The sequence below is a fragment of the Streptomyces roseolus genome (assembly GCF_014649855.1).
Taxonomy (GTDB): Bacteria; Actinomycetota; Actinomycetes; order Streptomycetales; family Streptomycetaceae; genus Streptomyces; species Streptomyces roseolus.
On the sequence record NZ_BMTV01000003.1, the window covers coordinates 279548 to 337218 of the forward strand.

The window sequence follows — 57671 nt, forward strand, 5'->3', positions numbered from 1 at the left end:
GGCCCGGGGCGTGAACTCCGGTGACGGCAGGGCGTTCTGGTCGAGCTTGCCGCTCGGTGTCAGCGGCAGCTCGTCCAGGACCACGACGGCGCCGGGCACCATGGCGGCGGGCAGCACCTCGGCCAGCGCGGCGCGCAGGACCTCACCGTCCGGGGCCTTGCCGGGCGGGGCCCCACCGGGCGGGGCGTCTCCTCCGGGAGCCTCGCCCGCCGGGGTGGCGGCGGGCGCCGGGGTGGCGGCGGGCGCCGGGGTGGCGGCGGACGCCGGGACGGCGTAGCCGAGCAGGGCGCCGTCGCGGACGATCACGGCGGTGCGGCCGACGCCCGGCAGGGCGGCCAGCGCGGCCTCGATCTCGCCGGGTTCGACGCGGTTGCCGCGGATCTTGACCTGGCGGTCGGTGCGGCCGAGGTACTCGACGGCCCCGTCGGCACGGCGGCGGACCAGGTCGCCGGTGCGGTACATGCGCGCGCCGGGCTCGCCGAACGGGTCGGCGACGAACCGCTCGGCGGTCAGGCCGGACCGGCCGTGGTAGCCGCGGGCCAGCTGGACGCCGGCCAGGTACAGCTCGCCGGGGACGCCGTCGGGCACGGGGCGCAGGAACGGGTCGAGCACGTGCAGCCGGGTGTTCCAGACGGGCCGGCCGATGGGGACGGCGAGTTCCGCCCCGCCCCCGTACGGGAAGGAGGTGACGTCGACGGCCGCCTCGGTGGGACCGTAGAGGTTGTGCAGCGGCACGGGGCCGTGCGCGGAGCCGGCGGTGAGCTCCGACCAGCGCCGGGCCTGGGCGCCGGTGAGCGCCTCTCCGCTGCAGAACACCCGCCGCAGGCTCGCCGCCCAGTCGGGCGCGCCGCCCTCGGCCTCCATGGCCTGGGTGAAGGCGGCCAGCATCGAGGGGACGAAGTGCGCCGTCGTGATCCGCCGGGAGTGGATGAGCCCGGCGAGGTGGGCGGGGTCGCGGTGGCCGTCCGGGCGGGCGAGGACGACGGTGGCCCCCGCGGTGAGCGCCCAGAAGAACTCCCACACGGACACGTCGAAGCTCGACGGGGTCTTCTGCAGCACCCGGTCGTCGGCGGTGAGCCCGTACGCGTCCTGCATCCAGGCGAGCCGGTTGACGATGGCCCGGTGGGTGACGGCGACGCCCTTGGGGCGGCCGGTGGAGCCGGAGGTGTAGATGAGGTACGCGGGGTGGTCGGGCCCGGCGGGCCGGCCGGGCGCGCCGGCACCGGCACCGGCACCGGCCGCGTCCTCCCGGCCGAGGACGAGCGGGGCGACGCCGGCCACGTCCGGCAGCCGGTGGACGGCGTCGGCGGTCGTCACGACGGTCCGCGCGCCGGAGTCGGCCAGCATGTGCGCGACGCGTTCGGCCGGATAGTCCAGGTCGAGGGGCAGATAGGCGGCGCCCGCCTTGAGGACGCCGAGGAGGGCGACCATCAGCTCGGCCGAGCGGGGCACGGCGACCGCGACGTACTCCTCCGGGCCCGTCCCGTCGGCGCGGAGCCGGGCGGCCAGGGCCTCGGCGCGCCGGTCGAGTGCGGCGTAGGTGAGGGTGGTGGACTCGAAGACGACGGCGGGGGCGTCCGGGGTGCGGGCCGTCTGCGCGGCGATGAGCGAGACGAGGGTGGCGTCGGGGACCTCGTGCGCGGTGGCGTTCGACGCGGCGAGGTGGTCGCGCTCGCGGCCGGAGAGCACGTCGGTCCGGGCGACCGCGCGTCCGGGCTCGGCCACCAGGGTGCGCAGCAGCGCGGTGAACCGGCGGGCGAGGACGGCCACGGTCAGCCCGTCGAGGCGGGCGGCATCGTGCTTGAACCGCAGCAGCAGGCCGTCGCCCGGCTCGACGACGAGGGCCAGCGGATAGTGCACGGCGTCGAGGACCTCGGCGCCGGTGATGCGCGGGGCGCCGGGCTCCGTGCCGTCCCCCGGGTCTCCGGCCGGGTAGTTCTCCAGGACCACGAGGGTGTCGAAGAGCTCCCCGCCGCCCGCGAGCCGCTGGATGTCGGCGAGGCCGAGGTGCTGGTGGTCGAGGAGGGCGGCGTGCTCGTCCTGGACGCGGCGCAGGAGGCCGGCCAGTGACTCCTCGGGGCGCAGGGTGACGCGGGCCGGGACGGTGTTGATGAACAGGCCGACGGCGGAGTCGAGCCCGGGGACCTCGGTCGTCCGCCCGGAGACGGTGGTGCCGAGGACGACGTCGTGGCTGCCGGTGAGCGCGCCGAGGAGCAGGGCCCAGGTGCCGTGCAGGACGGTGGCGAGGGTGAGGCCGTGGGCGCGGGCGAAGGCGTGGAGCTCGGCGGTGAAGCCCTCGGGCAGCCGGGTGTCGACGTGCTCCGGCCTGGCGGGCGCCCGCTCCGCGTCCCCGGTCTCCCCTGCCGTGACCAGCCGGGTGGGCCCGTCCAGGCCGGCCAGGGCGGCGCGCCAGGCGTCGCGGGCGGCGTCCCGGTCCCGGGCGGCCAGCCACGACAGGTACGGCCGGGGGTCGACGGGGGCGGGCAGGGCGTCGCCCCGGTAGGCGGCGGTCAGTTCGCGCAGGAGGAGGGAGACGGACCAGCCGTCGGCGACGATGTGGTGCAGGGTGAGCAGGAGGCGGTGGCGCCGGCCGTCCCGGATCAGGGTGGCCCGCAGGAGCGGCGGCCGCGTCAGGTCGAAGCGTTCGGCGCGGTCGGCGGCGAGCAGGGCGTCGATGCCGGTCTCCGCCGTGTCGGCCTGCCGCCAGGGCAGCGTGACGCGGTCGGCGAGCCGCTGGACGACCGCGCCGCCGGGCAGCTGGTGACAGGAGGCGCGCAGCAGGGGGTGCCGGTCGAGGAGCAGCTGCAGGGCGCGGCGGAGCCGGTCGGGGTCCACGGGGCCGTCGAGGTCGAGGAGTTCCTGCACGACGTAGAGGTCGGCGGCGTCCTCGTCGAAGACGGCGTGGAAGTAGAAGCCCTCCTGGAGGGGGGAGACGGGCAGGGCGTCCTCGTCCAGGGCGGCCGGAGCGGCCGGGGCGGGCGGGGCGGGCGGGGCGGGCGGGGCGGGCGGGGCGGTCTCGCCGGCGGCCCGGGCGAGGGCGGCGACCGTGCGGAGGCGGAACACCTCGCGCGGGGTGACGGCGAGCCCGGCCTCGCGGGCGCGGTTGACGAACCGGATGGCGACGATGCTGTCGCCGCCGAGCTCGAAGAAGCTGTCGTGGACGCCGACCGAGGGCAGTCCGAGGACGTCGGCGAAGAGCGCGGCGAGCGTGGTCTCGGCCGGGCCCGTGGGCGCGTCGGCACCGCCGACGGCGGTCCAGCGCGGCTCGGGCAGGGCGCGCCTGTCGAGCTTGCCGTTGGGGGTGAGCGGCAGCGGCCCGTCGAGCACGACGACCGCGGACGGCACCATGTGGTCGGGCAGGACGTCCGCGGCGCGGGCGCGGGCGGCGGTGACGGCGGTTTCGGTGTCCGTGCCGTCCTCGCCCACCAGGTAGGCGACGAGGCGCTTGACGCCCCGGTGGTCCTCGCGGGCGAGGACGGCCGCCTGGGCGATGCCCGGGCAGGCCATGAACGCGCTCTCGATCTCGCCCGGTTCGATCCGGTGGCCGCGGATCTTGATCTGGCCGTCGGCACGGCCGAGGAACTCGATGTTGCCGTCGGCTCCCCAGCGGACGCGGTCGCCGGTGCGGTACATGCGCGCGCCGGGCTCGCCGAACGGGTCGGCGACGAACCGTTCCGCCGTCAGGCCGTGCCGGCCGAGGTAGCCGCGGGCGAGGCCGCGGCCGGCGACGTACAGCTCCCCCTCGGCGCCGACGGGGACCGGGCGGAGGGCCGTGTCGAGCACGTAGGCCCGGGTGTTGGGATCGGGGCGGCCGATCGGGGCCGGACCCGGGCGCGCCGGATCGGCGGGCCACAGCGTGGAGTTGACGCTCGCCTCGGTGAGCCCGTACGCGACGACGACCCGGACCCGCCCCGCCCAGCGGGCGATGAGCTCGCCGGGCACGGCCTCGGTGCCCACGACCAGGACGGCGCCGTCGGGCAGTTCGCACTCCGGGGGGAGCGCGGAGACCAGGGACGGCGGCAGGATCATGTGGGTGGCCCGGTGCCGTGCGATGTAGTCGGTCAGGGCGGGGCCGGCGACGCGGCGCTCGGCGGGGACGACGATGATCCGGCCGCCGACGCACAGCGACATGATCAGGTCCCAGACGGTCACGTCGAAGCCGACGGACGCGAACTGGACGACGCGGCTGGAGGCGGTGACGCCGATGCGGTCGGTGGCGGTGGCGACGAGACTGCCGACGCCGTCGTGCGGGACGACGACGCCCTTGGGGCGGCCGGTGGAGCCGGAGGTGTAGATGACGTACGCCGCCTGGTCCAGGGCGACCGGCACGCCGGGAGCGGTGGGGTCGAGGCGCGCGAGGGCGTCCGCGGTGGCGGGCTCGTCGAGCAGCAGGCGCGTGACGTCCGGCGCCTCCGGCAGGGCGGCGGCGAGTTCCCGTACGGTGATCACGGTGCGGGCACCGGCGTCGTCCAGCATGTAGGCGATGCGGTCCCGCGGATGGTCGGCGTCCAGCGGCAGGTAGGCGGCACCGGCCTTCATCACCGCCAGCAGGGCGACGACGAGCTCCGGCGAGCGCGGCAGGGCCACGGCGACGACGTCCTCGGCGCGGATCCCGCCGTCGGCCAGGTGGCGGGCGAGCCGGTTCGCGGCGGCGTCGAGCTCCGCGTACGTCAGCTCGCGCTCCTCGCAGACGAGCGCGACCGCGTCGGGCGAGCGGTGCGCCTGTGCCTCGAAGGCGGCGGGCCAGGAGAGTTCGGCGGTCTCGCGGGGAGCGACGCCGAACTCGTCGAGCAGGAGGGCGCGTTCGTCGTCGGAGGTGAGGTCGAGGCGGCCGACGGGGCGGTCCGGGTCCTCGGTGAAGGCGTGCAGCAGGGCCAGGAAGCGGCGTGCGTGGGCCCGCAGGGTGTCCTCGTCGCAGACGGCCGCGTCGGCGTCGAGGTGCACGGTGACGCCGTCCGCGCCGGGGGCCTCGCCGAAGCCGAAGGCCAGGTCGCTGACGGGGCCGAGCCATTCGGGACGGAGTTCGGCGACGCGGTCCCCGAAGCCCAGGTCGTCGGGACGGGGCAGGATGTTGACGGTGGGGCCGACGAGTTCGGTCACGCCGTCGACGAGCCCGAGCTCCTTGGCGAGGTCCTCGGCGCGGTAGCGGCCGTGCGCGACCGTCTCGGCGACGGCGTCGCCGACGTGGGCCACGAGGGCGGACGCGGTGGTGGCGGGCCGGACGGCCAGGCGCAGCGGGACGATGTTGGAGAGCATGCCGGGGACGGTGGCCGACACCTCGTCCTGCCGTGCCGCGACCGGCAGGCCGAGGACGAGGTCCTGCTCGCCGGTGACCCGGTGCAGGTACGCGGCCACGGCGGCGATCAGGACGCGCGAGGCGCGGGTGCCCGCGCGCTCGGCGGCCCGGCGCAGCCGTCCGGCCTCCTCGGCGGACAGCTCCACCGACCGCCTCAGCCGGCGGGTCGTGAGCGAGGGCGCCCGTTCGACCAGGCGGGCGGGTTCCGGCAGGCCGGCCAGGCGCTCCCGCCACCAGGCGCGCTCGGCCTCGTACCGCGCGGAGTCCCGGTGGGCCAGGTCGGCGTCGACCAGGCGCCGCAGGGACCAGTCCGGGCCCGCGGGGGCCCGCTCCCCCAGGGTGTAGAGCTCACCGGCGCGCCGGGAGAGCAGCGCGACGCCCCTGCCGTCGACGAGGATGTGGTGGTACCGCTGGTACCACCACACGCGGTCGTCGGCGAGCCGGAGCAGGGCCTGGGCGAAGAGCGGCCCGCCGGCCGGGTCGGCGGGCCGGTCCCGGTCGGCGGTGATCCACCCGTCGGCGGCCCGCTCCGCGTCGGCGGCGCCGCGCAGGTCGACGACCGGGACGTCGAAGGCGACGGCGACGGGCGTCTGCCGGGGCGTGCCGTCCTTCCCCGGCGCGATGCGCACGTGGAGGCACTCGGCCTCCGCGACGGCCTGCCGGACCGCGGCCCCGAGGCGGTCGAGGTCGACGGCGCCGCGCAGGTCCAGGGCGAAGACGATGTTGTAGGCGGAGCTGTCCGGTTCGATCTGCTGGGCCAGCCAGATGCCGGTCTGCCCGCCCGTCAGGGGCATCCCGGGCGCGGGTGTCCGGTCCGACTCGACGTCAAACATCGTACGTTGTGCCTTTCCCTGGCGGTGCGGCGGTGAGGGGCGGGGGCTACTTGGCGGCCGTCAGCAGCGGCTCGATCTCGTCGATGGCGTAGGGGATCGACAGGACGGTGTTGAAGGAGAACGCGGCGCCGATGTCCGGGTCCTGGTAGGGCACGAACAGGTCGCGCTTCTCCTGGTGGACCTTGAGCTTCTTGTAGAGCGGTTCGGCCTTGACGCGGTCGTTGGCGTCGGTGCTGGAGGTGACCCAGACGAGCCGGTCGACGTCGAGGACGTCCAGCTTCTCGGCGCTGAGCTCGGCGACGTTCCAGCCGGGCTTGGCGAGGGCGTCGATCTCGGGCTCGGCCTGGAAGCCGAGCTCCTTGAAGAAGATCGCCTTGGGGTCGGTCTTCGTGAAGGCCGAGTACTTGCCGGCCTCGAAGCTGTCGGCCACGACGAGGGTCTCGCTCGCCCGTTCGGGGTGCTTGGCGCGGGCGGCCGCGAAGCGGGCGTCGATGTCGGCGATCAGCTTCTCGGTCTCGGCCGTCCTGCCGAGGGACGTGCCGATCTGGCGGGTCATCACCTGCCAGGAGGCGCCGTAGTCGGGCACGCCCTTGGGCTGGGCGACCACCTTGGTGAACTTCGAGAGCGTGTCGTACTGCTCCTGCTTCATGCCGGAGTACTGCGCGATGACGAGGTCCGGCTTGAGCGCCGCGATCTTCTCGATGTTGTACTCGTCGCGCTCACCGACGATCTCCGGCTTCGTGGACCCCCACTTGTCCTTCGTCCAGGGCCACTTGCCGTACGGGTCCTCCTTGAACCAGTCCACCGCGCCGACCGGCTTGACGCCGAGCGCGAGGACGGCGTCCTGGTCGGAGAGGCCCAGCGTGACGACCCGCTGGGGCGCCTTGTCGATGGTGGTGCTGCCGTACTTGTGCTCCACCGTCACCGGGAAGGCGGCGGACGCGGTGTCCGCGCCGCCCGTGGCCTCCGGCTTCGCCCCGGACTTCTCCGGACCGCCCCCGCAGGCGGACAGGGCGAGCGCGGCGGCGGCGGCGACGGCGACGTGGGGCAGGCGTCTGAGGAACCGCGTCGGAGCGGGGCGCGTACCAGTGGACACAGTTGTTCCTTTCGGGGGATCTCACGGTGCGTGCCGCGCTCGCCGGGTGCGACGGCGCCGTCCGGCGGGCGCGGCGGGTGGGACTCGGCCGGGGCGGGGAGCCCCGGGACGGCGGGAATGGTCGGACACGCCCTAGCGGGCCGAGCCGATGCCGTCGGCGACGGGCCGGGGTTCGCCCGGCGCGGGCGCCGGTTTCCGGCCGAGGACGGAGTCGAGGATCTCGCCGACCCGGATCGCGGTGTTGGAGAGGAGGGACGACGTGATGCCGTGGGTGTGTTCGGTGCCGCCCTGGAGGTAGATGCCGCAGCGCAGTTCGGGATCGGTGGTGAGCCGGTAGTCGCGCTCGACGCGGACGCGACCCTCCTCGTCGCGGTGGCAGTGGTCGGCGACGGGGCCGAGCAGCCCGACGGGGTCGGCGGGGCTGTAGCCGGTCGCGTAGACGACGACGTCGGCGTCCAGGACCGTCTCCTCTCCCGTCACGAGGGAGGTGACGGTGGCGTGGACCCGGTCGCCGGTGTCCTCGACGCCGGTGAGCCGGGAGACGTTGAGGAAGCGGAGGCGTTCGGTGCCGAGGACCTTCTCCTGGTACGCCTGCCGGTAGAGGTCGTCGATCAGGTCGATGTCGACGACCGAGTAGTTGGTGTTGCCGTGGTAGTCCATCAGCTTGCGCTTCACGTCGCCGGGGGCCGTGAAGTACTCGTCGACGGCGCCCGGGTCGAAGATGCGGTTGGCGAAGCTGCTGTCGTCCGCGGGGCTGTAGCCGTAGCGGGAGAAGACGGCGCACACCTCGGCGTCGGGGAAGCGGCGGTGCAGGTAGGCGACGTTCTCGGCCGCGCTCTGGCCGGCGCCGACGACGACGAAGCGGGTGGGGTCCGTACCGTCCAGGGCCTCGACCTTGGTGAGCAGTTCGGAGTTGTGCCACACCCGGTCGGTCCGCTCGACGCCCTCGGGCATCAGCGGCCGGAGTCCCGTGCCGAGCACGAGGTTCCGGGCGCGGTGGACGACCGTCTCGGTGCCGGTCCGGGCGGTGACGTCGAGGTACTCGACGACGCCGTCGCGGACGACGGGTTCGATGGCGACCACCTCGTGGCCGTAGGAGACCATGTCGTCGACCTTGGCCGCCGCCCACTCGAAGTAGTCGTGGAACTCGACGCGCAGCGGGAAGAGGTTCTTGTGGTTGACGAAGTCGATCAGCCGGCCCTTGCTCCGCAGGTAGCACAGGAAGCTGTACTCGCTGGCCGGGTTCCGCAGCGTCACCAGGTCCTTGAGGAAGGACACCTGCATGGTCGCGTCGTCGATCAGCATGCCGCGGTGCCAGCCGAAGCCCGGCTGCCGCTCGAAGAAGTGCGCGGTGACGGCCTCCTGCCTTCCGACGCTCGCGTTGTGCTCGCTGAGCGCCAGCGCCATGGCCACATTGGACGGCCCGAAGCCGATTCCTATGAGGTCGTGGACCAGAGGGGCGTCGCCAGGAAGGCCCTGAGACATGTCACTCCCATCGTGCGGAACTGCCGCTTGTCAGGCGTGGGGAAGAGAACGCGACACCGGCCCGGTATCACTGCGAGCCAGCCAGAACTTAGGTAAAGCTAACCTGACCTACAAGGGACTGTCGACTGGACAAACCGGACAGTTGACGATGGTTCACTTCCCAACTGACTTGAAAACATTGGGGTATTGAAATGTTAGGTAAGCCTTGCTTTACTTGCCGCCGTCATTCGCTCTTCCGAGGAGGAACCCTCATGCGGGTCGTCATGTTCGGTTACCAGACCTGGGGTCACCGCACCCTGAAAGCGCTCCTGGAGTCCGAGCACGACGTCGTGATGGTCGTGACGCACCCCAAGAGCGAGCACGCCTACGAGAAGATCTGGAGCGACTCGGTCGCCGACCTGGCCGAGGAGCACGGCGTACCCGTCGCCATCCGCAACCGGCCCGACGACGAGGAGCTGTTCGACCTCCTCAAGGCCGCCGATCCGGACATCATCGTGGCCAACAACTGGCGTACGTGGATCCCGCCGCGCGTCTACTCGCTGCCCCGTCACGGCACGCTGAACGTCCACGACTCCCTCCTGCCGAAGTACGCCGGCTTCTCCCCCCTGATCTGGGCCCTCATCAACGGCGAGCGGGAGGTGGGCGTCACGGCCCACCTGATGGACGAGGTGCTCGACGCCGGCGACATCGTGGACCAGCGCGCGGTCACGGTGGAACCCACCGACACGGCCACCGACCTCTTCCACAAGACCGTCGACCTCATCGCCCCCGTCACGATCGGCGCGCTCGCCCGGATCGCCGCCGGCGAGACCGAGTTCACCAAGCAGGACCGCTCCCGAGCCAGCTTCTTCCACAAGCGCGCCGAGGAGGACATCCGCATCGACTGGGGCTGGCCGGCCGAGGACCTGGAGCGCCTGGTCCGCGCCCAGTCCGCGCCTTACCCCAGCGCCTTCACCTTCCACAAGGGCAAGCGCCTGGAGATCCTCTCCGCCGTCGTGTCGGAGGGCCGCTACGGCGGCACCCCGGGCCGCGTCTTCTACCGCGAGGGCGCCGGCGTCGTGATCGTCGCCGGCGCCGACGCCCGCACGGGCCGCAACCACGGCCTCGCCGTCACCCGCGTGCGGACCGAGGACGGCCGCGAACTCCCCGCCACCGAGTACTTCACCTCCATGGGCGGCTACCTCACCGCCCGGCCGTGAGCACGGGGCCCGGGCCCCGCGGACCCCGGCGCCCCCCGGACGGTCCCGGGGGGGGCCGGCACGCGCACGACACGACGGGGCCGGACACACCTCACCACCGGGGTGAGCAGGGGGAACTCATGGAACGACCGGTCGTCTCCGGCACCGCGTGCGACGCGTCCGGAGCGAAGTTCACCGTCGTCGGCATCTCGAACACGCCGACGACCGACTGGGCCCGGGTCTTCAGGGCACTGGCGGGCACCGACCTCACGCTCGCGGGGGACGCGGCGGCCCTGACGGCGGACCACGGCGCGCCCGGGACCGTCCCCGGGGCCGCGGCGCGGCGCGCCGGGGGCCCCGCGGCCGCCCCCTCGGGCCCGCCCCGTCCGAGCATGACGCCGCCGAGCGTGCTCGACCTCAACGCGTACCTCATGTACGCGATCGGCAAGGCCGCGCGCCGCCGGCTCACCGAGCGGCTGGCCGCCCACAACCTGCGGCTGTGGCACCTCACCGTCATGGCGATGGTGGCCGACCTGGGCCCGCAGATGAAGACGCTCCTCGCCGCCCGGCTCGACATGAACTCCAGCGACCTGGTGAAGATCGTCAACGATCTGGTGGGGACGGGACACGTCGACTGCGCCCGGGACCCGGACAACCGGCGCCGGATCCTCGTCCGGCTGACCCCCGAAGGGCGGGCCTACCTGGACCTGCTGAGCGCGGACATCGCCTCGACGGACGACGAGGTCCTGGCCCCGCTGGACGCGAACGAACGCGAGGTGCTCGCCTCCCTGCTCCGCCGGGTCCACCACCACCTCGTACCGGGCCCGGCCGGCACGGTCCACGAAGCGGCGCGGTTCACCGAGGTCCTGCCCGGCGGCTCCGACGAGGACGGGCGGATCGACTGGACGCGCCCCGCCGAGGAGATCGCCGGCTTCGTCGGGGCCCGGCGCCCGCCGGCCCCGAGCGCCTTCACCCACCACGCCGGCCGGCGGGTCGACGTCCTCACGGCGACGGTCTCCCGGGGCCTGTACTCCGGAGAGCCGGGCCACATCCACCACCACGAGGACGAAGGCGTGGTCGTCGTCACCGGGGCGGACCACCTCGGCGGCGGAAGGCCCGGCCTCGTCCTGCACCGCGTGCGCAACGAGCACGGCTCGGAGTTCCGGGCCGAGGAGTACTTCACCGCGGGCAGGACGGGGAACGGCGCCTCATAGGACCCTTCCGGACGACCGTACGGGCCGGCTACCGGCGGCTGCGCACCAGCAGGTACAGGAAGTACGGCGTGCCGATCACCGCGGTCATGATCCCGGCGCCCAGCTGGGCCGGGGCGATGACGGTCCGGCCCACCAGGTCGGCCGCGCACACGAGGACCGCGCCGAGGAGGACGGCGACCGGGACGGCGCGCGCGTGCCGCCGGCCCACGAGGGCGCGGGCGGCGTGCGGGGCGACGAGCCCGACGAAGCCGATGGTGCCGGCGGCGGCCACGGCCGCGGCGCTGAGCAGCACCGCGAGGACGAGGAAGCCGAGGCGGCCCCGGCCGAGGGCGAGGCCGAGCAGCCGCGGGGTGTCCTCGTCGAGGGAGACGAGGTCGAGCTCGGTGCGGCGCGCCACCGCGACGGCCAGGCCGACGGCGAGGGCCACCGCGAGCGGCACCACGTCGGGCAGGGACCGGCCGTAGGTGGAGCCGGACAGCCAGGTGAGGGCCTTGGTGGCGTTGAACGGGTCGGTCAGGATGATGAGCAGGCTGACGAGGGCGGCGGCCCCGGAGTGGATCGCGAAGCCGACGAGGACGAGCCGGGTCTGCTGGAACCCGCCCCGCGCGGCCAGGCCGAAGAGGAGGGCGGAGGCCGCGGCGGCACCTGCGAACGCGGCACCCGCCACCCCCCACCCGCCGGCCATGGGCACGGTCGTGACGAGGAGGACGGCGCCGAGCGCGGCGCCTCCGGAGACGCCCATGATGCCGGGTTCGGCGAGCGGGTTGCGGGTGACGGCCTGGACGAGCGTGCCGGCCAGGGCGAGGGCCGCGCCGGCGAGGAGCGCCGCGAGGACCCGGGGCACCCGGGTGTCGAGGACGAAGCCGACGGTCCGCCCGGCCCGGCCCGTGACCCAGTTGGCCACGTCGCCCAGGAGCAGCTTGGCGTCGCCGAGCAGGACGGCGGCGAGGACGACGCCGACGAGGACGGCCACGAGGGCGGCCGTGACCGAGACGAAGACGGCGCGGCTCCGGATGCGCAGCCGGTCGGCGGGGATCCCGCCCGTGTCCCTCAGCCGTGCGGCCATCACGATCACGAAGGCGGCTCCGACGAGGCTGGTGACGACGCCCGTCGGCACGGCGACCGCCGTGTCCGCGGGGACGAGCGCGCGCAGCAGCACGTCCGCGCCGAGCACGAGGCCGGCGCCGACGAGGCCCGCGAGCGGGATGCCGGCTCGGGTGCGGGCGAAGCCCTTGAAGCGGCGGGCGAGGGGGCGGACGAGGGCCGGGGCGCACAGGCCGACGAAGCCGACCGGTCCGGCGAGGGTGACGGCGGCGGTGGCGAGGAGGGCCGCGAGCACGACGGCGGTCATGCGGGTGGCGCGGACGGGGACGCCGAGGCCGCGGGCGGCGTCGTCGCCGAGGGCGAGGGCGTCCATCCGGCGGGCGAGCAGCAGCAGTCCGGCGAGGCCGACGACGCCGATGGGCGCCATCCGGAGGAGGCCGTCGAAGCCGTTCTGGGAGATGCTGCCCTGGTTCCAGTGGTAGACGCCCTCGGCCTCCTGCGGGAAGAGCAGGAGCAGTCCCTCGGTCATGGCGCTCAGCCCGAGGGTGAGGGCGCTGCCGGCGAGGACGAGCCGGACGGTGCCGGTGCCCAGGCCGGAGAGGCCGAGCACGACCGCGGCCGCCGCGAGGCCGCCGGCGAAGGCGATGCCGGAGGAGGCGAGCAGCGGGAGGGAGACGCCCGTGACGGCGGTGAGGCCGAGGGCGAAGTAGGAGCCGGCGTTGACGGCGAGGGTGTCGGGGGCGGCGAGCACGTTGCGGCTGACCGCCTGGAGGGCGGCGCCCGCCATGCCGAGGACGGCGCCGACGAGCAGCCCGGCGGCCATCCGCGGCAGACGGGAGGCGATGACGACGGACGCGTCGGCCGGATCGGCCGCGCCGGTGAGCGCCTTCCAGACCTCGGCGGCGCCGACGGAGGCGGTGCCCTGGGTGACGTCGACGAGGGCGAGCCCCGTGACGAGGAGGAGCAGTGCGGCCGTCACCGCGGCGGCGCCCGTCCGGGACGGGGCCGCCGGCGGGCGGGTGGCGGGGGTGGTTGCGGTGACGGCCATGGCCTCTTACTTCGTCAGGGCGATGATCGAGTCGATGTACTTCGTCATCGATCCCGGTCCGCCGAACATCCAGATGCCGTCGGGCAGTCGGTGGACGTTGCCCTTCTTCACGAACGGCAGCGAGGTCCACACCTTGTCCTTGGCGAGGGCGCCGGTGAACGGGGTGCTGTTCTCGTCGCCGTCGTTGCCGATGTAGGCGAAGTGCACGTCGGCGCTGAGCTTGGTCAGGCCCTCGACGTCGGTGGTGCCGAGGCCGTACGCCGGGTCGCCCTCGACCTTCCAGTCGTTCTTCAGGCCGAGCTCCTCGTTGACGGCGCCGATGAGCGAGCCGCCGGTGAAGGGGCGGACGGAGACCTGGTTGGAGACGACGTAGCCGTCGGCGAAGGCCACCTTGGCGCCGCCGAGGCCGGCGCCGGCGAGGGCCTTCTTCCCCTCCTCGACCTTGGCCTCGAAGGCCTTCTTGAGTTCGGCGGCCTTCTCGGTGGTGCCGGTGGCCCGGGCGAGCAGGTCGAGGTTCTTGTTCATCTGCCCGATCGGGTCGGCCGCGTCGGCCGACTTGACCTCCACCACGGGGGCGACGGCGCGCAGCTGCTTGACGGCGGCCGGCGGCAGGTCGGTGCTGGCGACGATGAGGTCCGGCTTCAGGGCGGCGATGGTGTCCATGCTCGGCTCGCCGCGGGTGCCGATGTCCTTGGGCTCGTTCTTCAGCGGGACGGCGGTGTTCCAGGTCTTGTAGCCCTTGGCGTCGGCGACGCCGACCGGGTCGACGCCGAGCGAGACCAGCAGCTCGACCTCGTGCCACTCGGTGCCGACGACCTTCTCGGCGGGGCCGTCGAGGACGACCTTCTGGCCCGAGGCGTCGGTGAGGGTGATCTTCTCGGCGGGCTTCTCCGCCTCGGCGTCGGCGGCGGGCTCGGTGGTGCCGCAGGCGGTCAGGGTGAGGGCCGCCGCGGCGAGGGCCGCGGCGGTGGCGAGGTGTCGTCTCATGAGGAGGGGCTGAGCCTTTCGCTTCGCGTGTGGTGGCGGCCGATCGCGCGGGTGCGGAGCCGTCCGGTGAGGGGGTCGGGGTCGACGTCGATGCGGATGCCGTACGTGTCGGTCAACCGCTCGGCCGTCAGGACGTCTTCGGGGAGGCCGTCGGCGACGACGCGCCCCGCGCGGAGCAGGACGACGCGGTCTCCGACGGCGGCGGCCTGGTCCAGGTCGTGGAGGACGGCGCCGACGGCGATGCCGTGGTCGTCGGCCAGGTCGCGCATGAGGTCGAGGAGTTCGACCTGGTAGCGCAGGTCGAGGTAGGTGGTCGGCTCGTCCAGGAGGAGGACGCCGGTCTCCTGGGCGAGGCAGCCGGCGAGCCACACCCGCTGGAGCTGTCCGCCGGACAGGTGCTCGACGCCGCGGTCGGCGAACTCGGCGACGCCGGTCAGGGCGAGCGCCCGGTCCACGGCCTCCCGGCCGCCCGGATCCGCCTTGCCCCAGCGTCCCCGGTACGGGTAGCGGCCGAACTCGACGACGTCCCGCACGGTCAGCCCGCCGGGCGTGGGCCGGCCCTGGGTCAGCAGGGCGACGTGGCGCGAGAACTCACGCGGGCTCAGCGCGAGCCCGTCCGTGGCCCGGTCGATGACCAGCTCGGCGGCACGGGGCCGCTGGAGCCTGGCGACGGTCCGCAGCAGCGTCGACTTGCCGCTGCCGTTCGGGCCGACCAGGACGGTCACTTCGCCCGGCCGCAGCGTCAACGACGCCTCGTGGACGACGTCGACGCCGTCGTAGGCCACGGTGACGCCCGTGGCCGCCAGCTCATGGCCGCGCGGACGGGGGATCGTGGAGGTCTCTTCACCAACATGCACGCCGCGAAGGTTAGCCTAACCTAAGTGAATATCGAAAGAGGGGGCCCACCCTTCGATCACAAGGCACTTTCACGCCGCGACAGACACCGTGATCGAGCCAGGAGTGCTGGGGAACGGGGCGACGGGGAGGCCGGCGACGCCCACCGCCGGACAGACGCGGCCGGACGGGCGGGCGGGCGGAGGGGGCGCCTCACGGACACGGGGGCACGCCGACGCGACGACGCGACGACGGCGACCAGGGAAGGGGCGAGCCCCGAAAACGATCGAGGGGCCGCTCCAGATCGCTCTGAAACGGCCCCTCGATCAACGACTCTCTCGAGTCGGGACGACAGGATTTGAACCTGCGACCCCTTGACCCCCAGTCAAGTGCGCTACCAAGCTGCGCCACGTCCCGTTGCCCGTCTGACCTGGGGTTTCCCCCGGCCGGTCGTGCAAGAGAACCATACCGCACTTCCCCCGGTGGTCACGAACCGCTTGACGGGGGTCACTCCGGGGCGCGGCCCGAGAGGGGGCACGTGCCTGCGGAATGTGGCGAGAATTCGACCCTCCGTGAGGACCCGGGGCGGACGCTGAGGCTCCAGATCGCCCGCAACACAGTCGGAAGTGATCGTCAATAGCACAGGTTTCGGACAAAGACGGGGGCGATATTGATCCACCCCGGAAAGATCAACACCATGAACGGGTCGGCCTGTTCGGGACGGGACCACCGCCGATGCACCACCTGTCCGGACCCCGCCGGACAGGCGTTTCGCAGGGAGGTACTCGTATGGACAGCTACTTCAGCAGCCGGCTGCATCATCGGCTGCGCGAGACCGTACGCGATTTCGCCGAACGGGAGGTGCGGCCCCGCATAGCCGAGATGGAGGCCTCCCGCACGGTCCACCACGAGCTGTCCCGGCTGATCGCCGCGCAGGGCTGGCTGGGGGCGACGATCAGCCCCGAGTACGGCGGCATGGGCGCCGGCCACCTCGCCAAGACGATCATCATCGAGGAGCTGTCCCGGGTCAGCGGAGCCATGGGCGCCATGGTCCAGGCCTCCCAGCTGGGCACCGCCAAGATCGTCCACTTCGGCTCCGACGCCCAGCGCAAGACCTGGCTGCCGAAGGTCGCCTCGGGCGAGTGCCTGCCGACGATCGCGGTCACCGAGCCGGAGTCCGGCGGCCACGTCCTCGGGATGGAGGCGAGCGCCGTCCGGGACGGCGACGACTACATCATCAACGGCAGCAAGATCTACGTCGGAAACAGCCACGTCGGCGACCTGCACGGCGTCGTGGTCAGGACCGGCCCCGGCTCGAAGGGGCTCACCGCCTTCCTCGTCGAGTCCGACCGCCCCGGCTTCCGGCTCGGCCCGCAGCAGCCGGCCATGGGCCTGCACGGCTTCAGCTTCGGCGAGCTGATCTTCGAGAACTGCCGGGTCCCGGCCGCCAACCGGCTGGGCGACGAGGGCGACGGCCTCGCCGTCGCGTACTCCTCCAGCGTGCTCTACGGCCGGGCCAACCTCACCGCCGTCTCCCTCGGCATCCACACCGCGATCCTGGAGGAGACCACCCGCTTCGCCCGCGAGCGGATCCGCTACGGCGAGCCGTTGTCGGAACTGCCCACGGTGAAGCTCAAGCTGGGCCAGATGCAGTCGCGCCTGATGACCGCGCGGCTCGCCGCGTACCACGCGGTGCACCTGCTCGACCAGGGCCGTTCCTGCGACACCGAGCTGATGAACGCCAAGCTGGTGAACGTGGAGTCGGCCATCGACTCCGGCCGCAACGCCATGGAGATCCACGCCGCCGCCGGCCTCTTCACCGATCGCTCCATCGAGCGCTACCTCCGCGACGCGCACCACATCTTCGCGCCGGCCGGCACCTCCGACGTCCAGCTCCTCCGGCTCGGCGAGGTCGCCCTCGGCCAGGACAAGGGCAGCTGGTCGGAGCGGCTCTCCGAACTGGTCCGCACCCCGGAACCGGAGCCCGCCGCCGTCTGAGCCCCGGAAAGGGCGAGGGCCCGTACGGCGTACCGTACGGGCCCCGCCTCCGCGTGGGCGCGGCTCAGAACCTGCCGTCCTCGCGGCGGTGGATCTGCTCGACCAGCTCCGCCGCCATCTGCTTGATGGTCTCCAGGCCCGAACGGCCCCAGGGCCGGACGTCGGTGTCGACCACGCAGATGGTGCCGAGCGCCACGCCGGTCCGGTCGATCAGCGGCGCGCCCATGTAGGAGCGGATGCCGATCTCGTCCACGACGGGGTTGCCGGCGAAGCGCGGGTAGTCGCAGACGTCCTCCAGGACGAGCGCCTTCCGCCGGACCACGACGTGCGGGCAGTAGCCGTGGTCGCGGGCCATGAACCGGCCGACGCCGCCCGCGCCGGCCGCCGCCGCGCCCAGGTCGCTGCCCGAGTGGGAGCCGCCCGGGGTGTGCAGGCCGGCGAAGAACTGCCGGTTCTCGTCGATGAAGTTGACCATCGAGAACGGGGCCCCGGTGATCTCCGCGAGCCGCTGCGCGAACTCGTCGAAGGCCGGGTCGGGGCGTTCCCCGAGGCCCAGTTCGCGCAGCCGCCGGACCCGGTCCGGGGCCTCCTTGTCGATGGGGGTCAGGAGGAGGTGACCGGTCGGGTCGTAGGTCATGGCGTGACTCCGAAGCTCGGCTCGCTGGCCGGTGTCGAGTTGAGGAGGTGCTGGACGAGGGTCAGCAGCGTGCTGATGGCGGAGCTGGAGATGCGGGCGTCGCAGAGGACGATCGGCACCAGGGGGTCGAGGTCGAGGGCCTGCCGGATCTCCTCCCGGTCGTACCGGAAGGCGCCGTCGAACTCGTTGACCGCCACCACGAAGGCGATGCCCCGGCGTTCGAAGAAGTCGATCGCCGAGAAGCATTCCTGGAGGCGTCGGGTGTCGGCGAGGACGACCGCGCCGAGCGCGCCCTCGGACAGCTCGTCCCACATGAACCAGAACCGCTCCTGGCCCGGGGTGCCGAAGAGGTAGAGGACGTTGCGGTCGTCGAGGGTGATCCGGCCGAAGTCCATGGCCACGGTGGTCGTGGTCTTGTTCTCCACGCCCTCCAGGCTGTCGGTGGCGGCGCTGACCGAGGTCAGCAGCTCCTCCGTGCTGAGCGGTTCGATCTCGCTGACCGCTCCGACGAAGGTCGTCTTTCCCACGCCGAAACCCCCCGCCACCAGGATCTTCAGCGCGGTGGGGAAGGGATCGGCCGCGAGACCGTCATGGCGTTCAGAGCCGCTGTCGTAGGCCATCGAGCACTGCCTCCAGCAAGGAACGGTCGGATGGGTTGGCGTGGAAGCGGGGGGCCCGCGCGGTGAGGGCCCCACAGTCCACGAGGTCGGAGAGGAGGACCTTCGTGACGGCCGCCGGCAGCCTTAAGTGCGCCGCGATCTCGGCCACCGAGGTGGGCCCGTCGCACAGCCCGAGGGCCAGGCCGTGCTCGGGGCCCATGTGGGCCAGGGGCCCGGAGCCGGTCGCCATCACCAGGGAGAGCAGGTCGAGCGAGGTGGTGGGCCGGGTCCGTCCGCCGCTGACGGTGTAGGGACGGATGAGCCGGCCGGCCGCGTCGTCGAGCCAGGGCCCTTCCTGCGGGGGTGAGGCGTTCACTGACCGGCGCCACCCGCCGCTGCGGCCGCCTGCCGGGCGGGCGTCATCAGGTACGGGCGGACGCTCTTGACCAGCATCGCCATCTCGTAGCCGAGGACGGCGGCGTCGGCCTCGCGCCCGGCGAGGACGGCCAGGCAGGTGCCGGAGCCGGCGGTGGAGACGAAGAGCAGGGTGGAGTCGAGCTCCACGACGACCTGGCGGACCTCGCCGCCGTCGCCGAACCGGACGCCGGCGCTGCGGCCGAGCGAGTACAGCCCGGAGGCGAGGGCCGCCATGTGGTCGGCGGCGTCGGGGTCGAGGCCGTGGACGGATTTCACCAGGCCGTCGGAGGAGAGCAGGACCGCGCTGCGGGTGTACGGGACCCGCTGGACCAGACCGCTCAGCAGCCAGTCGAGATCCGAGGAATGGCCGTTCGGCACATTGCTCGCCATTGTGTGTCTACTCCTTGTGCGCGTCGCCGTGACGCAGCGACTCCTGGGGGGTGGGCTGGGATTCGGCGAGGCCGATCCCACGCTGGAAGGCGGCCATCAGGCCGGGGTCGTGCAGGGCGTGTTCCTCGGCGGGACGGGCCTGCGGCTCGTCGCGCAGCTGGGGGACGAGGTGCTCCTGGGCGCGCCGCTTGGGCAGGTCCGGCCGGCCGGACGCCTCCGGGCGGGCCGCCGGGGGCACGGCGCCGAACCCGGCCGCGAGGTAAGGGCGTTCCGGTGCGGCCGGCGCGGGGGGCGCCGGCGCCGCGGGGGCGGGCGGCGGCTGGTAGGCGTACGGAGCCGGGGCCGGGGCCTCCGCGGGTACGGGGGCGGGGGCGGCGGGCGCGGCCGGCGCGAGCGGGGCCGTGGGGGCGTCGCCGCGGGGGTGCGGCGGCTCGGCGTGCGGGGCGGGCTGGGCGTACGCGGGCTGCGGGGCCGGGGCCTGGGGAGCCTGCGGGGCCGGGGCCTGCGCCGGGATCTGGGGCTGCTGGGGGTGCTGCTGCGGGGTGGCGCCGGTGACCGCGGCGGTCTGGCGCTCGTGCTGGGCGAGGCCCTCGGGGTCGGCGCCGAGGAGTCCCTGCGGGAGGACGAGGACGGCCTGGATGCCGCCGTAGATGTTCGACTGGAGGCGGACGGCGATGCCGTGGCGCCGGGCCAGCGCGGAGACCACGAACAGGCCGATGCGGCCGTCCTGGAGGAGGTGGGCGACGTTGACCTGGTCGGGGTCGGCGAGCAGGGCGTTCATCTTGTTCTGCTCGACGACGGGCATGCCGAGGCCGCGGTCCTCGACCTCGATGGCGAGGCCCGCGGTGACGTACTGGGCGCGCAGCAGCACGGTGGTGTGCGGCGCGGAGAAGACCGTGGCGTTCTCGACGAGCTCGGCCAGGAGGTGGATGACGTCGGCGACGGCGTGGCCGCGCAGTGTGCCGTCGATCGGCGGGACGAGCTTGACCCGGGGGTACTGCTCGACCTCGGCGATGGAGGAGCGGAGCACCTCGGTCATGGTGACCGGGTTGGACCACTGGCGGCGGGAGATCGCGCCGCCGAGGACGGCGAGGTTCTCGGCGTGCCGGCGGATGCGGGTGGCCAGGTGGTCGACCTGGAAGAGGCCCTTGAGCAGGTCGGGGTCCTCGACCTCGTTCTCCAGCTCGTCGAGGAGCTGGATCTCGCGGTGGACGAGGGACTGGAGCCGGCGGGCGAGGTTCACGAAGACCTCGACCTTCTGCTCGTTGCCGACGCTGGAGGAGAGGCGGGAGGCCTGGACGACGGCGGCGACGGCCGCCTCGTGGGAGCGGGCCAGCTCGGCGCCGAGCCGGTCGAACTCGTCGCCGTGGGTGGTGTCGGGGAGGGCGGGCCGGGGGGCCAGGTCCTCGCCGCGGCGCAACTGCTCGACCAGCGTGTGGAGTTCGTCCTGCGTCCGGGTGGCGTCGCGGCGCAGCGCGCCGACCCGGTCCAGGACGGCCCGGGCGGCGCGGTCGGCGCCGAGCGCGGCGGCCGTCACCGAGGCGACGGTGAGGGCGGCGGCGCCGGTGAGCGCGGCCCACAGACCGGGCGTCGGGGCGGTGCCGGTGGAGCGCAGGGTGAAGAGCACGGCGGCGGCGCCGCCGAGGGCGACGGCGACGGCGGGCAGGACCGAGGTGCGCAACAGCTGGGGGCGTATGCGGACTTCGAGGGGAGCGGCCGTCGCGGGCCTGGTCTGGCTGGCGCCGGTGGTCGTGGTGCGGGCGCCCGAACGGCCGTGCCGCCCGCCCTCGCGACGGTCGGACCGCGGGGCGGGTGCGCGAAGTTGTGACATGGGTGTCCTTGGTACGTGCCCGGGAAATCGGCGTACTGAGGGGTGCTTGCGGGGACTCGTGGGCCGGGGTCGGGGGGTGGTGCCGGGGAGGCTGCGGATGGGGACGGCAGGTGCGATGAGCCTACCGATGATCAGCGACCACACACTGTAGTCGTCAACCGTTCACGTGCGGTGCGCAGTTGGCAAATGTGCCCGTAGACCTGGGGAATCTGCTATTCACCCCCACTGGGAGGCCGAGATCGATTGGCTGAAAGTCGCCTGTTCGACAGGGGAGTTGTCGAAGACCGGAACCGTACGAAAGAGGGCGGAGAGGCCAATTGACCTCTCCTCTCTGCGGAAACACGCCCGGCCCGCCCACGAGCGGAATCCTCCGGAGGGCTTCCGAACCGCCCCTCCGACCCTCCTCCGTCACGGAGCGTGAACGCTCTGGGGAGGGGCGGGGCTGTCATCCTGGTCCCATGAACGCCGAAGCCGAGCTCTCCCGCCGTCCGCTGCTCGTCGTGGACGGGGCCAATGTCGTGGGCTCCGTGCCGGACGGCTGGTGGCGCGACCGGCGGGGCGCGGCGGAGCGGCTGCGGGACCGGCTGGCCGCGCACGGCGGGCCCGCCGACGGCCCGTTCCCGGGGCCGTACGAGATCGTGCTGGTGGTCGAGGGCCGCGCCCGGGGCGTCGGTTCCGTGCCGGGGGTGCGGGTCGAGGAGGCGCCCGGCAGCGGCGACGACCTGATCGCCGAGCTGGCCCGCCGGGCCCACGGCCGGCCGTGTCTGGTGATCACGGCCGACCGGGAGCTGCGCCGCCGGGTGGAGGAGACGGGCGCCCACTGCGCGGGCCCCCGCAGCCTCCCGGGCGGCTGAACGGGGCGGGGGCGGCGCCGGGGGCGCCGACGGCTCAGTACCGCTCGGGCAGGTCGCGCTCGGCCGGCAGCGGCGTGGTCTCGGCGGTGTCCGCGCCGGAGGCGGAGCGGGCGGAGGCGGCCGGGGCCGGCTTCGGGCCGCAGAAGGCCGCTTCGAGCGTGCCGCCGAGCGCCGTGTTCGCGGCGCCGTGGTTGGAGGTGTTGGCGACCGCCGAGAGGCTGCGCCGGCCGTCGCGGGTCGAGAAGGCGTACGTGTAGTAGCCCTGGACCGTGCCGGTGTGGCCGAACACCTGGGCGCCGCAGGAGAGGTCGTAGCGGCGCAGCCCGAGCCCGTAGAAGCGGGTGTTCGTGGTGTCGGTCGGGGTGACCGTCGTCATCTCCTCCAGCATCGCCGGGGAGAGCAGCCGGCCGCGCATGAGGGCGCTGGTGAAGGTGTTGAGGTCGGCGGGGCTGGAGATGACCGCGCCGGCGGACTGCGCCCAGGAGACGGTCTGCTCGGTGGAGTCCACCAGCGGCTCGCCGGCCGCGTCCGGGTGCAGGTAGCCGCGGACGCGCAGCCCCTTGATGCGGGTGTCGGGGTGGACGTAGGAGGTGTCGCGCAGCTTCAGCGGCTTGAAGATCCGGCGCTCGTACGCGCGGTCCACCGGCTGTCCGGTGAGCTTCTCGATCAGCATGCCGACGACCACGAAGTTCGCGTTCGAGTAGCGGTAGGCGACCCCGGGCTCGGTGGTGCGCGGCTCGCTCAGGGAGAGGTCGACCAGCTCCTGGTGGGTGAAGACCCTGTTCCGGACGGCCTCGAAGCCGGGCACGGTGTCGGCGAACATGGCGTTGGTGTAGTCCGCGAGCCCGCTGCGGTGCGTGAGCAGGTGCCGGACGGTGATCCGCTCGTCGGGCAGCAGCCCGGGCAGGTGGCGGTTGACCGGCGCGTCCAGCTCCAGTCGGCCCTCCTGCACGAGCTGGAGCAGCACGACGGTGGAGAAGGTCTTGCTGACGCTGCCGATCCGGAAGCGGGCACGGATGTCCATCGGGGCGCCGGAGGCCCGGTCCCGGACGCCGGCGGTCAGGCTCTCGACCCCGCCGGGACCGGAGAACCGGGCCATCGCCCCCGGAGCGCCGTTGGCCATCGCGGAGTTCAGCGCGGCGACGATGCCGGCCCGGTCGGGTGCGGGGACCGGCGCGGGCGCGGCGGCGGCGGTGCCGGCGGTGGCCGGGCCGGCCACGACGGCGGCGATCAGGGCGGCGGCGACACCGGCGGTCCGGCGTCGGCGGGTGGTCAGGGACACGGTGGTTCCTCGGCTGCTCGGGTGGGTCTCGACGCGGCGCACCCCCTCGGTGCCCGCGGACGGGACGGACCGGCCGCACGCGTACGGACACCGCGGCCGCGCCCCCGTCCACCGATCATGAGGGCCCCGGGCGCCGAAAGGTTCCGGACGCGGGCGGATTCGACCGAACGGATGCGCCGGACGCACGGCCGGGCCGCGGCCGCCGGATCCGTCCGGACCCGACGCACGGGCCCGTCCTGACGGACCCCCCACGGACGGGCCCGCACGGACAGCCCTCGCAGGGGGACCCGCACGGGCGGACCCCACGGTCAGGCCCGCACGACCAGTCCCCCGCGGACAGCCCCCGCAGACGGACCGTTCGCACGGGACCGTCCGGACTCGCCCCCGCGCGAGGCTCACCCGCCGCAGCCGCCGCACCCTCCCCAATGGGTAGCGGAGCAGCTGGCGCCGGGCTCGATGCGTGTCACGTACGACGACACCATCGCGGACCTGACCGCAGGACCGGCGGACTCCGTGCTCGGTGGGCTCACCCCGCCCTGCTTGGCCCGCCATGCGCTACGGCAGCGAGACAGTTCGAGCCCATAAGGCCCTACATATCGGGCATACGCACACCGAAGCCATCCGGATCCGGCCTTTGTTCGTGCCCTCGGGAGGAACGAATGCGCGCCCTGACTGTCCGACCCATGTCCTCTCATTCGCTAGAAGCCAGGGAGGTGGCCGAGCCGCTACCGGCCGATGGGGAGCTCTTGGTGGAGGGCCTGGCCATCGGGGTGTGCGGTACGGACAAGGAGATCGTGGCCGGTCAGTACGGCTGGGTTCCCCCGGGCCAGGAGCGGCTGATCCTGGGACACGAGTCCCTTGGCCGTGTCTGCCGCGCCCCTTCCGGCAGCGGGTTCAAAGCCGGTGATCTGGTCGCGGGTGTGGTGCGGCGCCCTGACCCCGAGCCCTGCGGAGCGTGCGCGCGGGGCGAGTTCGACATGTGCCGCAACGGCCGCTACACCGAGCGCGGCATCAAGGAGCGCGACGGGTACGGCAGCCAGTTGTGGACAGTGGAGACCGATTACGCGGTCGGAGTCGACCCACGTCTGGAGGACGTGGGTGTGCTGGTGGAACCGGCCAGTGTGGTGGCGAAAGCGTGGGAACAGGTCGAGCGGGTAGGCGGCAGGTCGTGGTTCGATCCCCGTCGTGTGCTGGTGACCGGGGCGGGACCTATCGGTCTGCTGGCCGCGCTTCTGGGGGTGCGGCGCGGTCTGGAGGTACACGTCATGGACCGGGTGACTTCGGGCCCCAAGCCAGGGCTGGTGACCGACCTCGGAGCGGAGTATCACAGCGAGGACGTGGAGCAGGTGACGGCTGCGATCTGTCCGGACGTGGTGATCGAGGCGACCGGTGCGGGGTCTGTGGTGTTCGGTGCGATGGCCGGGACGGCCCCCTACGGGGTGGTGTGTCTCACCGGTGTCTCCTCAAGGGGCCGCACGCTGACGGTCGACGCGGGGAGCGTCAACCGGGAGCTCGTCCTGGAGAACGACGCGGTGATCGGCTCTGTCAACGCCAATACGCGCCACTACCGCGAGGGGGCCGACGCTCTTGCCAAGGCCGATCGCACCTGGCTGGAGCGCATGATCACGCGACGCGTCGGCCTGGACCACGCCACCGAAGCCTTCAACGCGCGGGAGGACGACATCAAGGTGGTCATCTCTCTGGGCTGAGCATGCTTTTCCGATCGACTCATCATGGTGTGGAGGGCGACAAGTGCTTGCCGGGCAGACGCAGGAAGTGGTGCACGACAGGAAAGCGCCCCTGGTCGTCGTCATGGGGGTGTCGGGCTCGGGCAAGACCACGATCGGCCAGGCCCTCGCCAGGCAACTAGGGGTGCCCTATGCGGAAGGCGACGACTTCCATCCACCTGCGAACGTGGCGAAGATGAGCGCCGGCACCCCGCTGACGGACGAGGACCGCTGGCCCTGGCTGGACGCGATTTCCGGGTGGCTCTCCACGCACCGCGACTCAGGAGGCGTCGTCGCGTGTTCGGCGCTCAAGCGGGAGTACCGGGACAAGCTGGCCTCGGTTGCCAGGCATGTGTTCTTCCTTCACCTGCACGGTGCACCCCGGCTCATCGCCGACCGCATCTCCTCCCGGCGCGGCCACTTCATGCCCGTCGAGCTGCTGCGCTCGCAGATAGAGGCATTGGAGTCGCTTGCTCCCGGCGAACGGGGCGCGCGCGTTCCCATCGACGGCACCCCGGCCGAAACAACGGCTCTCGCCCTGGCCGCCGTGCGCTCCGCAGACCACTTCGAGTATTGAAGTCGGCTGGATCCTGCGCGCGCTGGATGAGAGGGCCACGGTGAGCGCTCCCTCGGCCGCCGTAGGTCGTTCAGGAGGGCTACGGGCGGACGGTCACCCCCTGATCGGATGCCCTGAACAGGGCACGGTAAGCAGGTGCCGACCAGGATGAGGGGAGTGTCCCACTACGAGGAGGGAGATGACCGACTTCGACAGGACGGGGAGCGGTCGGTTCTCGGGGGACCACGATCCAGGCTCCGGCACGATCGACCTTCGGCGCGTGGGGGCGAACCCCGATTACTGGTATCCGGTCGCGCTGTCCCCGCAGAGTGCGCAGTCGAGGGGGCGGCACCTCGTTTGCCGGACAGCGCATGGCTATCCACCGAACGGAGATCGGTGGACGCGGTGGTGCGGGGTGAAGGGGAACCAGGCGTGGCCTCCCTGCTGGAAGCGGTCCAGGACGGCGGCGTGGAGAAGGTGCCGGGGATCATCACAGAGGCGGGGCACGGCCCCGCACCCAGCATCGACACCCCCGTTCCGGCGCGCGACCTGACCCGGCACCGGCGTCGGTACTTCATCGGTGAACTGGATCCGTGCACGTCGATCGAGTTCACCAGAGGCTGCCCGTGGGACCGTTCCTTCTGCTCCGCCTGGACCTTCTACGGGCGCAGCCACCGAAAAGCCTCTCCGGAGGCGGCCGACGCGGAGATGGCGAGTATCCGGGAACCGAACGTGTTCATTGTCGACGACGTCGCGTTCATCCGGCCGGAGCACGGGCGCGCGATCGACGCCGAGGGGCTGGACCTGTATCGCAAACGGGTCAGCCCCGACGACAACTTCCGGGCACTGGTGGTGGCGCGCCGGCTCGGCATCAACGTCGCGATCAACCTCATCGTGGACCCGGCCTGGGACGAAGAGCGCTTCCGTGTCGTCCGGGACTTCGCGCTCGCCGTCCCTGAGATCGTGCACCTGACGGTGATGACGCCCTATCCGGGAACGGAGATCTGGCACACCGAGTCCCGGAGACTCACCACCCACGACTACCGGCTCTTCGACATCCAGCACGCCGTAGTGCCCACCACCCTGCCCCTGGACGTCTTCTACCGCGAACTGGTCAAGACGCAGGCCGTCATCAACCGCAAGCACCTGGGCCTGTGGACCGCCGCAGACGCCCTGTGAGTACTGGCAGGTAACCTCGCCCATGGACAGACAGACTTCGCCCGCATGCTCTGGAAGTTCAACACCGCCTATAATCCCGCGCGGCAACTGGCCGACCACCAGCGCGAAGTACGCTACCAACTCCCGCTGCCGCGACACCTCGCTGTAGGTGACCGCCGGAAACTGTACGTGCACACTCGCCCGGTCGGACGACGTGAGGCCGGAGCGGCCGAGTAGCAAGGTGTCGTGTTACGCGGTCGGCGCCCATGGCATCGTTTCTCCCTCGCCAGGTAACCGCGCGGCATCAGCCGAACCGTTCGGAGCGCGGAAACCTCCACAAGGACGCAGGAGAGCGTGCGTCCGTCGCTCCATGATTGGTTTTAGCCGTTTCGGGCAGTCGGGCGTGAGAGCCATCCGACCGTGACACGAGTGCACACCGTAAGCACGAGAGCCAGACCAAGGAGGGGCCGTGGACAACGCCCGCATACCGACTCTGAGGAAGCTGAGCGATTCCGACCAGACGGTCGCCGCGCCGGAAGAGGACATCCGAGGTCGGACTGTCAGCACGGCTGACGGCGAGGACCTGGGGAAGATCGACGATCTGCTGATCGACGACGACGAGGGTAGGGTCCGTTTCCTGCTCGTCGAGCACGGAGGCTTTCTGGGCCTGGGCCAGAAGAAGACGTTCATCCCCGTCGATGCCGTCACACGGATCAGCGAAGACCATGTCTTCATCGACCAGTCCCAGAAGCAGGTGACCGATGCCCCGGCGTACGACCCTGACCTCGTGGACACGGACGACTACTACGGCAGGGTGTACTCGCACTACGGCTACACCCCGTTCTGGGGCATGGGTTACACCTACCCCCCTTACCCCTTCCCCCGCTGAGCGGCACGAGGTTCCCCTGCGCCGGAGGGAGCAGTGCGCATATGATCTACGACTCCTGGCATGATCTCTTCCGTGTTCTGATCATGGCGGCACTCGCCTATCTGACTCTGATCGCCGTGGTCCGCGCGTCGGGCAAGCGTGCGCTGTCAAAGATGAACGCCTTCGACCTGGTGATCACCGTCGCACTCGGTTCGACCTTGGCAACCATTCTCCTCAACCGCCAGGTTGCCCTCCTTGAAGGGGCTATTGCACTGACGGTACTGGTCGCTTTGCAGTTCCTCACGGCGTGGGCATCAGTCCGTTCCGACGGAGTCCGGCGACTGGTGAAAGCGAGACCTACCGTACTGCTGCACCAAGGCCGCATGCTGCATGAAGCGATGAGGCGACAAAGAGTGACGCCTGATGAGCTGAGACAAGCCGTCCGGTCTCAAGGAATGGGAGACATCCACGACGTGCAAGCCGTCGTCCTGGAAACGGACGGCAGCTTCAGCGTGATTTCCCGCTCAAAGTACGGCTCTGGCACCGCCCTGGAGGGTGTCGAGCGCTCTCAGCCGGATGCTGCACCAAAGGGCGGGGGACAGGGTGATCGCGGGAAGGAGCCGACATGACTGAGATCGAGCCGAACCCTCCGCATGAGTCCACCCTCACGTGGAACAAGGTTGCCAGCCACGACAGCTACGAGGAAGCGCAGGCTGCCGTCGACTGCCTGTCGGACAAGGGCTTCCCGGTGGAGCGCCTCGACATCATGGGCACCGATCTGCGTCTCGTGGAGCATGTGACAGGGCGGCTCACCAAGGGGCGTGCTGCCGCCGCCGGGGCGGCGGGAGGTGCCTGGTTCGGACTGCTGGTCGGCCTGTTGGTGGGTTTGTTCACCGCAGGACCGGTGTGGCTGGGGCTGCTTCTCGGCGGACTGCTGTCCGGTGCTTTGTGGGGCGCGGTGCTGGGCTGGGCCGGACACGCCGCGACGGGAGGCCGGCGTGACTTCTCCTCGACCCGAGCCCTGGCTGCGGCCCGATATGACCTGATCACCAGCGGTGGCCAGGCCGAGCAGGCTCGGGCAATCTTGCACAGCGAAGGCTTGTCCGGCGTCTCTTGATACGAAGAACGCCTCGCCGCATCGACGCCTCAAGCTGCCGAAGCAGGGTAGTCGCTGTGCGTCCGAAGCACCGTGTCATCGCAGGAGTGAGTGCCGAAGGGGTGCACGAACATGTTGAACGCGATGCCTCATACGGATCGGCTCGTCATCGTGGGCGTCGATGACGGACCGCATCAGGACGAGATCGTGCGCTTGGCGGCGCGGCAGGCGGAGCTCCGCGAAAGCGAGCTTCACATCGCTCACGCCATTCGGTTCCCGCTGCCAGGCGGTTCCCCGACGGACGAACAGGAGAAGCACTTGGCCGTCCACGTCGGGGGACGGCTCGTGGAGCGATATGAAGACCTTGTACGCCAGGAGTTTCCGGGTCTTACCGTAGCGGGCGAGCTGCCTATCGGGCAGGCGGCCGCGGTGCTGATCGAGCGCTCAGCGGATGCCGGACTGCTGGTGACCGGGCATCGGGGCAGCGGCGGATTCCCACGGTTGCCGCTCGGCTCGGTCAGCTGGCAGGTCGCCACGCACGCCCGTTGTCCGGTGATCGTGGTCCGCCCCCATGACACCGGCGGGTCGCCGGAGAACCGCGTCGTGGTGGGAGTGGATCTGGAAGACCCCTCACCAGACGCCCTGGACTTCGCCTATGAGCAAGCCGAGATGTCGGGCGCGCGCCTGGAGCTGGTGCATGGCGCCTTCCACGTGGGGATGGTTCCCACCGGTCCGATCGGAATGGTGCCCGCCGACTTCGCGAACCTCGACCACGGGCCGCGCGACTTTCTGGACAGGGAGATCTCCGGGCGACAGGCCCGGTATCCCTCGGTGCGGGCGACCGTGCGCATAGAGCGCACAAGGGCCGCGACGCTCCTGGCGGAGGCCGCCCGCGACGCGGCCCTCCTCGTTGTCGGTTCGCGGGGCCGCTCCGGGGTGAAGCGCCTCCTTCTCGGTTCGGTCAGCGCCGAGGTGCTGCATACAGCGGAGTGCCCCGTAGCTGTCGTCCCCGGGCAGGGCGGCGGCGACTGACCGCCCTCCTCACCGACCGCACGCACTGTTGAGAGGCGGACCCGCATGGGCGACAGTGGGCCGAGGCGCGTGGAAGAACGCGACGGGTACCTTCCGATAGCGGACCACGGACTGTTGGGCGACGGCCGCGGGTCAGCGCTGGTGGGGCGGAACGGCGCGGTGAGCTTCATGTGCGTCCCCCGCTTCGATTCGCCGCCGCTGTTCTGCGGCTTGCTGGACGCCGGCCGCGGCGGTCGATTCCTGATCGCCCCGGCGGATCTGCACAGCACCGAGCAGTGGTACGTGGAGGACACCGCTGTGCTGATCACGCGCATGTACGGCACCAGAGGCGTCATCGAGGTCACCGACACGTTCCTGCTCCGGCCGGAGTCCCTCCTGGAGGAAGACGTACCGGCGGGAATCGGAGCCCTGGCACGACGCGTACGCGTCGTGGCCGGAAGCGTGGACCTCCGCGTGCTCCTGCAACCGCGCGGCGGTGCCCAGTGGAAGAAGCGGACGGGCTCCTGGCTTCTGTCCTGCCCCCGGCAGGGGCTTTCGCTCCACCTGTCGTCATCGCGGCCCCTGCCGGGACTCGACGACTGCACCCTGCCGATGCGCTCCGGGGAGGAGCTGGCACTGAAGCTCAGCTGGGATGGGCCCCTGCCGGCCTCCGCGGAAGAGGTCGACACGGCTCTGAACGGCACGATCCGTGCTTGGCGGCGGTGGACGGCGCAGGTGGTTCACGAGCTGCCCCAAGCCGGTCTGGTGCGGCGCTCGGCGATCACCCTCAAACTGCTGGATTACGTAGAGAACGGGGCTGTGATCGCCGCTCCGACATCGTCTTTGCCCGAGTTCATCGGGGGTTCCCGGAACTGGGACTACCGCTACACCTGGATACGGGACGCCGCCTACACGGTTTTCGCGCTGCGGCGTATCGGGCTGCCCATGGAGGCCGGGGGCTTTCTGGATTGGGCTCTCACCACAGCCAGGTGGAGCGATGACCGACCACGGGTTCTCTACGGCGTCGACGGCCTGCCTCCTCAGCCCGAGACGATCGACGAGCAGCTGGAGGGATACCGCGGGTCGGCTCCGGTGCGGTGGGGAAACGCCGCCGTCGACCAGATTCAGCACGACGTGTACGGCGAGATCCTGGACTGCGCGTTCCAGTGGGCCGCAACCGGCGGCCGACTCGGCGGCGATCTCTGGAATCGCCTCGCTGTCCTGGTCGAACAGGCCCGCCGTGCTTGGAGAACACCCGATCGTGGCATCTGGGAGGTACGAACGGCGGGCCGGCCCTTCACCTACTCCGCCGCCATGTGCCAGGTGGCCCTCGACCGGGCCGCCCGCCTCGCCCGCAGGCTGGGTATGCCTGGCGACGCGGACGGTTGGGCCACGGAGTCCAAGCGGCTGACCGATCGCATCCTGCGGGAAGCATGGGACGAAGACGCAGGGGCGCTCACCGAGCACCTCGGCCCCGGCGGTGGCCTGGACGCGTCGCTACTGGCTCTCCCGCTGCGGCGCGTGGTGCCGGCGGACCACCCGCGCATGATCGCCACCAGCGAGGCCGTGGCGGCGCGGCTCGGCGCCGGCGGGGGTCTGCTCCACCGCTACCTTCCGGTTCAGTCACCGGACGGACTGGGACAACCTGAGGGCGCATTCGTCCTGTGCAGCTTCTGGCTCGTGGACAACTTGGCAGGTCAGGGACGCACTGATGAGGCCGCGGAACTCTTCGACAAGCTGTGCTCATACGCGAGTCCCCTCGGGTTGCTCGGCGAAGAGATAGATCCGACCACGGGAGACTTCCTCGGCAACTTCCCGCAGGCGCTCAGCCACGTCGGTCTCGTGTCGAGCGCGGTCGTGCTCGGCCGAGTCCAGCATGGTGTACGACCAGAACTGTCCACCCAGGCGTGGTTCTCCTGACCGGGCTACCGGACCCGGTGTCCGCGGGGCGCCGTCCGCAGGAGGAGGTCACGGCCGTACCAGGGTACGGCCGTGGTCGGCCGCGTACGCGTGGAAGATCTCCATGGGTGTGGCATGGCGCAGGTGGAGGAAATGCCGGTTCAGGGCGGCGGCGAGGTCTTCCAGCGCGTGCTTCAGCATGGCGGTGGCGACTCGTTGGTCGGCCGATGGCGATACCTGCCCCTCAAGGCTGAAGCCGACGGCGACGCCGATCATCGCTGCCAGCGACGAGTGGTCATCACCGTCACGGAAGTAGTAGGTTTCCGCCCGCTGCGCGAAGTCGACACGCACCTGGATCACGTCCGTCGCGAGGCTTGTCGCGAGATCGACGGCGAGCGCAGGCGTCATCACCTGGCCGGCGGAGCGGGTGGCGTCGCGTATCGCTGCAAGCCGAAGTGCCAGGACGCGCCTTCGAGTGAGTGCCGGGTAGACCTGTGAGATCCACGAGACCAGGGCGGTCAGCAGCGCGAAGCCGACCAGGGCCTGGAGCGGTGCGACGACGCGAAGCCATCCCTCGACCGGCACGATGTCGCCCAGCCCCAGCGTGGCCACCATGACGAGAGAGATGTAGAGCGCATCGAGGAAGTCCGTCCGCGACGTGGGCTCCAGCCCCTGGGCGTAGGAGAAGCCGTGCGCGACGTGCGGCCAGTACACCAGCGTCCACCCGAGGACGATGAGCACCGTCCACAGTCCCGCGACGGCCGCCATGGCAAGCGGACCCGTCACCGCGCCCACCCGGCTTCCCGCGGGAAGCCGCCGTGATGCCCGCCATAGCGTGGAGCTCACCCACATGCTGAGATCGCCTCGGCCAGCGGGGTGCCACAGCGTGTGGAAGACGTCCCGCAGAACCAGCAGCACCAGTCCCGCTCCTCCTGCGGAAACGATCCAGTCCACGCCGTGGTCCCTCCTGCCGTCCGCGAGGCCCCTGGTTTCGCGCCCGTTCTTTCGTGTTACGCGTACAACGTGACCATCGCCACGTCGGTACATCACCGCATCTTGAGGGAACACCTGGTCACTCGCGGGAAAGACATGCTCGGTACTTACTCCGTAGGCCTTGCCGGTACGACCGACGAGAAACCGGCGCGCCGTATCGACGAATGCATCGCCTGTGCACAGGCATGTACCACCTGCGGCGCCACGGCCGCCGTGCTGTTCCGGCACACCTGCCACGACACCGGTACCAACCCCGCGTTCCGGGGCCGGCGCCACCGTCTCGCGAGTCGTGCGACGGTCAGTGCGCGAGCAAGTCGGGTCGGCGCGGCCACTGCCGCGTGTGCGCTGGAGGGTGCGATTGCCGCGAGGAGACCCACAACGACCCGCTCACCTCCCTTGACCGACAGAAGCCGGCACCGCGCCTCATCAGGTGAGACGGTCTGGACCGGGCGTCCACACGGCGTCGGCCAAGGAGCGCCCGACCGTCCCCTGTGCACCGTGTCGGCAGCGAGCGGACTTCGTGCCCGCTACTCCATCCGACAAGACGTGCCGATCGATTCGTTCGGGGTGAACCGATGCAGCTGGACCCGCTTCTGACCGCGGTGGGCGCACTCGCGCTTCTGGTAGCCACGTTCTCCGCTTACATGCGCAGGCTGCCCTTGTCGGGGCCTTTGGTGGCTCTCCTGACGGGCGTTGTGCTGGGTCCGGCCGTCCTGGACGTGCTGCGTCTTCCCGTGTTGCCGGAAGGCCACCGCGGAGTCCATGAACTGTGTCGCGTGCTGCTGGCCGTCTCCGTGATGGCGGTGGCTCTGCGTTACCCCGTGCACGACGTGCGATCGAAGGTGAAGCCGGTCGCCTTGCTCGTGGCCGTGGCCATGCCGCTCATGGCTCTGAGTACGGCTGGGGTGGCGGCCGTCACTCTAGGGGCGGGCCTCGGCGTTGCGGTACTGCTGGGCGCGGCCCTGTGCCCCACCGACCCCGTCCTGGCCTCGAGCGTGGTAACCGGTGATCTTGCCGAGCAGTCGGTTCCCGCACGCACTCGACAGATGCTTTCGCTGGAGTCGGGCAGCAATGACGGGTTGGCGGTGCCACTGGTCATCGGGGCACTGGCGATCGCCGGGCCGCTCACCGGCGGCCAGGCGCTTGGCGAGGCTCTGTGGCAGGTCTGTGCCGCGGTAGCAGTCGGAGTGGCCTCGGGTTGGGTCGCCGGCAGGGCCACCCGCATCGGAGAGAGGAGCGGGGCCATGGAGCCCGGACCACTGCTGGTCTTCACTCTCCTCCTCGCTCTCCTCGTGCTGGGAGTCGCCGGGTTGCTGGGCGCGGGCGGCGTCCTGGCCGTCTTCGTGAGTGGCCTGACGTTCAACGCGACCAGCTCCGTCGGTGAGAGGGTGAAGGAAGCCGAGGCGGACGAGGCGGTCAACCGCTTCGCCGTGCTGCCACTGTTCGTGATCTTCGGTGCCATGCTGCCGTGGGAGCAATGGCGGCGCCTGGGCTGGCAGGGGTTGCTGTTCCTGATCGCCGTACTGCTCCTACGTCGGCTTCCCGTACTGCTGCTCCTGAAGCGGCCCCTCGCTTTGCGCTGGCGGGACGCGGTCTTCCTCGGCTGGTTCGGACCCATCGGGGTATCGGCGCTGCTGTATCTCACTTTGGAGGCGCACAGACTCACCCCGGATCCACGGCTGTTCGCCGCCGGGGCCCTCGCCGTCGCGGGAAGCACACTCGCGCATGGCCTGACGTCCTCGCCCGGCACCTACATCTACCGCAGGGCGGCGACCTGACAGGGAAACGGTCGGACATCACGTGAGGTGTCAGAACGATGTCCACACAGGACAGCACGCGACTCGTCGCTGGGCGCACGACCCCGCCGCGGCGAGAACGTGCGTGGGTGGAGCGCCTCCCCCGACGTCGGAGGCTGGTTCGGCAGCGGTGGCCGCCACGCCGAAATCGCTGCGCGGCGTAACCGAGGGCGCAGACGAAGAAGGGCGGGCGCAGGAACAGGGTGACGGAGCGGGCGACGATCACAGGGGGGCCTTCTGGCGAGCAGCGAGGGCAAGGGGGCGGGCCGGTCAGACGGCCGAGCCGAACAGCTCGGCGAGCAGCGCGGCCCCCTCGGACGGGGCCCGTGCCTGAAGGTGCAGGACGGGGCCGTCGAGGTGGAGACGGAAGCCGAAGGACGGGCAGAACCGCCGCTCGGCGGCGGCCAGTGCCGCCACGGCCCCGGCCCGGTCGGCGGGCAGGGTGAGGCGGATGCCCTCGTCGGTCTCCTGCCGCTCCGTGCCGTCGATCAGCCGCTGCCACTGGGCGGTGCGCCCGCCCAGGCCGTCACCGCTCAGGGAGCAGGCCACAGCAACGAGCCGGAACTGGCACACGGTCTTCAGCTGAAGACGGTGACCAGGAGTACGGCGGCGGTGACCAGTACAGCCAGAGCCGCCTGGAAGGCGTAGCCGAGCTTCGTCTGCCGGAGGCCATGTACTGGGTCGAGGCCGCTTCCGTCGGCCGCTGCGGATCGAAGACCACCTTGAAGGTCTTGCCCACCCGGGGGACCGGACGGGGAGCATTGATCCGCGTGACCATAGGACGTCCGTCCTCCTGCCAAGTAAGAGCACCGGATGAAGTGGACGAGGATTCCGTTCCGTCTGACGTGTCCGCGACACATCGCCTCCGTCTCGACCCGCCCGCGACCTCCTCCAGCGGCAGCCCGAGGTGCTTGGCCGCGCCGACGAACGCCAGACGCTCGACGGCGCCCTCGCCGTAGAGGCGGTGGCCGGCCGGGGACCGGTCGGCGGGCGACAGCCCGGCGCTCTCGTAGAACCGCAGCGTGATCGCCGTCGCCGGAACGCCGGAGCGTCCGGCCAGCTGGGAGATCCGCATCGTGCTCATGAACCCGACGGTAAACCTTCGCCCCGGCTCGAAGGTCAAGGCCGCAGCCGTGGAGGAACCGACTTGACGTGACCCGCATGCACGACCCTTTTCCGGAGCAAGATCAGAAAAGGTTTGCGCGGGCAGCCCCGGCCGCCGTTTCACTGTCAGAACTCGCTCTCACTCGAAACCGGACACCCCGAGCGCGGACACCCGCACCGGCTACACCCCTGCTCGACCCTCGGGGCGTAGAGCCCGGCCGGCGGTCCGCCACGAGTCCGGCCTCGGCGAAACCACGGGACGAGTGTCGGACCGAACGGCTTCGTGCGCGGTGTGCGACAGAGCGGAGCACATGCTCGCGTGAGGCGCCCATCGTGGTCGGTGACCGCTTCGAGCGGAGCCGTGCACGGTTCGTGGCCTGGTCACTTCTTCGGCAACCACGCCTTCCAGACCGACTCGTTCTCCTTGACCCACTTCTCGGCCGCCTTCGCCGCGGTCATCTTGTCCGCGGCGACGTACTTGGCGACCAGGTTCTGCTGCTCGGTCGTCCACTTGAAGTTCTTCAGGAACTCCGCCGCGTCGCCCCCCTCCTTCGCGAAGTCCGCGTTCATCCACTTCTTCAGCGGCACGTCCGGGTACGCGCAGGCGACCTCCTTCTTGTCGGCGTCGCATCCGTCCTCGTGCGGCGGCAGCTCGACCTCGACCAGGTCCATCGTCGCGTTCATCCACTGCGGGGTCCACCAGTAGGTGAGGAAGGGCTTCTTGTTCTTGTACAGCTGCTCCAGCTGCGCGAGATGCGTGGCCTCGGCACCCGCCTCGATCGGCTTGTAGTTCAGGCCGAGGTTCTTGATCAGGGCGTTGTCGTGCGAAACGTACGACGGGTCGCCCTTGATGAACTGGCCCTTGGCGCCGCTCTCCGGGGTCCTGAAGACATCGGCGTACTTGTTGAGGTTCTTGTAGTCCGTGATGTCCGGCTTCTCGTCCGCCAGGTACTTCGGAACGAACCAGCCGATGTGGCCCGTCACACCCAGCTCGCCGGCCGGGACGACGGACTTGTTGCCCTGGACGTAGCGCTTCTCCTCCTGGGGGTGACCCCAGTCCTCCAGGATCGCGTCGATCTTGCCCTGGCTCATGGCGTCCCAAGCCGGGGTCTCGTCCATCTGCTGCGTCTTGACCTCGTACCCGAGCTCGTGCTCCAGCAGGTACGCGGCGACGGCCGTGTTGACCTCGGCACCGACCCACGAAGGGGTGTGCAGGCTGACGGTCCTGGAGTCACCGCCGCCGGTCTCGGCGGCGCCGCAGGCGCTGATGGTGAGCAGGGCGAGGGCGCCGGTCACCGCGAGGGTCGTTCTCGTGCGGCGGGACCGGGCACGCGGACGCGACCCGAGAGGGGGGCGGCCGGCGGTGGGAGCGTGACCGAGACGGACCGTGATGGGCATGGTGAACTGCCTTTCGGGTGAAGGGAGATACCGGACTGTCAGTGCGAGTGGTGCGTGAGGGCGGGTCGGCCGGCCGGCTGGGTGAGCTTGTCGAGGGCCAGGCCCAGGCAGACGATGCCCGCGCCGGCGATCAGGCCGGTACCGAGCTCGCCCGCGGTCAGGCCCTTGACCACGTCGAAGCCGAGTGCCCCACCACCGACCAGACCGCCGATGACGACGACGGCCAGGACGAGGACGACACCCTGGTTCGCGGCGACGAGGAGCGCCGGGCGGGCCAGTGGCCACTGCACGTCGCGGATCTGCTGCCAGGTGGTGGCGCCCAGGGAGCGGGACACTTCCAGGGCGGCCGGGCTGACCTGCTTCAGGCCCTGGGTGGTGACCCGTACGACGGCGGGCAGGGCGTACACGGCCGCCGCGGTGATCGCGGCGACCCGGCCGGCGTTGAACAGCTGGACGACCGGGATGAGGTAGATGAACTGCGGCAGCGTCTGCATGGCGTCGAACACCGGACGGAGCAGCCGTTCGACCGTTCGGACGCGGGCCGCGAGAATGCCGATGGCGAAGCCCAGGAGGAGGGTGAGCGCGACGGCGACCAGGACCTGCGACAGGGTGTACAGCGCCTTGTCCCAGATGCCGAGCACGCCGATGCAGCTCAGGGCGAGTACGGCGGTCGACGCGCCCCGCCAGGTGCCGACGAGCAGGGCCACGGCGGCGGCGAGGAGCAGCAGGGACCACCATGGCAGCGCCTGAAGCCCGTTGTTGAGCGGGTTCAGTACCCAGCTGGTGAAGTTGCCCGCCCACACGGAGGTGCCGCCGAGCACAGGGACGTCCTGGTACAGGTTGCCGACCAGCCAGTCGACGACGGTGTTCAGCGGTGCGGCGATGTCCACCGTGACCGCTTCGGGCCACTCTCCGCCGGCGCTGGAGCCGGCGAGCAGACCGCCGCCGGCCGCCACGAGGACGAGCCCGGTTCCCCGTCGGCCGACCGGGACGCCGCCTCTGGCACCGGCCGCGGCCGTCGTCCGGTCGAGCCAGACGGCGATGAGCACGATGGCCAGACCGGCGGTGAGGCCCTGGCCGAAGTCGCGTGTCTTCAGGGCCTGGTAGACGCTCTCGCCGAGGCCGCCGGCGCCGACCACGGAGGCGATGACGACCATGGACAGGGCCATCATGATGGTCTGGTTCAGGCCGAGGAGGAGCTGCGGCCGGGCCATGGGCAGTCGTGCCGTCCACAGTCGCTGCCACGAGGTCGACCCCAGGGAGCGGGATGCCTCCAGGACGGCCGGGTCCGCGCCGCGCAGACCCAGCGTGGTCATCCGGACCATCGGGGGCATGGCGTAGATGACCGTGGTGATGAGTGCCGACGGAGTGCCGATGCCGAAGATGAGGACGAGCGGGAGCAGGTAGGCGAAGGACGGCAGCACCTGCATGGTGTCGAGGACCGGGCGCAGGATCCGCTGGGCGGTGTCGGAGAGCCCGCCGGCCAGGCCGAGCAGCAGACCGAGCACGACGGCGACGACGACGGACACCAGCATCAGGGCCAACGTCTCTGTCGCCTGTTCCCACAGGCCGAGGAACCCGCACCCGGCCAGTGAGCCGAGGGCTATGAGGGCGGGGCCGGCGCCCCGGCGGCCCGCGCCGCCCGCGTACCAGGCGAGTGCCGTGGCGGCGGTGAGGACGCCTGCCCAGCCGGCCGCGGTGAGCAGGTCGTGGACCCACGCGACCGAGTCGGTGGCCGCGTTGGACAGGTGGAGCAGGAAGTAGAGGAAGACGGGGTGGGTCTCGCGGTTGTCGACCACCCAGTCGGCGAAGGAGTCGAGGGCCGGTACGAGGTCGACCCGCAGTGCCTGCGGCCAGCCGCCGCCGCCGAGCAGCGCGGCGGTGGGCAGGAGCAGGGCCAGGGCCAGCAGCACCATCGGTGTGGAGGGCCGGACCAGGCGCCGGGTACGACGGCGGCCGGGCGCGTCGGTGTGCCCCGGGGGGCGTTCGCCGTCGACGATCGGGCGCGAGGTGGTGACCGTGCTCATGCGGTCACCGGGTCCGTGTCCGTGCCCTGGCCCGTGGCGGGTGCGTCCATGGGAGTGGTGGCGGCCTTGCCCTTCGGTGCGTCTGCGTCGGCGCCCGGGCCCGCGTCCGTGTCGACGCCGTCCTCGCGCATGCCCGGGATCGCGAGGGCGCCCGTACCGGCGTCCGGGTCCGCGTAGTTCGCCTCGTCCGGCGCCAGCCCCGCCACTACGGCCAGCAGCCGCGTGTGGTCCACGACGCCGAGGAGGACGCCGTCCGCCTCGATCCGGGCAGGGACGCCGTCCCGGGCGACCGCGGCGACGCCCTCCGCGACCGTGGCGTCCGGGGCGAGCACCGTGCCCCGGTCCGCCTCGTCGCCGATGGCCGGGCGCATCGCCCGGGACACCGGGACGATCTGCTCACGCGGTACGTCGCGCACGAAGTCGCGGACGTAGTCGTCGGCGGGGCGGGTGACGATCTCCTCGGGTGTGCCGAGCTGCACGATGGCGCCGTCCCTCATGAGTGCGATCCGGTCGCCGAGCTTGAGGGCCTCCGCGAGGTCGTGAGTGATGAAGACCATCGTGCGGCCCTCCTCCTGATGGAGCCGGGCCACCTCCTCCTGCATGTCACGGCGGATCAGCGGGTCGAGGGCGCTGAACGGCTCGTCGAACAGCAAGACTTCGGGGTCGGCCGCGAGCGCTCGGGCCAGGCCCACCCGCTGCTGCTGGCCACCGGAGAGCTGGTTCGGCCGGCGGTCCTCCAGGCCCGCGAGGCCGACCTTGGCGATGACCTCGCGGGCCCTCGCCCGCCGCTCGCCCTTCGCCACGCCCTGGATCTCCAGGCCGTACGCGACGTTGTCCAGGACGGTGCGGTGCGGCAGCAGGCCGAAGTGCTGGAAGACCATCGCGGCACGGTGCCTGCGCAGCTCGCGCAGCCGGGCCGGGTCCATGGCGAGGACGTCCTCGCCGTCCATGGCGAGTTCGCCGGCCGTGGGCTCGATGAGCCGGGTCAGGCAGCGCACCAGGGTGGACTTGCCTGAGCCGGACAGGCCCATGACGACGAACACCTCGCCGCGGCGGACGTCGAAGGAGACGTCCCGGACGGCGACGGTGCAGCCGGTCCGTTCGCGGATCTCGGCGGTCGTCAGGGCGGTGAGGCGGGGGTCGCCGGGCACGCGGGCGGCCTTGGGGCCGAAGACCTTCCACAGGCCGCGTACCGAGAAGACGGAATCGTGACCGTCCATCAGGAGGCCTCCTGCGAGGTGGCGTCCGAGACGAGGAGGTCGGCGCACTTCTCCCCCACCATCAGGACGGCGATCATCGGGTTGACGGCGGGAATGGTCGGGAAGACGGAGGCGTCGGCGATCCGTATGCCCTCCAGCCCGCGGACGGTCAGGTCGGGGGTCACCACTGCCAGGCCGTCGTCCTCGGCGCCGATCCGGCAGGTGCCGGCCGGGTGGTACACGGTGTGGGCGACCTTGCGGGCGTACTCGCTCAGTTCCTCGTCGCCGGTGATCTCGGGGCCGGGGCAGACCTCGCGGGCGAGCCAGGACGCCAGCGGCTCGGTCGCCGCGATCTTCCGCGCGATCCTGATGCCGTCGACGAGGGTGCGGGCGTCGTGGTCCTCCTCGTCGGTGAAGTAGCGGAAGTCCAGGGCCGGCTTGACCTCGGGGTCGGCACTGGTCAGGTACAACCGGCCGCGGCTGCGGGGCTTGGGGATGTTCGGCGTCATCGATACGCCGTGCGCGGGCCGTTCGTAGCCGAGCCGCTCGGGGTTGTCGGTGAACGGGATCTGGTAGAAGTGGAACATCAGGTCGGGTCCGGCGGACTTCGGATCGCGGCGTACGAAGAGCCCGGCGTCGCTGTCCATCGCGGAGTTCTCCGGGATCGGCCCGTGAGTCTCCCAGACGATCACCGACTCGGGGTGGTCGAGCAGGTTCTCGCCGACGCCCGGAAGGTCGTGGCGGACGTCGATGCCGAGCTCCGCCAGCTGTTCGCGCGGCCCGATGCCGGAGTGGAGGAGCAGGCGCGGGGTGTCCACCGCTCCGGCGCAGACGATCACTTCGCGGGAGGCCCGCAGGACGAGGTCCTCGCCGTTCTCGGCGCGTGCCCGGACGCCGGCGGCACGGGTGCCGTCGAACTCCAGCCGGTACGCCCAGGTCTCGAGGAGCAGGTGAAGGTTGGGCCTGTCGAGGAAGGGGTGCAGGTAGGCGACGGAGGCGGAGGAGCGCTTGTTGTCCTCCGGGTGGTATGCCAGGTCGAAGAAGCCGACGCCCTCGTGGAAGGGCTTTCGGTTGAATCCCTCGATCCGGGGCACGTCGAGGGCGTCCTGCGCGGCGTCGACGAAGTCGCGGGCGATGGCGTTGCGGTCCTTCTCGTCCACCGGGACGATGTTGTTGAGGAGCCTGTCGAAGTACGGGGCCATCGACGTGGCGTCCCAGCCGGCGGCGCCGAGTCCGGCCCACTCGTCCCAGTCGGACGGCAGCGGCTTGAAAGCGATCAGCGTGTTGTGCGAGGAGCAGCCGCCGAGGACGCGGGCCCGGCTGTGGCGGATGTGGGAATTGCCGCGGGGTTGTTCGGTGGTGGGGTAGTCGTAGTCCAGTTCGCCGCCGAGCAGGCCCATCCAGCGGCGCAGGGTGAGGACGTCGGGGCGGTCGACGTCGGAGGGGCCGCCCTCGATGACGGCGACGCTGATCCCGGGGTCTTCCGTGAGCCGGGAGGCGATCACCGAGCCGGCGGTGCCTCCGCCGACTATGACGTAGTCGTAGGTGTTTTCGGGCATGCTGAGTTCACTCCAAGAGGCTTTGAGCACGGTGCGGGCGACGGGAGCGGCGCCGGCGGGCGCCACCAGGTGTCAGCCGGAGAACCACCGCACGGGCCGGGGCGCCAGGTTCTGGTAGACGTGCTTGGCTTCGCGGTACTCGGCCAGTCCCGACGGGCCCAGTTCGCGTCCGACCCCCGACTTGCCGAAGCCGCCCCACTCGGCCTGGGGAAGGTACGGGTGGAAGTCGTTGATCCACACGGTGCCGTGGCGCAGCCGGCCGGCCACCCTGCGGGCCCGGGCCGCGTCCGTGGTCCAGACGGCACCCGCGAGCCCGTACTCGGTGTCGTTGGCGAGCGCCACCGCCTCCTCCTCGGTGCGGAAGGTCTCCACCGTCAGGACGGGGCCGAAGATCTCCTCGCGGATCACGCGCATGCGTCGGTGACAGCGGTCGAGGACCGTGGGCTGATAGAAGTAGCCGCCGGCGGGCCTGGCGGCGGAGGGCTCGGGGCGGCGTCCGCCACTGCGGAGCACGGCTCCCTCGGCGAGCGCGGAAGCGACGTACTCCTCGGTGCGCTCCAGCTGCGCCCGCGAGACCAGCGGACCGCACTCGACGTCCTTCTCGGTCCCCCTGCCGAGCCTGATACGGGCGGCCCGGCGGCTCAGTTCGGCCACGAACCGCTCCCGTACCGACTCCTCGATGATCAGCCGGGAGCCGGCCGAACAGACCTGGCCGCTGTGCATGAACGCGGCGTTCAGGGCTTGGTCGACCGCGGTGTCGAAGCCGTCGGCGGTGTCGCAGGCGTCGGCGAACACGACGTTCGGGTTCTTGCCACCGAGTTCCAGTGCCACCTTCTTCACGCCGGATGCCGCGGCCTGCGCCACCTTCACGCCGCTGGCGAGGCCGCCGGTGAAGGAGACGAGGTCGGTGTCGGGGTGCTCGGCGAGGCGGGCGCCGACCGTATGGCCGGGACCGGTCACCAGGTTGGCGACCCCGTTCGGAAGTCCGGCCTCCGCGAGCAGGGCGATGAGTGCCACGGTGCTGAGCGGGGTGATCTCGCTCGGTTTGATCACGAAAGTGTTTCCGGCCGCCAGGGCCGGAGCGATCTTCCAGCTCGCCTGGAGCAGGGGGTAGTTCCAGGGCGTGATCATCGCGCACACCCCCACCGGCTCATGAACGACGACGCTGTGCACGGTGTCACTACCGGCGTCGACGACGCGGCCCGCGCCCTCGGCCAGGACCAGATCGGCGAAGTACCGGAAGGCGTCCGCGACGCAATCGACGTCGACGCGCCCCTCTTCGAGGGTCTTGCCGGCGTCACGGCTCTCCAGCAGAGCGATTTCCTCACGGTCACGCACCAGCAGTGCGGCGACCCGGCGCAGCAGCGCGGCCCGCTCGGTCACCGAAGTACGCGGCCAGGCACCGGAGTCGAAGGCGGTGCGCGCCGCGGTGACGGCAGCGTCGGCATCGGCCGCTGCACCTTCGGCGACCACGGCGAAGGGCCGGCCGTCCGCCGGGTCGAGGACGTCCCGCGTCTCACCGCTCAGCGCGTCGCGCCAAGTGCCGTCCGTGTGAATGGTCGTTCGTGTCAACAACAGTCAGGCTTTCTTGTTCGGGCAGATCCACTCCGCCGTCCCGGTGCCCCCGCGGGCCGGTTCCCGCCGCGCCCCGCTCTCCGACCAGAGGGCTTTCGCAGGGGAAGGCGGCCGGGCCGAAGTTACCCACCAGAAAGCGAAACCGCATGAACCGAAAGTCTTGCGTCGAACATGACGGAGTGTTATTGCCCCGACCGCCGTCGCACCCCGTGAAGTGACAAGGTCAACAAGATGTTTGAGCAAATGGGAGAAAAGTAAGCCAAAAAGCCTTCTGGTAACGGAAATATAACATCTTTGCAGGATGCCATGTTCGCAATCGGAACGTTATGCCATTGACGACCATCCGTAGGTTTGGCCGGGCGGCACATGGACAACTCTCGCGAGCATCAAGGCGAAGGCGAGGCCGGTTCCGGGAGTACCGTGCCGCCCCCGCGCCCGTTTCGGCACTACGAGGCGAGCCGCGTCGTCGCATTCGCACCGACGGAGGTTGCACCGCCGACGCCGGTCAGCGGACAGACCCCGGCCACCTACCCATCGATTTGGTAACCACCACGGGATGCCGCCCCCACTCACAGGAGCGTTGCATAGGCTAAACATCGCTACGAGCGCCACAGCACATTGCGGGGGAAACGCCTTGTCCAACCATCAGCCGGCCGGAACCCGGGTTCTGTCGCTCCTCCCCTACGTCGTCATGGCGGTCACTCTGGTGGCGGACGTCGCTGCCGGACCCACGGTCGGTCTGCTGCCGCTGGTGGCGTTGGGGCCCGCCTTCGCTGGACTCGCCGGTGGACCGTCTCGTACCGCTCTGGTCGGGGTCCTGGCTCTGTTCCTCTGCCTTGCCCTGGGCTGGTACGACGGACTGCTCCCCGGACGGCGCGGCACGACGGCTCTCATCTCGGTCGCCGGCGTCACCGCGGCGGGTTTGGGTGCCGCGGTGATGCGTCGTCGCAGAGAGGCAGAACTGGCCAGCGTGCGCTCCATCGCGGAGGTCGCTCAGCGGGTTCTGCTGCGCCCTGTCCCACGCCAGGCCGGCGAGCTGCTCGTCGCCGTCTCGTACACCGCGGCCGTCGCGGAGGCTCGGATCGGAGGGGACCTGTACGAGGTGGTGACCTTCGCGGGCGGGGTCCGGGTGATCGTCGGCGACGTGCAGGGCAAGGGGCTGGACGCGGTGGAAACGGCGGCGGACGTGCTGGGGGCCTTTCGCGAAGCGGCCCATGACGAGCCGGACCTGACGGGTGTGAGCGCCCGGCTGGAGCGGGCGATGGACCGGACCCTGCAGGACGAGCGGTTCGTCACCGCGGTGATCGCGGAGTTGCGGCCGGACCGGGCCATGGCCCTGCTCAACTACGGTCACCCCGCGCCCCTGCTGATCGACTCCGCCGGCACGGTCCGGTCCCTGGAGCCCGGCACGCCCGCGCCCCCGCTGGGACTGGGGCTGGGGCTGGGCGGGGTGGAGAGCCCTGAACCGCTGACGGTGGAATTCGCTCCTGGCGACCAGCTGCTGCTGTATACGGACGGGGTCATCGAAGCCCGTGACCGGCACGGAGCGTTCTACCCGCTGGTGGACCGGCTCGGCCTGCTGGACGCCGACAGCCCCGAACTCGCCCTGCAGGGGCTCCACGGAGACATCGTCAAGCACACCGGGGGGCCTCTGGGGGACGACGCCGCCATGCTGCTGCTGCGCTACCGCCCGCGTCACACGCTGGGAGGTCCTGACGAACGTCAGCGTGGCACACGGTAGAAAGGTCGTATGCAGGAGCACGAGGGAACCGAGCCGGCGGTGGACGACATCGAGGCCGTGACGCGCGCTGTCGTGACGGCGTCACGACTCCTGGTGGCCGTGTCGGCGCGATCGCTCGCAACGGTCGAAGAGAGCATCACCCTGCCCCAGTTCCGAATGCTCGTGGTGCTGTCCACGCACGGGCCGTCGAAGCTGGTGGCGCTGGCGGAGCATCTCGGGGTCCAGCCGTCCACCGCCATGCGGATGGTGGACCGGCTGATCGCGGCCGGACTGGTGAGCCGCCGAACCAACCCCGAGAACCGGCGCGAGACCGTGCAGAGCCTGACCTCCGAGGGCGATCGCGTCGTCCGGCACGTGACCACACGGCGCAGGGACGAGATCACAGGCATCCTGCGCCGGCTCGACCCCTCCCAGCGCAACGCCCTCGTCGACGCACTCACCGCCTTCAACTCAGCCGGTCAGGAACCGCCCTACGGGGCGGGAGATGTCGACCCACTCCCCCTGGGCTGGTCCGACCCCTCGGACGAGACCCGGTAGGACCGCACCACGGCAACGAAGGAGACGGCGGCGAAGCCGAGCAGCAGAACGGCGGTCCCGGCCAGTCGCCGCAGCACCGGGGCCCGTCCTTCGATCCCGCGCGGAGCGACCCTGTCCCCGGGGTCGTAGACCATGCCGATCAGATCACCCGGCACCACCTCGGGTCCACATCCGCGCCAGAGCTCGTGCCGTACCGGAGAGCCGTTCTGAAGCCGGACGGAGCACCGATAGGCAGGACGATCGAGCGGCTCGTGAGCGACCGCGGTCACCACCACGTCCCGGGTCCGGCCCGCGCCCGCCAGAACCGCGTCGACGGCAAGCCCCGAAACAGCCGGAGCGAGAAGGAAACCGAGAGCCACGAGCACGGCGACCAGCAGGTGCCCCGCCCGGACGAACAGCAGGTACAGCACAACAGCGGCCACGGCCAGCAGGACCGCCGCCTCCGCCCGCGAGGAGGTCACTCCGGCGAGAACGGCGCCGACGCCCGCCCCGCTGACAAGCAGGGCACCTACGGCAGCGACGACCAAGCCCTCGGTCACCAGCCACCACGGAGGGCTGCCTTCGTACTGTGCGGCACCGAGAAGCCTTGCGTTCAGTCGTGATCCCGGCCCCACACTGAGACTATGCAATAGTTTAATTGCTTCATGAAATACCTTGCCCTCGGACGTTACCGAACCGCATCCGAGTCGCGCCTCGCCCAGCTGTCACAGGAGGGCACCACATGCACACCTCTCCCCAGCGCCCTCGCCCTCCCGCCGGATGGAGGCGGCACCTTGCGCGGCTGCCGATCCATTTCTTCCGGGCCGGCCTCGGCCCCCTGTTCGGAGGGCGGCTGCTCCTGCTGATCCACACCGGGCGGCAGTCAGGCCTGTCACACGAGGTGGTCCTGGAGGTGGTGACCCGCGACCGCCACCGGGGCACATGGACCGTGGCGTCCGGATTCGGGCCGGACGCGCACTGGTACCGCAACCTACGTCGCACCCCTCAGGCGACAATCCAGTTCGGTCGCGGCTACCACGTCGTGACGGCCCAGTTCCCCACCTCGGAGGAGGGCGGACGAATCATGACCGAATACGCCCGCAGGCGCCCCCGGGCCGCGGGTGCGCTCTGCCGCTACACGGGATTCCCCACCGATGGAAGCGTGACCGACTTCCGGACCGCGGGCGAACAGATCCCCTTCGTGCGGTTGCAGTCCGACGAATCGGTCTGAGCGCCCCTGCGACGACAGCCATCCGCGGTCAGAGCAAGGCGTCCAGCAGATCCTTGCAGGCGTGCTGACAGTCCCGGCACGCTTCGGCGCAGATCAGACAGTGAGCGTACTCGTCAGCGTGCCCCGCACACATGTCGGCGCATGCCGCGCAGAGGTCGAAGCAGGCCCTCAAGAGGGCCCGGGCGACCCGGGCGTCTCCGCCGATCGCGCGCATGAGCACGGACGCCGTGGCGCGACAGGCGTCCGCGCAGTCGAGATTGAGCCGCACGCAGTCGACCAAACCCTTTACGTTCTCCTCCGCCAGACAGGCATCCGCGCATGTCGTGCAGGTCTGCATGCAGACGAGGCACGAATCGGCACAGATCGCCAGCCGCTCCCTGGCCTCACCCGAGACCGCCACCGCGGGATGACGGCCGATCATCGACGACGTCCGGGTCTCCATGAGATCACCTTCTTCGCCTGACCCTTTCACACGCTTCTGCCCAGGCGCCGCTCAACCAGTCATGGACGAAATTCCCCTCCTTACTGACTTCGGTTTGTCAGGGTGAACCTTGGCGAAGTGCCTGATGGGCTTGAGGTGCTGCCTGTACGGACGAGTGTGGCAATGGGGTTGCTCGGGCCACTCATCCTGCCGATGTCCGGCAACCGGGCCGGCTCAGGGATGCCGTCAGCGGCCCGTGGCTCCGCCGCGGAGCCCCGCCTACTGTTGCCCCGTACGTGAGCAGGGCATACGAGGGTAGGGAACATGGTGGACGAGACGGTACGCGCAGGCGCCGGGCACCGTACGGAAGTCTTCGTGTGGCTGGGGCTCGCGCTACTCCTGGGTGCACTGTCGGCCCTGGTACTGATTCCCCAGGCCCAGCATCAGCGCTCGCTCCGCGACGGTGTGCGCGCCGACGCCACCATGCATACCCGCGGCACGTGCGCGCTGGGACGGTGCAAGGTCGCCTTCGAGGTGCAGGACCGCACCGTCGTGGCGGCCCTGCCCCCAGGCAGTGGTGGCAGCAAGTACCCCGTGGGCGCGCACCTCACCGTCCGGTACCGGGCGGACGATCCGCAGACAGTCGCGGCCGCGGCCGACGTGGAGGGCGGTGGGGCGACCTTGCTGGCGGCCTCGACCGGCGCGGGCGCCGTGTTGTTCCTGCTTCTGCCGGTCATGAAGACGGTGGCCCGAGCACGGCGGCGGCGCGCGGCGTCCAGCGCCGTTGGATGACGTGCCCGCCCCACATGCCGATCACTGAGCTCTTTCAGAGTGGCCACTGATCGGGTGACGGGCCGGCGTCTCGCAACGCACGAGGCTCCTGCGCCGTTGAGAGAGGTGTTCGACGTCTCAACTCATCAGCGCAGGAGCCTCATTGGTTCTCTATCCTGCCGCACTCGACCTGTCTCATGCTCTGGTCGAGTGGGTATCCATGCTCATCGTCACCCGTGAGGGTGACCGCCGCTGCAAGCTCCCGCCCCACCAGCGTGCTCTCGTGGGCCTGGTCTACCTTCGCCGGCACGACATCGCGCAGATCACCGCCGGCTTCGGTATATCCGTCGGCGACAGCCGGGCCGACTTCTCCCAGAAGCACCGTCGTCACGGAGTGAACGTGCAGGTCGTGGCCAATCCCGCGGGCGACCTGCTGTAGATCCCTCCCGCGCTGCCCGGCCGCACCCACGACCTGACCGCGGCCCGCACCCACCGCATCATCCGGATCTGCGAACGCCAGGGCGTCCCCGTCCTCGCCGACCGCGCCTACATCGGCGCCGGCCCATGGGTGACCACACCCATGGGCCGGCTTCCCGGCCAGGACCTCACCACGACCCAGCGAACGATCAACCGGGCCCTGTCAGCGGCACGGGCACCGGTCGAACGAAGCATCGCAAGGCTGAAGTCCTGGCAGATCTTCCGCCGGGCCCGCTGCAGCCCCAACCGCATGACCGTCATCGCCGCAGCCGTCCTCACCCTGGAACGCCAACGCTGATGAACCTCATGGCCGTTCCAGAGAAAGGACGGATGGGCAACGGCCGTCATCCAGTCGGAAACCGTCTCACGACCAGACAAGCCGACCTTCGGAGAACCGACTGACCCGGGAGCTTCCACCGGCGATCCTCGTCAGCGTCTCCGCCACAGAGTCGAAATACTGGGCCATCGATTCGTACTCGCCCGTGACCGTAGGGTCACCCACGAACCAGCTGCCGACGCGCCCGTCCCGCAGATCGACGAACTTTCCACTCCAGCCGTCCTGGTCCGACAGGAACGGGATCCACTCGTTCCGCCAGAACGGGTAGTCCGGCTGGTCCGGAGGGTCGAATCCGCAGGACGTGGAGCGGTTCGCGTAGAGCCTCTCCATCGCCCGGATGCCCAGAAAGAAGCTCCCCTCGTCGGGGAACCCGTCGAAACCGCAACATTGCACTTCGTCGTCGAAGTCTTCCTCCGGCAGATCCAGATTGTTCTGCAGCAGCCAGGTCCGCAGGTCCCCATGCAGGGAGATCCCCATCCGTTCTTCGGCTGCCGCGAGCATCTGCTCCGTGGCGGGCCCGGGTAGATCCGCGTGATCGGCCGGCGCGTGCTCCCGAAGAAGGCTCATCACACGTGACCAACTCTCAGCCACACTCATCGCCCTCTGTCCTCTCTCCAAGGATGCCTCCGTCCGACTACGCCACTGCGGAGGTCGGGAAGTACCGGCCGGAGAACCTTGCAAGGATAATACTTCGAGCATATGTTCTATTTTCCCTGCGATCGTCCTCCGCCCCGAAGCGCGGAGCTAAGGGCTGTCCCGCAGCGAAGTGACCGCCCGCGACTTCTCACAGACAACCCACCGCGCCCGGTGAGCCCAGCCAAGTAGCTTCCGGGGCTCAAGCGAGAACCATGGCATCACCCTGAAGTGGCGAAGCTGAAAACGCTCACTGACACCACCACGCCTTCACGCGACCACGACCAGCGGTAGGCGCTCCTTTCGGCAGCGTGGTCCCCCACGCGGGCGTCCATGCGCCGCGGGACGTAAACCAGCCGTGCGACGCACATCTGACGGCGCCACAGGTCCGGTCGGCGCCTGCTCGGGCGTCGTCCCGGGCCGCGCCGGGTTTCCGGCGGGGGTGGTCGTGTCCGGAAAGCAGTGGCTGGATAATCTGCGTCCGGCGCGCGGGCTCCCGAACGGGTGCATGCCCGGGCGCCTGCCACAGGTCGGCCGGCCACGGGCCCCGCTGTCGCCGTGGGCCGGGCGACCGTCGCCCTCCGGACAGGACACGACATGCTCGACGAGGCGCCCGCCAGAACCACGGAGCCGCTCGAAAGGCCCGCCGCCCCCGACCCGTACACCGGCCGGGCCGCCTCTCCGCCGGCCGGGGATCCGCCCACCGAGCCCTGGGCGGCGATCACCCACTTCGCCGAGCGGACCCCGCACGCTCCGGCCCTGCGGGACAGCCGGCGCACGGTGACGTACGCGGTCCTGGTCGAGCGGGTCCGGCGCCTCTCCGCCCAGTTGCGCGGGAGGGGGATCGGACCCGGTGACGTCGTGGGCGTCCTGCTGCCGCGGAGCGCGGACTTCGCGGAGACGGTCCTGGCGATCTGGCACGCCGGAGCGGCGTACCTGCCCCTCGACCCGGCCCACCGGGCGGCGTGGACGGCCGAGGGCCTCCGGCAGGCCGGGGCCGTCCTGTGCGTCACCCGCTCGAAGGCCGGGGCCAGGGACGGAACAGGGGCACCGGGCGTTTCCGGACTGCCGGTGCCGATCGTCGACCTGGCCCGCCTCGACGCGTCCCAGCCGCCCGCGGTCCCCTCCCAGGGCCGACCGGAGGCCGGAGCTCCCGAGCCCGACAGCTGGGCGTACCTCATCCGGACGTCGGGCAGCACCGGGCGCCCCAAGCTCGTACCGGTCGCCCACGGGGGTCTGCCCCATCTGGTGGCGGCACAGCGCCACGCGATCTCCGGGCTCGGGCCGGGCAGCGTGGTGCTCCAGGTGTTCACGCCGCTCTTCGACGGCTGGGTCTTCGACCTCCTCCTCGCCCTCGGCCACGGCGGGCGCCTGGAGGTGCTCGACGAGGAACGGCTCGGCCGCCCGCTCCACACCGTGGCCGCCGAGACCGGCACCACGCACGCGACGGTGCCGGCGGTCCTCGCCCGCACCCTGCGGCCCGTGGACTTCCCCGGCCTCAAGGTGCTGCTGAGCGCGGGGGACGTCTGCCTCCCGGAGACCGCGCGGCGGTGGGCCGGGCAGGTCCAGTTCGTCAACGGGTACGGCCCGACCGAGACGACCGTCTGCGCGACCCTGCACACGGTCGACCCCGCGGCCCCTCCGTCCGGCACCGTGCCCGTCGGCCGTCCGGTGCCCGGTCGCCGGATCCTGCTTCTGGACGAGGCGCAACGGCCTGTTCCCGAAGGCGAGTTCGGCGAGATATGCATCGGCGGCTGGGGGCTCACCCCCGGATACGTCGGTGACCCGGAGGAGACGGCGCGCCGCCTGATCACCGATCCCACGGGGACGGTCCCTGGCGGCCTGATCTACCGGACCGGCGATCGGGGGCGGCTGTTGCCCGACGGTGCGCTGGAGTTCGGCGGACGCCTGGACGCGCAGGCCAAGGTGAACGGCTACCGCGTGGACCCGGCCCAGGTCGAGTCGGCGCTCGTGGGACTGCCGGACGTCCGGGACGCGGTGGTCGTGGTGGACGAGAGCATGGAGGGGAGGAGGCTGCTCGGCTACGTCAGGCTGAGGGACGCCGCGTCCCGGCGGGACGGCCGCGACCTGCGGGCCGAGGTGCGGGAGGTGCTCCCGGCCCACCTCGTGCCGGCCTCGGTGACGGTGCTGGACGCATGGCCGCTGACCCCGTCGGGCAAGGTCGACCGCGCGCTGCTGCCGCCGCCCGGCCGGGAAGCCGCGGCCACGGCTCCGGCGTCGGGACCGGCCGCCCGTCTGTCGCACATCGCGGGAGAGGTCCTCGGAACCGGGGCCCTGGGGGCCGACGACTCCTTCACGGCACACGGCGGGAACTCGCTCCAGGCCATCGAGTTCACCGCACGCGTCCGGACGGAGATGGGCATGGCCCTTCCGCTGCGGGCGGTCCTCGAAGGGGCGGTCGTCACCGAACTCGCCGCGCGAGCCGTCCCCGTCGAGAACGACCGCCCGCCGCTCCCGCGGCCCGCGGGCGGACACGCCGACGAGCCGCGCTCTCGCGCGCGCGAGAGCGCCGGACCACAGCCCTGCTCGGCCGCCCAGCAGCGCGTCTGGCTCGCGGAGCACATGGCCGGAGGGACGCCCGCCTACCATGCGGCCTCCGTGACCCGGCTCCGCGGCCCCCTGCGCGAACCGTCCCTGCGGGCCGCCCTGCAAGCGCTGGTGGACCGCCACGAGGTCCTGCGCTGCCGGCTCCCGATCCACGACGGAACCCCCCGCTACGTGGTCGACCCCGATGCACGCGCGGAGCTGCGGTACAGCGATCTGCGGGACGCTCCGGACGCCGAACGAGCCGCGTCCGAGGCCGCCCTCGACGAGGCCCGCCGGCCCTTCGACCTGTCGGAGGGTCCCCTGATCCGCTGGCACCTGATGCGCACAGCGGACGAGGAGCACGTCCTCGTACAGACCGAGCACCACGTCGTTCACGACGGCCACTCGGCACGGCTGCTCCTCGCCGACCTGGTGCGGGGCTACGCGGAGCACGTACGCCACGGAAGCGTCGACACCCGTCCGGCCGCTCCCGGCTACGGCGCGCTGACGGCCGCCGAGCTCCACTGGGGCACCGGGCCGGAGGCCGAGCGGCAGCGGGCGTACTGGCGCGCCGTCCTGGACACGCCGCCGGCGCCCTTGCCCCTGCCTCCGCGCAAGGCGTCCGCCTCCGATGGGGAGAAGGCGGCGGCCTCCCACCCGGGCGCGGAGCAGCGCCTGCACCTGGACGCCGAACTGGTGGACCGGGCGAGAGCGTTGGGGCGGGCTCACGGAGCCACTGTCTTCATGGTCGCCTTCGCCGCGTTCCTGGCCGTCCTGCACCGCACGACCGGCGCACGGGACGTGCTCGTCGGTTCGGGCATGGCGAACCGGCGCCGCCCCGGAACGGCCGGAGCCGTGGGCATGTTCGTGAACACGGTGGTGCTGCGGGGGAGGCCGCGCCCCGGACTCTCCTTCTCCATACTCCTCGCGGAGGTGCGCTCGACGTGCCTCGACGCCTACGAGCACCAGGAGCTGCCGTTCGAGGAGGTGATCGCCCCGCACCTGCGACGCTCCGCCGGGGAGAGGAACCGGCTCGTGCAGACCGCCTTCAGTTTCCACGACACCCCCCTGGCCGCCCTCCCCGAGTCACCACTCGACATCACGGTCCGCGAGGGCCTGCCCCTGGGCGCGGCCAAGTTCGAGCTCGGTGTGACCGGCTTCCCTCACCACGAGGAAGAGCCGGACCGGAGCGGGACGGGCCCGGACGGTCTGCTGCGCATACCCCGGTCCCGCGGCCCGGTCCTCCCTGCGGACCGGCCGGCCGGACTCACCCTGACCTGGCAGTACGAGACCTCGCGCCTCGACGACGACGCGGTGCGCGGCATGATGGACTGCTACGAGGCCGTCCTGCGCGCGGTGGTCGATCGTCCCGACACGCCGCTCGACGCGCTTCCGCGCTGGGTACCCCGGACGGCGGAGTCCGTGGAGCCAGCCCCGTCGGTCCCGGGCGTGCGGGCGGAGGGTCCGGGCGGTCGTGGATCCTCACCGTCCGGTATCGGAAAGGCGCGCGGTCACACCGACGCTCTCGCCCGGCTGATGGGCCGGGTGCTGGGGGTGCCCGGCATGCGGCCGCAGGACGATTTCCTGGAGCTCGGCGGCGATTCGCTCGGCGCTCTCCGTTTCACCCTGCTCGCCCGTTCCGAGCTGGGTCTGGACATCCCTCTGCAGTCCTTCCTCAGGGCGCCGACAGCGGCCGCGGCCGCCGGTCTGGCGCGGCCGGCGGCGCAGGACCTCATCCCGGCACGCCCCAGGAACCGTACGAGGAAGGGTGAGTAGCGGCATGCCGTCGTACGACCGCGTGTGCTTTCCGCTCGCGGACCCGCAGCGCCGACTGCTGGACCGGCTCGGCGCCTGCGCCGACCCCTCCGCGTACGTGAGTTTCCTCGCCCATCACGTGCGCGGCCCCCTCGACCTCCCCCGGCTCCGGCGAGCCGTGGACGCGCTCACCGCCCGTCACGAGCCCCTGCGAACGGCCTTCCCCGCCGACGAGGACGGCACGGTCCGGAGGCAGTGCGTCGAGGAGCCCGACGCGATGCCCTGGGAACTGACCGTGTTCGACACGCCACCCGTCCCTGCGGGCCCACCGCTCCCGCGCAGTGACGAGGACACCCTCCTGCGGAACTTCGCCCGGCGTCCGTTCGACCTGGTCCGAGGGCCTCTCGCACGCGTGCTGGTCGTACGCCGGGCGGCCGAGGACCACCTCGTCGTCCTGGCGGTCCACCTCCTGGCCGCCGACGGCTGGTCGCTGCGGATCCTGCTGGACGAACTGGGCGAGTACTACGCTGACGCGGGCCGTGCGACCGCGCTCCTCCCGCCGCTCGCCATCCAGTACGCCGACTGGGCCCACTGGCAGGCCGGGAGAGCGGCACGCCCGGAGAGCCCCCTCCCCCGGATCCCCGCCCGCCCGGCCGACGGGCCGGGGCGGCGCCTGCGTACGGCTCCCGTGCCGGTGCCGGCGGCGGGGCGCCTCGCCCGCCAGGAACGGGTACCGCTGTTCACCGTGCTTCTGACGGCCTTCGTCCTGGCGGCACGCGGGCCGGCGGCGTCCCGTGTGCTGGTGGATGTCCCCGTCTCCGGGCGCGATCACCCGCAACTCGGCGTGCTAGCGGGCTACTTCATCCGGCTCCACCGGCTCGACGTCTCGCTCCCCGATGCCATCACCTTCCGGCAGGCGGTGCGCCGGGTGCAGGGCGCCTGGGCCGAGGCCGAGGAGACCGATGCGGCCTCCTCCCGCCTTGCGCACCCGCCCACGGGCACCGGTCCGGCCGGGGATCCGGCTCCGGCGGCCGGGGGCGTCCCGCTCTTTTCCTACCGCGCCCGTGACGTGCAGCCGCGGCTGCGCCTGGAGGGCTGTTCCGTGACCGAAGCCCCCTGGCTTCACGACGCCGCGAAAGTGGATCTCGGCCTGATCACGGACCGCGTCGGAGACGCGGTCCACCCCGTGCTCGAGTTCCGCCCGTCCGTCGTCCCGGAGCGGGCAGCCGACCGCCTGGGCCGGAGCTTCGCGGTGCTCCTGGACAAAGCAGCGGCCGACCCGGATGAGACGGTGGATCCCCTGGCGGCAGGAGCACCCTGACGACCGCCGGAACGGGGCGCTCGACACCTCACCCGCCCCTGCGGCCGGCACCCCGGCTGCTCCGGTTTTCCGAGCCGTGGCATGGGCATGAGCGGTACTCTCCCTGTCGGCGTCGGCACGTGCGGAGAACGGGCACGAGTCCGCCGACAGACGGGGCATGGGGGGCGACGTTCGGTGTCTGCGACGGAGGACGGTGAACTCCTCGGCCGGGAGCGGGAGACGGCCTTCCTGGACGGCGTCCTGCAAGCAGCGGCCTCCACGGGTGAAGGAGCAGCGGTCCTCCTCCGGGGCCCGGCCGGCATCGGCAAGTCGGCCCTGCTGGCCTGGGCACGGAACGCGGCGCGGCGGCACGGTTTCGCCGTCCTGGGAGCGGTGGGCTCCGTGACCGAGTCGGAGCTCGCCTTCGGGGGCTTCCACCAGGTCTTCTGGCCGCTGCTGAAGCGCTCCCGGACCCTCCCACCACGGGACCGGGAAGTCCTGGAGCGCGCCTTGGGCCTGGGGGAGGGACCGTCTGCCGGCGCGACCCCGCTGGGTGCCTCGGCCCTTGCCCTGCTCACCGAGGCCGCGTGCGAGCGGCCGCTGCTGGTCGTGGTGGACGACGTGCACTGGATGGACGACTCCAGCACCGCGGTGTTCGCCTTTCTGCACCGGCACGTCGCCGCCCTGCCCGTGGTCTTCATCGGAGCGGGCCGCGAGGACAGCCCGGCCACCGACCGGTGGACCGCGGAGCCGCTGCGGGTGGAAGCGCTGGAACCGTCCGCCGCCGAAACCCTGTTGCGCCGGTATCACCCGACGCTGCCCGTCACCGCGGCCACACGGGTGCTGACGGAGGCCGCGGGCAATCCACTGGCCCTCCGGGAACTGCCCGTGCTGCCGGACGACGAGCACGACACCGGCCTGCCCGGTGGCCCCGGTCGGATGCCCCTGGCGCACCGGCTGGAGCACCTCTTCGCCGAGCGGATCCGGTCGCTGCCGGCTGACGCCGCGCACGCCCTGCTCCTGGCCGCGCTCGGCGGCCGGGTGGACCTGCGGAACACGGATGCCGGGGCGACCGCGGCAGCCCCCGAAGACCGTGCGGTCGTTTCCGAGTGCGCTGTGTACCCTCCCGGCGACCCCGCGGCGGTCCTCGCCGCCGTCGAGGCGAGCGGGCTGGCGCACCTCGACGGAAGCGGTGTGCTGGCCTTCCGCCATCCCCTGGTGCGCAGTGCGGTGATCTCCCTGGCCTCGCCCGAGGAGGAGCGGGCGGCCCACCGGCTGCTGGCAGGGCGACTGGACGCCGGCGACCCCCGACGGCTCCGGCACGAAACACTGGCCGCGGTCCTGCCGGACGCCTTCCTCGCCGCACGGCTGGAAGACGCCGCGCGGCAGATCGCGAGACGCGGCGGCGACGCGGAGGGGGCGGTGCTGATGGACCGGGCCGCCGCTCTGAGCACCGATGCCGCGTCCCACACGGCACGCCTGACGTGGGCCGCCGTCATGGCCGCGCGGGGCGGGCGACTCGCCCACACCGCCGAGTTGGTGGAGGAACTCAAGAGAAGGCCGATACCGCCCGGCTCCGCTCCGCTCTTCGCCTACGCGGTGGTGTACGTCGACCAGAGTCACCGGGTCGACTTCGAGTCGTCCTTCACGCTGCTGCCGCAGGCGCTGGACCTCCTCTCGCACACCGGGGTCGAGCCCTTCGAGGGGCTGGCGGAGCAGATCTACTTCAAGCTCCTGCTCGCCACCTCCTACACCGACGACCCCCGAGGCCGGCGCGCCCTGGAGAAGCACGCCGACGCTGTCTCCCCCCTGGCCAGGCTGTGCCGCGCGGTGTGGTCCGATCCGCCCCGGACCGCGCACGGCGCGACACGCGCACTCGGCCTGCTGAACAGGGAGATGAGCGAGGAGCAGGAGGCGGGAGCCGCGTGGTTGCTGCTGTGGACGGCGACGGCGGTGGACGCCGCCGACGAGACGCTGTGGCGCCGCTTCACCGGCCAGCACGCCTACGCCACCCAGGGCTCGGTCGCGAAGGCCCGGTTCTACCAGGACTACCTGCGAGGCCGGTGGGAGAGCGCGGCCGCGTGCCTGCGGGAGGCGGAGGCCGCGGACGACCGCGGATACCACTGCAATGCCCTGCTGTTCCGTCACTACTACGCCCACTTCCTGGCCGGCCGGGGCGACGAACAGGGACTGAGAGAGGTGGAGGCGCTCATCGAGCCGTCGGCCTCGGGGGCTCGGATGCGGTTCGTCACCGACCACCTCGTCCACCTGCGGGCCCTGGCCGCGCTGGCGCACGGCCGGTACGAGGAGGCGTACCTGCACCTGGTCCAGCTCATGTCCCCCGGTGTGCTGCCACGCGGTCTGCCCTGGTTCCACCTGCCGTTCTTCGACCTCGTGGTCGCCGCCGTGCACACGGGGCGCCGGCGCGAGGCCACCGCGCACGTCGAGGCCGGACGGGCGGCGCGGATGGCCGACATCTCCGCCCACCACGCCTTCCTCCTCGCGGCGGCCTCGGCCGTCGCCGCGGCCGATGAGGTCGCCGACGCCCGCTACCGGGCCGCGTACGCCGTCGAGGACGCCGAGACCTGGGTCTTCGGCATGGCCCGGTTGCGGCTGGCCCACGGCTCGTGGCTGCGCCGGCGCCGGCGCGCGGAGGCATTCGATGTGCTGCACCGGGCGCGCGACGCGTTCCGGCGGCTGGGCGCGGAGCCCTGGGCGGAGCGCTGCGAGGAGGAGCTGACCGCCGCGGGGCCGCCGGCGGCGGTCGGCGGACGCGGGCTGTTGACGGGCCAGGAACGGCGTGTCGCCCAGCTCGCGGCGACGGGGCTGACGAACAAGGAGATCGGCACGGCCCTGCAGGTGTCACCTCGTACCGTCGCGGCGCACCTGTACAAGATCTTCCCCAAGCTCGGAGTCACCTCCCGGGCCGGGATCTCCCGGGCACTGGCCGACG

General features: G+C 71.6%; 42 protein-coding genes, 1 tRNA gene and 2 pseudogenes (2 of these 45 running past the window's edge). 22 read left to right on the plus strand and 23 right to left on the minus strand.

What is annotated here, in order from left to right:
* From IE245_RS05095 to IE245_RS05105, 3 genes are all read right to left on the minus strand, one after another.
* Positions 1 to 6129, minus strand: partial view of a non-ribosomal peptide synthetase gene (locus IE245_RS05095; RefSeq protein ID WP_189945501.1) — the beginning only. Its footprint begins 8265 nt before the window's first position; only the first 6129 of its 14394 coding nucleotides appear in the window; its start codon is at positions 6127 to 6129; its stop codon lies off the left edge, out of view.
* 46 nt (positions 6130 to 6175) lie between these two features.
* Positions 6176 to 7225: an iron-siderophore ABC transporter substrate-binding protein gene (locus IE245_RS05100; protein ID WP_189945502.1), complete on the minus strand. Its 1050-nt coding sequence runs from the start codon at positions 7223 to 7225 to the stop codon at positions 6176 to 6178.
* 132 nt (positions 7226 to 7357) lie between these two features.
* Entirely contained in the window at positions 7358 to 8710 is a 1353-nt protein-coding gene (locus tag IE245_RS05105) for a lysine N(6)-hydroxylase/L-ornithine N(5)-oxygenase family protein (RefSeq protein ID WP_189945503.1), read from the minus strand.
* Between the two features lie 251 nt (positions 8711 to 8961).
* Between IE245_RS05105 and IE245_RS05110 the strand changes: the two genes are divergently transcribed.
* Together IE245_RS05110 and IE245_RS05115 are read left to right on the plus strand one after the other, a co-directional pair.
* Complete coding sequence (locus tag IE245_RS05110; protein ID WP_189945504.1) at positions 8962 to 9909, plus strand: methionyl-tRNA formyltransferase; 948 nt, start codon at positions 8962 to 8964, stop codon at positions 9907 to 9909.
* A 119-nt stretch (positions 9910 to 10028) separates the two neighbouring features.
* Positions 10029 to 11102 (plus strand): winged helix DNA-binding protein, encoded by a 1074-nt coding sequence (locus tag IE245_RS05115; RefSeq protein ID WP_189945505.1) that lies wholly within the window; start codon positions 10029 to 10031, stop codon positions 11100 to 11102.
* Between the two features lie 28 nt (positions 11103 to 11130).
* Here IE245_RS05115 and IE245_RS05120 read toward each other — a convergent pair whose 3' ends face one another.
* The 4 genes from IE245_RS05120 to IE245_RS05135 all read right to left on the minus strand — a co-directional run bounded on the left by IE245_RS05120 (position 11131) and on the right by IE245_RS05135 (position 15432).
* Complete coding sequence (locus IE245_RS05120; protein WP_189945506.1) at positions 11131 to 13194, minus strand: iron ABC transporter permease; 2064 nt, start codon at positions 13192 to 13194, stop codon at positions 11131 to 11133.
* 6 nt (positions 13195 to 13200) lie between these two features.
* Positions 13201 to 14181: an iron-siderophore ABC transporter substrate-binding protein gene (locus IE245_RS05125; protein WP_189945507.1), complete on the minus strand. Its 981-nt coding sequence runs from the start codon at positions 14179 to 14181 to the stop codon at positions 13201 to 13203.
* Positions 14178 to 15038: an ABC transporter ATP-binding protein gene (locus IE245_RS05130; protein ID WP_189945508.1), complete on the minus strand. Its 861-nt coding sequence runs from the start codon at positions 15036 to 15038 to the stop codon at positions 14178 to 14180. The genes IE245_RS05125 and IE245_RS05130 overlap by 4 nt, the downstream gene beginning before the upstream one ends.
* Before the next feature lie 320 nt (positions 15039 to 15358).
* Positions 15359 to 15432, minus strand: a tRNA-Pro gene (locus IE245_RS05135).
* 372 nt (positions 15433 to 15804) lie between these two features.
* Here IE245_RS05135 and IE245_RS05140 point away from each other — a divergent pair.
* Positions 15805 to 17013, plus strand: a complete 1209-nt coding sequence (locus IE245_RS05140) for an acyl-CoA dehydrogenase family protein (RefSeq protein ID WP_189945509.1) — start codon at positions 15805 to 15807, stop codon at positions 17011 to 17013.
* Between the two features lie 64 nt (positions 17014 to 17077).
* Here IE245_RS05140 and IE245_RS05145 read toward each other — a convergent pair whose 3' ends face one another.
* The 5 genes from IE245_RS05145 to IE245_RS05165 are packed head-to-tail and all read right to left on the minus strand — an operon-like array spanning position 17078 to position 20887.
* Positions 17078 to 17650: a GAF domain-containing protein gene (locus IE245_RS05145; protein ID WP_189945510.1), complete on the minus strand. Its 573-nt coding sequence runs from the start codon at positions 17648 to 17650 to the stop codon at positions 17078 to 17080.
* Positions 17647 to 18270, minus strand: a complete 624-nt coding sequence (locus tag IE245_RS05150; RefSeq protein ID WP_189945511.1) for a GTP-binding protein — start codon at positions 18268 to 18270, stop codon at positions 17647 to 17649. The genes IE245_RS05145 and IE245_RS05150 overlap by 4 nt, the downstream gene beginning before the upstream one ends.
* The gene (locus tag IE245_RS05155; RefSeq protein WP_189945512.1) at positions 18248 to 18625 is read right to left on the minus strand and encodes a DUF742 domain-containing protein; all 378 of its coding nucleotides are present in this window, start codon (positions 18623 to 18625) and stop codon (positions 18248 to 18250) included. Before IE245_RS05155 ends, IE245_RS05150 begins: the two co-directional genes overlap by 23 nt.
* Positions 18622 to 19056 (minus strand): roadblock/LC7 domain-containing protein, encoded by a 435-nt coding sequence (locus tag IE245_RS05160; RefSeq protein ID WP_169089929.1) that lies wholly within the window; start codon positions 19054 to 19056, stop codon positions 18622 to 18624. Before IE245_RS05160 ends, IE245_RS05155 begins: the two co-directional genes overlap by 4 nt.
* 7 nt (positions 19057 to 19063) lie before the next feature.
* On the minus strand, positions 19064 to 20887 hold the full coding sequence (locus IE245_RS05165; protein ID WP_189945513.1) for a sensor histidine kinase: 1824 nt from the start codon (positions 20885 to 20887) through the stop codon (positions 19064 to 19066).
* A gap of 458 nt (positions 20888 to 21345) precedes the next feature.
* On the opposite strand from IE245_RS05165, the gene IE245_RS05170 reads away from it, so the two are divergent.
* Positions 21346 to 21741 (plus strand): PIN domain-containing protein, encoded by a 396-nt coding sequence (locus IE245_RS05170; protein WP_189945514.1) that lies wholly within the window; start codon positions 21346 to 21348, stop codon positions 21739 to 21741.
* A gap of 34 nt (positions 21742 to 21775) precedes the next feature.
* On the opposite strand, the gene IE245_RS05175 is transcribed toward IE245_RS05170, so the two are convergent.
* Entirely contained in the window at positions 21776 to 23023 is a 1248-nt protein-coding gene (locus IE245_RS05175) for a serine hydrolase domain-containing protein (RefSeq protein WP_189945515.1), read from the minus strand.
* Between the two features lie 659 nt (positions 23024 to 23682).
* On the opposite strand from IE245_RS05175, the gene IE245_RS05180 reads away from it, so the two are divergent.
* The 8 genes and pseudogenes from IE245_RS05180 to IE245_RS05215 all read left to right on the plus strand — a co-directional run bounded on the left by IE245_RS05180 (position 23683) and on the right by IE245_RS05215 (position 31359).
* Positions 23683 to 24732: a glucose 1-dehydrogenase gene (locus tag IE245_RS05180; protein ID WP_189945516.1), complete on the plus strand. Its 1050-nt coding sequence runs from the start codon at positions 23683 to 23685 to the stop codon at positions 24730 to 24732.
* A gap of 103 nt (positions 24733 to 24835) precedes the next feature.
* Positions 24836 to 25327: a gluconokinase gene (locus IE245_RS05185; protein WP_189945585.1), complete on the plus strand. Its 492-nt coding sequence runs from the start codon at positions 24836 to 24838 to the stop codon at positions 25325 to 25327.
* Between the two features lie 372 nt (positions 25328 to 25699).
* Positions 25700 to 26701: pseudogene (locus IE245_RS05190) on the plus strand (hopanoid C-3 methylase HpnR); the annotation flags it as partial.
* A 232-nt stretch (positions 26702 to 26933) separates the two neighbouring features.
* Positions 26934 to 27353 carry a PRC-barrel domain-containing protein gene (locus tag IE245_RS05195; protein ID WP_189945517.1) on the plus strand — a complete coding sequence of 140 codons (420 nt, stop codon included), beginning with the start codon at positions 26934 to 26936 and terminating at the stop codon, positions 27351 to 27353.
* 41 nt (positions 27354 to 27394) lie between these two features.
* Positions 27395 to 27961: a DUF421 domain-containing protein gene (locus IE245_RS05200; protein ID WP_189945518.1), complete on the plus strand. Its 567-nt coding sequence runs from the start codon at positions 27395 to 27397 to the stop codon at positions 27959 to 27961.
* Positions 27958 to 28449: a YflT domain-containing protein gene (locus IE245_RS05205; RefSeq protein WP_189945519.1), complete on the plus strand. Its 492-nt coding sequence runs from the start codon at positions 27958 to 27960 to the stop codon at positions 28447 to 28449. Before IE245_RS05200 ends, IE245_RS05205 begins: the two co-directional genes overlap by 4 nt.
* A 111-nt stretch (positions 28450 to 28560) precedes the next feature.
* Entirely contained in the window at positions 28561 to 29460 is a 900-nt protein-coding gene (locus IE245_RS05210; protein WP_189945520.1) for a universal stress protein, read from the plus strand.
* A gap of 45 nt (positions 29461 to 29505) precedes the next feature.
* The gene (locus IE245_RS05215; RefSeq protein ID WP_189945521.1) at positions 29506 to 31359 is read left to right on the plus strand and encodes a glycoside hydrolase family 15 protein; all 1854 of its coding nucleotides are present in this window, start codon (positions 29506 to 29508) and stop codon (positions 31357 to 31359) included.
* A gap of 48 nt (positions 31360 to 31407) precedes the next feature.
* On the opposite strand, the gene IE245_RS05220 is transcribed toward IE245_RS05215, so the two are convergent.
* On the minus strand, positions 31408 to 32292 hold the full coding sequence (locus IE245_RS05220; protein WP_229851075.1) for a potassium channel family protein: 885 nt from the start codon (positions 32290 to 32292) through the stop codon (positions 31408 to 31410).
* Between the two features lie 614 nt (positions 32293 to 32906).
* Between IE245_RS05220 and IE245_RS05225 the strand changes: the two genes are divergently transcribed.
* Complete coding sequence (locus tag IE245_RS05225) at positions 32907 to 34109, plus strand: cation:proton antiporter domain-containing protein (protein WP_189945522.1); 1203 nt, start codon at positions 32907 to 32909, stop codon at positions 34107 to 34109.
* 288 nt (positions 34110 to 34397) lie between these two features.
* Here IE245_RS05225 and IE245_RS05230 read toward each other — a convergent pair whose 3' ends face one another.
* From IE245_RS05230 to IE245_RS05260, 7 genes are all read right to left on the minus strand, one after another.
* Positions 34398 to 34676: a hypothetical protein gene (locus tag IE245_RS05230; RefSeq protein WP_189945523.1), complete on the minus strand. Its 279-nt coding sequence runs from the start codon at positions 34674 to 34676 to the stop codon at positions 34398 to 34400.
* Positions 34654 to 35211 (minus strand): MerR family transcriptional regulator, encoded by a 558-nt coding sequence (locus tag IE245_RS38010; RefSeq protein ID WP_373305270.1) that lies wholly within the window; start codon positions 35209 to 35211, stop codon positions 34654 to 34656. Before IE245_RS38010 ends, IE245_RS05230 begins: the two co-directional genes overlap by 23 nt.
* A 401-nt stretch (positions 35212 to 35612) precedes the next feature.
* Positions 35613 to 36527 carry an ABC transporter substrate-binding protein gene (locus tag IE245_RS05240; protein ID WP_229851076.1) on the minus strand — a complete coding sequence of 305 codons (915 nt, stop codon included), beginning with the start codon at positions 36525 to 36527 and terminating at the stop codon, positions 35613 to 35615.
* A 140-nt stretch (positions 36528 to 36667) separates the two neighbouring features.
* A complete protein-coding gene (locus IE245_RS05245) occupies positions 36668 to 38656 on the minus strand; it encodes an ABC transporter permease subunit (RefSeq protein WP_189945525.1) in 1989 nt (662 codons plus the stop codon).
* Complete coding sequence (locus tag IE245_RS05250) at positions 38653 to 39876, minus strand: quaternary amine ABC transporter ATP-binding protein (RefSeq protein ID WP_189945526.1); 1224 nt, start codon at positions 39874 to 39876, stop codon at positions 38653 to 38655. The genes IE245_RS05245 and IE245_RS05250 overlap by 4 nt, the downstream gene beginning before the upstream one ends.
* On the minus strand, positions 39876 to 41414 hold the full coding sequence (locus IE245_RS05255) for a GMC family oxidoreductase (protein ID WP_189945527.1): 1539 nt from the start codon (positions 41412 to 41414) through the stop codon (positions 39876 to 39878). The genes IE245_RS05250 and IE245_RS05255 overlap by 1 nt, the downstream gene beginning before the upstream one ends.
* Before the next feature lie 72 nt (positions 41415 to 41486).
* Positions 41487 to 42989: an aldehyde dehydrogenase family protein gene (locus IE245_RS05260; RefSeq protein ID WP_189945528.1), complete on the minus strand. Its 1503-nt coding sequence runs from the start codon at positions 42987 to 42989 to the stop codon at positions 41487 to 41489.
* 691 nt (positions 42990 to 43680) lie between these two features.
* Between IE245_RS05260 and IE245_RS05265 the strand changes: the two genes are divergently transcribed.
* The 4 genes from IE245_RS05265 to IE245_RS05280 all read left to right on the plus strand — a co-directional run bounded on the left by IE245_RS05265 (position 43681) and on the right by IE245_RS05280 (position 46477).
* On the plus strand, positions 43681 to 44730 hold the full coding sequence (locus IE245_RS05265) for a PP2C family protein-serine/threonine phosphatase (protein ID WP_189945587.1): 1050 nt from the start codon (positions 43681 to 43683) through the stop codon (positions 44728 to 44730).
* A gap of 9 nt (positions 44731 to 44739) precedes the next feature.
* Complete coding sequence (locus IE245_RS05270; RefSeq protein ID WP_189945529.1) at positions 44740 to 45267, plus strand: MarR family winged helix-turn-helix transcriptional regulator; 528 nt, start codon at positions 44740 to 44742, stop codon at positions 45265 to 45267.
* 251 nt (positions 45268 to 45518) lie between these two features.
* Positions 45519 to 45869 carry a hypothetical protein gene (locus IE245_RS05275; protein ID WP_189945530.1) on the plus strand — a complete coding sequence of 117 codons (351 nt, stop codon included), beginning with the start codon at positions 45519 to 45521 and terminating at the stop codon, positions 45867 to 45869.
* Positions 45870 to 45988: 119 nt separating this feature from the next.
* On the plus strand, positions 45989 to 46477 hold the full coding sequence (locus tag IE245_RS05280) for a nitroreductase family deazaflavin-dependent oxidoreductase (RefSeq protein WP_189945531.1): 489 nt from the start codon (positions 45989 to 45991) through the stop codon (positions 46475 to 46477).
* 28 nt (positions 46478 to 46505) lie between these two features.
* On the opposite strand, the gene IE245_RS05285 is transcribed toward IE245_RS05280, so the two are convergent.
* Positions 46506 to 46919: a four-helix bundle copper-binding protein gene (locus IE245_RS05285; RefSeq protein WP_229851078.1), complete on the minus strand. Its 414-nt coding sequence runs from the start codon at positions 46917 to 46919 to the stop codon at positions 46506 to 46508.
* Positions 46920 to 47222: 303 nt separating this feature from the next.
* Here IE245_RS05285 and IE245_RS05290 point away from each other — a divergent pair, with 303 nt between their 5' ends.
* On the plus strand, positions 47223 to 47690 hold the full coding sequence (locus IE245_RS05290) for a DUF3592 domain-containing protein (RefSeq protein WP_189945532.1): 468 nt from the start codon (positions 47223 to 47225) through the stop codon (positions 47688 to 47690).
* Positions 47691 to 47832: 142 nt separating this feature from the next.
* Positions 47833 to 48444 (plus strand): annotated as a pseudogene (locus tag IE245_RS05295) (transposase family protein).
* Between the two features lie 66 nt (positions 48445 to 48510).
* Here the strand turns inward: IE245_RS05295 and IE245_RS05300 are convergent.
* Positions 48511 to 49080, minus strand: a complete 570-nt coding sequence (locus IE245_RS05300; RefSeq protein WP_189945533.1) for an SMI1/KNR4 family protein — start codon at positions 49078 to 49080, stop codon at positions 48511 to 48513.
* 633 nt (positions 49081 to 49713) lie between these two features.
* On the opposite strand from IE245_RS05300, the gene IE245_RS37650 reads away from it, so the two are divergent.
* The 3 genes from IE245_RS37650 to IE245_RS05315 all read left to right on the plus strand — a co-directional run.
* Entirely contained in the window at positions 49714 to 53439 is a 3726-nt protein-coding gene (locus tag IE245_RS37650; protein ID WP_189945534.1) for a non-ribosomal peptide synthetase, read from the plus strand.
* Positions 53432 to 54739, plus strand: a complete 1308-nt coding sequence (locus IE245_RS05310; protein WP_189945535.1) for a condensation domain-containing protein — start codon at positions 53432 to 53434, stop codon at positions 54737 to 54739. The genes IE245_RS37650 and IE245_RS05310 overlap by 8 nt, the downstream gene beginning before the upstream one ends.
* A gap of 174 nt (positions 54740 to 54913) precedes the next feature.
* A protein-coding gene (locus IE245_RS05315) for an AAA family ATPase (RefSeq protein ID WP_229851079.1) crosses the window boundary here: on the plus strand, positions 54914 to 57671 show its 5' portion. The gene runs 20 nt beyond the window's last position; 2758 of the gene's 2778 nt are visible here — the first part of the coding sequence; the start codon lies at positions 54914 to 54916; the stop codon falls past the right edge of the window.

Coding starts and splice junctions, on each gene's coding strand:
- IE245_RS05105 (WP_189945503.1), bottom strand. CDS start 8,710: ATGTCTCAGGGCCTTCCTGGCGACGCCCCTCTGGTCCACGACCTCATA.
- IE245_RS05110 (WP_189945504.1), top strand. CDS start 8,962: ATGCGGGTCGTCATGTTCGGTTACCAGACCTGGGGTCACCGCACCCTG.
- IE245_RS05115 (WP_189945505.1), top strand. CDS start 10,029: ATGGAACGACCGGTCGTCTCCGGCACCGCGTGCGACGCGTCCGGAGCG.
- IE245_RS05120 (WP_189945506.1), bottom strand. CDS start 13,194: ATGGCCGTCACCGCAACCACCCCCGCCACCCGCCCGCCGGCGGCCCCG.
- IE245_RS05125 (WP_189945507.1), bottom strand. CDS start 14,181: ATGAGACGACACCTCGCCACCGCCGCGGCCCTCGCCGCGGCGGCCCTC.
- IE245_RS05140 (WP_189945509.1), top strand. CDS start 15,805: ATGGACAGCTACTTCAGCAGCCGGCTGCATCATCGGCTGCGCGAGACC.
- IE245_RS05145 (WP_189945510.1), bottom strand. CDS start 17,650: ATGACCTACGACCCGACCGGTCACCTCCTCCTGACCCCCATCGACAAG.
- IE245_RS05150 (WP_189945511.1), bottom strand. CDS start 18,270: ATGGCCTACGACAGCGGCTCTGAACGCCATGACGGTCTCGCGGCCGAT.
- IE245_RS05160 (WP_169089929.1), bottom strand. CDS start 19,056: ATGGCGAGCAATGTGCCGAACGGCCATTCCTCGGATCTCGACTGGCTG.
- IE245_RS05165 (WP_189945513.1), bottom strand. CDS start 20,887: ATGTCACAACTTCGCGCACCCGCCCCGCGGTCCGACCGTCGCGAGGGC.
- IE245_RS05170 (WP_189945514.1), top strand. CDS start 21,346: ATGAACGCCGAAGCCGAGCTCTCCCGCCGTCCGCTGCTCGTCGTGGAC.
- IE245_RS05180 (WP_189945516.1), top strand. CDS start 23,683: ATGCGCGCCCTGACTGTCCGACCCATGTCCTCTCATTCGCTAGAAGCC.
- IE245_RS05185 (WP_189945585.1), top strand. CDS start 24,836: ATGGGGGTGTCGGGCTCGGGCAAGACCACGATCGGCCAGGCCCTCGCC.
- IE245_RS05200 (WP_189945518.1), top strand. CDS start 27,395: ATGATCTACGACTCCTGGCATGATCTCTTCCGTGTTCTGATCATGGCG.
- IE245_RS05205 (WP_189945519.1), top strand. CDS start 27,958: ATGACTGAGATCGAGCCGAACCCTCCGCATGAGTCCACCCTCACGTGG.
- IE245_RS05210 (WP_189945520.1), top strand. CDS start 28,561: ATGTTGAACGCGATGCCTCATACGGATCGGCTCGTCATCGTGGGCGTC.
- IE245_RS05215 (WP_189945521.1), top strand. CDS start 29,506: ATGGGCGACAGTGGGCCGAGGCGCGTGGAAGAACGCGACGGGTACCTT.
- IE245_RS05225 (WP_189945522.1), top strand. CDS start 32,907: ATGCAGCTGGACCCGCTTCTGACCGCGGTGGGCGCACTCGCGCTTCTG.
- IE245_RS38010 (WP_373305270.1), bottom strand. CDS start 35,211: ATGAGCACGATGCGGATCTCCCAGCTGGCCGGACGCTCCGGCGTTCCG.
- IE245_RS05245 (WP_189945525.1), bottom strand. CDS start 38,656: ATGAGCACGGTCACCACCTCGCGCCCGATCGTCGACGGCGAACGCCCC.
- IE245_RS05250 (WP_189945526.1), bottom strand. CDS start 39,876: ATGGACGGTCACGATTCCGTCTTCTCGGTACGCGGCCTGTGGAAGGTC.
- IE245_RS05255 (WP_189945527.1), bottom strand. CDS start 41,414: ATGCCCGAAAACACCTACGACTACGTCATAGTCGGCGGAGGCACCGCC.
- IE245_RS05265 (WP_189945587.1), top strand. CDS start 43,681: ATGGCGGTCACTCTGGTGGCGGACGTCGCTGCCGGACCCACGGTCGGT.
- IE245_RS05270 (WP_189945529.1), top strand. CDS start 44,740: ATGCAGGAGCACGAGGGAACCGAGCCGGCGGTGGACGACATCGAGGCC.
- IE245_RS05280 (WP_189945531.1), top strand. CDS start 45,989: ATGCACACCTCTCCCCAGCGCCCTCGCCCTCCCGCCGGATGGAGGCGG.
- IE245_RS05285 (WP_229851078.1), bottom strand. CDS start 46,919: ATGGAGACCCGGACGTCGTCGATGATCGGCCGTCATCCCGCGGTGGCG.
- IE245_RS05290 (WP_189945532.1), top strand. CDS start 47,223: ATGGTGGACGAGACGGTACGCGCAGGCGCCGGGCACCGTACGGAAGTC.
- IE245_RS05300 (WP_189945533.1), bottom strand. CDS start 49,080: ATGAGTGTGGCTGAGAGTTGGTCACGTGTGATGAGCCTTCTTCGGGAG.
- IE245_RS37650 (WP_189945534.1), top strand. CDS start 49,714: ATGCTCGACGAGGCGCCCGCCAGAACCACGGAGCCGCTCGAAAGGCCC.